The organism is Pseudomonas sp. YuFO20 (assembly GCF_035064975.1).
Taxonomy (GTDB): Bacteria; Pseudomonadota; Gammaproteobacteria; order Pseudomonadales; family Pseudomonadaceae; genus Aquipseudomonas; species Aquipseudomonas putida_AE.
In genome coordinates this window covers 1-45778 of record NZ_JAXDEO010000054.1, presented here as the reverse complement: position 1 = coordinate 45778, position 45778 = coordinate 1, and the positions used below count along the sequence as shown (strand labels likewise).

43 protein-coding genes and 4 pseudogenes are annotated in these 45778 nt (G+C 60.7%); 22 read left to right on the top strand and 25 right to left on the bottom strand.

The window, feature by feature from the left end; translation table 11 throughout:
- Positions 1-307: 307 nt before the first annotated feature.
- From SOP85_RS25040 to SOP85_RS25030, 3 genes are read right to left on the bottom strand one after another with little or no spacing between them, the layout of a single operon-like run.
- Positions 308-1609 carry a c-type cytochrome gene (locus SOP85_RS25040; protein ID WP_323628570.1) on the bottom strand — a complete coding sequence of 434 codons (1302 nt, stop codon included), beginning with the start codon at positions 1607-1609 and terminating at the stop codon, positions 308-310.
- Positions 1610-1622: 13 nt separating this feature from the next.
- The gene (locus SOP85_RS25035) at positions 1623-3407 is read right to left on the bottom strand and encodes a GMC family oxidoreductase (protein ID WP_323628568.1); all 1785 of its coding nucleotides are present in this window, start codon (positions 3405-3407) and stop codon (positions 1623-1625) included.
- A 2-nt stretch (positions 3408-3409) separates the two neighbouring features.
- Positions 3410-4147: a gluconate 2-dehydrogenase subunit 3 family protein gene (locus SOP85_RS25030; protein WP_323628567.1), complete on the bottom strand. Its 738-nt coding sequence runs from the start codon at positions 4145-4147 to the stop codon at positions 3410-3412.
- A gap of 245 nt (positions 4148-4392) precedes the next feature.
- On the opposite strand from SOP85_RS25030, the gene SOP85_RS25025 reads away from it, so the two are divergent.
- Positions 4393-5358 carry an endonuclease gene (locus tag SOP85_RS25025; RefSeq protein ID WP_323628566.1) on the top strand — a complete coding sequence of 322 codons (966 nt, stop codon included), beginning with the start codon at positions 4393-4395 and terminating at the stop codon, positions 5356-5358.
- A gap of 68 nt (positions 5359-5426) precedes the next feature.
- Here SOP85_RS25025 and SOP85_RS25020 read toward each other — a convergent pair whose 3' ends face one another.
- The 3 genes from SOP85_RS25020 to SOP85_RS25010 all read right to left on the bottom strand — a co-directional run bounded on the left by SOP85_RS25020 (position 5427) and on the right by SOP85_RS25010 (position 8207).
- Positions 5427-6752, bottom strand: a complete 1326-nt coding sequence (locus SOP85_RS25020) for an LLM class flavin-dependent oxidoreductase (RefSeq protein ID WP_323628565.1) — start codon at positions 6750-6752, stop codon at positions 5427-5429.
- 13 nt (positions 6753-6765) lie between these two features.
- Entirely contained in the window at positions 6766-7713 is a 948-nt protein-coding gene (locus SOP85_RS25015) for an ABC transporter substrate-binding protein (RefSeq protein ID WP_323628573.1), read from the bottom strand.
- A 254-nt stretch (positions 7714-7967) separates the two neighbouring features.
- Positions 7968-8207 carry a hypothetical protein gene (locus SOP85_RS25010; protein WP_323628564.1) on the bottom strand — a complete coding sequence of 80 codons (240 nt, stop codon included), beginning with the start codon at positions 8205-8207 and terminating at the stop codon, positions 7968-7970.
- Positions 8208-8350: 143 nt separating this feature from the next.
- Here SOP85_RS25010 and SOP85_RS25005 point away from each other — a divergent pair, with 143 nt between their 5' ends.
- The 4 genes from SOP85_RS25005 to arsH are packed head-to-tail and all read left to right on the top strand — an operon-like array spanning position 8351 to position 11224.
- A complete protein-coding gene (locus tag SOP85_RS25005; RefSeq protein WP_323628562.1) occupies positions 8351-8698 on the top strand; it encodes a metalloregulator ArsR/SmtB family transcription factor in 348 nt (115 codons plus the stop codon).
- A gap of 23 nt (positions 8699-8721) precedes the next feature.
- The gene (locus tag SOP85_RS25000; RefSeq protein ID WP_323628561.1) at positions 8722-10011 is read left to right on the top strand and encodes an arsenic transporter; all 1290 of its coding nucleotides are present in this window, start codon (positions 8722-8724) and stop codon (positions 10009-10011) included.
- Between the two features lie 28 nt (positions 10012-10039).
- Positions 10040-10510, top strand: a complete 471-nt coding sequence (locus SOP85_RS24995) for an arsenate reductase ArsC (RefSeq protein WP_274076719.1) — start codon at positions 10040-10042, stop codon at positions 10508-10510.
- 12 nt (positions 10511-10522) lie between these two features.
- Positions 10523-11224, top strand: a complete 702-nt coding sequence (gene arsH / locus SOP85_RS24990; RefSeq protein ID WP_323628560.1) for an arsenical resistance protein ArsH — start codon at positions 10523-10525, stop codon at positions 11222-11224.
- Between the two features lie 14 nt (positions 11225-11238).
- Here the strand turns inward: arsH and SOP85_RS24985 are convergent.
- Positions 11239-11370: pseudogene (locus SOP85_RS24985) on the bottom strand (ATP-binding protein); the annotation flags it as partial.
- Positions 11361-11603 (bottom strand): annotated as a pseudogene (locus tag SOP85_RS24980) (thermostable hemolysin); the annotation flags it as partial. The pseudogenes SOP85_RS24985 and SOP85_RS24980, both read right to left, overlap by 10 nt.
- A gap of 138 nt (positions 11604-11741) precedes the next feature.
- Between SOP85_RS24980 and SOP85_RS24975 the strand changes: the two are divergent.
- From SOP85_RS24975 to SOP85_RS24965, 3 genes are all read left to right on the top strand, one after another.
- On the top strand, positions 11742-12233 hold the full coding sequence (locus tag SOP85_RS24975) for a GNAT family N-acetyltransferase (RefSeq protein WP_323628571.1): 492 nt from the start codon (positions 11742-11744) through the stop codon (positions 12231-12233).
- Between the two features lie 170 nt (positions 12234-12403).
- Entirely contained in the window at positions 12404-12646 is a 243-nt protein-coding gene (locus SOP85_RS24970) for a hypothetical protein (RefSeq protein WP_274076710.1), read from the top strand.
- Between the two features lie 223 nt (positions 12647-12869).
- Positions 12870-13199: a hypothetical protein gene (locus SOP85_RS24965; protein ID WP_274076709.1), complete on the top strand. Its 330-nt coding sequence runs from the start codon at positions 12870-12872 to the stop codon at positions 13197-13199.
- Positions 13200-13487: 288 nt separating this feature from the next.
- Here the strand turns inward: SOP85_RS24965 and SOP85_RS24960 are convergent, their stop codons facing one another.
- Entirely contained in the window at positions 13488-14990 is a 1503-nt protein-coding gene (locus SOP85_RS24960) for an aldehyde dehydrogenase family protein (RefSeq protein ID WP_323628559.1), read from the bottom strand.
- Positions 14991-15247: 257 nt separating this feature from the next.
- Here SOP85_RS24960 and SOP85_RS24955 point away from each other — a divergent pair, with 257 nt between their 5' ends.
- Positions 15248-15763: an HvfX family Cu-binding RiPP maturation protein gene (locus SOP85_RS24955; RefSeq protein WP_274076707.1), complete on the top strand. Its 516-nt coding sequence runs from the start codon at positions 15248-15250 to the stop codon at positions 15761-15763.
- 12 nt (positions 15764-15775) lie between these two features.
- Here the strand turns inward: SOP85_RS24955 and SOP85_RS24950 are convergent, their stop codons facing one another.
- The 4 genes from SOP85_RS24950 to SOP85_RS24935 form a co-directional block, all read right to left on the bottom strand.
- Entirely contained in the window at positions 15776-16012 is a 237-nt protein-coding gene (locus SOP85_RS24950) for a hypothetical protein (protein WP_323628558.1), read from the bottom strand.
- 79 nt (positions 16013-16091) lie between these two features.
- Positions 16092-17030 (bottom strand): hypothetical protein, encoded by a 939-nt coding sequence (locus SOP85_RS24945; RefSeq protein ID WP_323628557.1) that lies wholly within the window; start codon positions 17028-17030, stop codon positions 16092-16094.
- A gap of 1 nt (position 17031) precedes the next feature.
- Complete coding sequence (locus tag SOP85_RS24940) at positions 17032-18081, bottom strand: isopenicillin N synthase family dioxygenase (protein WP_323628556.1); 1050 nt, start codon at positions 18079-18081, stop codon at positions 17032-17034.
- 301 nt (positions 18082-18382) lie between these two features.
- Positions 18383-19003: a cell wall hydrolase gene (locus tag SOP85_RS24935; protein WP_274076703.1), complete on the bottom strand. Its 621-nt coding sequence runs from the start codon at positions 19001-19003 to the stop codon at positions 18383-18385.
- Positions 19004-19146: 143 nt separating this feature from the next.
- On the opposite strand from SOP85_RS24935, the gene SOP85_RS24930 reads away from it, so the two are divergent.
- Positions 19147-19998 carry a CAP domain-containing protein gene (locus tag SOP85_RS24930; protein ID WP_323628555.1) on the top strand — a complete coding sequence of 284 codons (852 nt, stop codon included), beginning with the start codon at positions 19147-19149 and terminating at the stop codon, positions 19996-19998.
- Positions 19999-20346: 348 nt separating this feature from the next.
- On the opposite strand, the pseudogene SOP85_RS24925 reads toward SOP85_RS24930, so the two are convergent.
- Both SOP85_RS24925 and SOP85_RS24920 read right to left on the bottom strand, forming a co-directional pair.
- A pseudogene (locus SOP85_RS24925) lies at positions 20347-20634 on the bottom strand (cytochrome ubiquinol oxidase subunit I); the annotation flags it as partial.
- 86 nt (positions 20635-20720) lie between these two features.
- Positions 20721-23045: an FdhF/YdeP family oxidoreductase gene (locus tag SOP85_RS24920; RefSeq protein ID WP_323628553.1), complete on the bottom strand. Its 2325-nt coding sequence runs from the start codon at positions 23043-23045 to the stop codon at positions 20721-20723.
- A 392-nt stretch (positions 23046-23437) separates the two neighbouring features.
- Here SOP85_RS24920 and moaA point away from each other — a divergent pair, with 392 nt between their 5' ends.
- Both moaA and SOP85_RS24910 read left to right on the top strand, forming a co-directional pair.
- Positions 23438-24436, top strand: a complete 999-nt coding sequence (moaA, locus tag SOP85_RS24915) for a GTP 3',8-cyclase MoaA (RefSeq protein ID WP_323628552.1) — start codon at positions 23438-23440, stop codon at positions 24434-24436.
- A 6-nt stretch (positions 24437-24442) separates the two neighbouring features.
- Positions 24443-25342, top strand: a complete 900-nt coding sequence (locus SOP85_RS24910; protein WP_274076699.1) for a bestrophin family protein — start codon at positions 24443-24445, stop codon at positions 25340-25342.
- Between the two features lie 162 nt (positions 25343-25504).
- Here SOP85_RS24910 and SOP85_RS24905 read toward each other — a convergent pair.
- Positions 25505-25567 (bottom strand): annotated as a pseudogene (locus tag SOP85_RS24905) (molybdenum cofactor biosynthesis protein); the annotation flags it as partial.
- A gap of 213 nt (positions 25568-25780) precedes the next feature.
- On the opposite strand from SOP85_RS24905, the gene SOP85_RS24900 reads away from it, so the two are divergent.
- The 4 genes from SOP85_RS24900 (at position 25781) to SOP85_RS24880 (ending at position 31308) form a co-directional block, all read left to right on the top strand.
- Complete coding sequence (locus tag SOP85_RS24900) at positions 25781-26671, top strand: LysR family transcriptional regulator (protein ID WP_274076698.1); 891 nt, start codon at positions 25781-25783, stop codon at positions 26669-26671.
- 63 nt (positions 26672-26734) lie between these two features.
- Positions 26735-28093: a chromate efflux transporter gene (gene chrA, locus SOP85_RS24895; RefSeq protein WP_323628551.1), complete on the top strand. Its 1359-nt coding sequence runs from the start codon at positions 26735-26737 to the stop codon at positions 28091-28093.
- A gap of 401 nt (positions 28094-28494) precedes the next feature.
- Positions 28495-29859 (top strand): glutamine synthetase family protein, encoded by a 1365-nt coding sequence (locus SOP85_RS24890; protein WP_323608257.1) that lies wholly within the window; start codon positions 28495-28497, stop codon positions 29857-29859.
- A gap of 162 nt (positions 29860-30021) precedes the next feature.
- Positions 30022-31308 carry an NAD(P)/FAD-dependent oxidoreductase gene (locus SOP85_RS24880; RefSeq protein WP_323628550.1) on the top strand — a complete coding sequence of 429 codons (1287 nt, stop codon included), beginning with the start codon at positions 30022-30024 and terminating at the stop codon, positions 31306-31308.
- Positions 31309-31458: 150 nt separating this feature from the next.
- On the opposite strand, the gene SOP85_RS24875 is transcribed toward SOP85_RS24880, so the two are convergent.
- Positions 31459-32247, bottom strand: a complete 789-nt coding sequence (locus SOP85_RS24875) for a DeoR/GlpR family DNA-binding transcription regulator (protein WP_323608254.1) — start codon at positions 32245-32247, stop codon at positions 31459-31461.
- On the opposite strand from SOP85_RS24875, the gene SOP85_RS24870 reads away from it, so the two are divergent.
- The 6 genes from SOP85_RS24870 (at position 32140) to SOP85_RS24845 (ending at position 36766) form a co-directional block, all read left to right on the top strand.
- Positions 32140-32496 carry a hypothetical protein gene (locus SOP85_RS24870; protein WP_274076778.1) on the top strand — a complete coding sequence of 119 codons (357 nt, stop codon included), beginning with the start codon at positions 32140-32142 and terminating at the stop codon, positions 32494-32496. The two genes, SOP85_RS24875 and SOP85_RS24870, sit on opposite strands and share 108 nt — an antisense overlap.
- A gap of 205 nt (positions 32497-32701) precedes the next feature.
- The gene (napE, locus tag SOP85_RS24865) at positions 32702-32869 is read left to right on the top strand and encodes a periplasmic nitrate reductase, NapE protein (RefSeq protein ID WP_046817268.1); all 168 of its coding nucleotides are present in this window, start codon (positions 32702-32704) and stop codon (positions 32867-32869) included.
- 32 nt (positions 32870-32901) lie between these two features.
- Positions 32902-33162: a chaperone NapD gene (locus tag SOP85_RS24860; RefSeq protein ID WP_077185768.1), complete on the top strand. Its 261-nt coding sequence runs from the start codon at positions 32902-32904 to the stop codon at positions 33160-33162.
- The gene (gene napA / locus SOP85_RS24855) at positions 33159-35663 is read left to right on the top strand and encodes a nitrate reductase catalytic subunit NapA (protein WP_274076693.1); all 2505 of its coding nucleotides are present in this window, start codon (positions 33159-33161) and stop codon (positions 35661-35663) included. Before SOP85_RS24860 ends, napA begins: the two co-directional genes overlap by 4 nt.
- Before the next feature lie 11 nt (positions 35664-35674).
- Positions 35675-36160, top strand: coding sequence for a nitrate reductase cytochrome c-type subunit (locus SOP85_RS24850; RefSeq protein ID WP_274076692.1), 486 nt, complete (start codon positions 35675-35677; stop codon positions 36158-36160).
- Between the two features lie 9 nt (positions 36161-36169).
- Entirely contained in the window at positions 36170-36766 is a 597-nt protein-coding gene (locus tag SOP85_RS24845; protein ID WP_274076691.1) for a cytochrome c3 family protein, read from the top strand.
- 4 nt (positions 36767-36770) lie between these two features.
- On the opposite strand, the gene SOP85_RS24840 is transcribed toward SOP85_RS24845, so the two are convergent.
- From SOP85_RS24840 to SOP85_RS24805, 8 genes are all read right to left on the bottom strand, one after another.
- Positions 36771-37439 carry an ATPase gene (locus tag SOP85_RS24840; protein ID WP_323628549.1) on the bottom strand — a complete coding sequence of 223 codons (669 nt, stop codon included), beginning with the start codon at positions 37437-37439 and terminating at the stop codon, positions 36771-36773.
- Positions 37440-37547: 108 nt separating this feature from the next.
- Complete coding sequence (locus tag SOP85_RS24835) at positions 37548-38747, bottom strand: OmpA family protein (RefSeq protein ID WP_323628548.1); 1200 nt, start codon at positions 38745-38747, stop codon at positions 37548-37550.
- Between the two features lie 15 nt (positions 38748-38762).
- Positions 38763-39212: a type VI secretion system baseplate subunit TssE gene (tssE, locus tag SOP85_RS24830; protein WP_274076688.1), complete on the bottom strand. Its 450-nt coding sequence runs from the start codon at positions 39210-39212 to the stop codon at positions 38763-38765.
- 3 nt (positions 39213-39215) lie between these two features.
- Positions 39216-39749 (bottom strand): type VI secretion system lipoprotein TssJ, encoded by a 534-nt coding sequence (tssJ, locus tag SOP85_RS24825; RefSeq protein ID WP_323628546.1) that lies wholly within the window; start codon positions 39747-39749, stop codon positions 39216-39218.
- A complete protein-coding gene (tssG, locus tag SOP85_RS24820; RefSeq protein WP_323628544.1) occupies positions 39730-40827 on the bottom strand; it encodes a type VI secretion system baseplate subunit TssG in 1098 nt (365 codons plus the stop codon). The genes tssJ and tssG overlap by 20 nt, the downstream gene beginning before the upstream one ends.
- Positions 40791-42560, bottom strand: coding sequence for a type VI secretion system baseplate subunit TssF (gene tssF / locus SOP85_RS24815; RefSeq protein ID WP_323628543.1), 1770 nt, complete (start codon positions 42558-42560; stop codon positions 40791-40793). The genes tssG and tssF overlap by 37 nt, the downstream gene beginning before the upstream one ends.
- A gap of 24 nt (positions 42561-42584) precedes the next feature.
- On the bottom strand, positions 42585-44171 hold the full coding sequence (gene tssA, locus SOP85_RS24810) for a type VI secretion system protein TssA (RefSeq protein ID WP_323628541.1): 1587 nt from the start codon (positions 44169-44171) through the stop codon (positions 42585-42587).
- On the bottom strand, positions 44168-45778 hold a 1611-nt coding region (locus SOP85_RS24805; protein ID WP_323628540.1), incomplete at its 5' end, for an ImcF-related family protein. The genes tssA and SOP85_RS24805, both read right to left, overlap by 4 nt.

The window sequence follows — 45778 nt, the reverse complement described above, 5'->3', positions numbered from 1 at the left end:
ATTGCGTAGTGGGTAAACCGGCAGGACGCCGGTTTAGCCGCGCTGGGCCAGGGACGGCCCATCGCGGCGACCCACGGAGCAATGCCGGAGTGAGGGCATGCCGAGCCACAGCGAGGCACCGAGTGGTGGGGCAAGAGCCTTTTGGTTCCTTTTTGGCGTTTGAAAAAGGGACTCGCCGTAAGGGCGAAACCATAAGTGGCCGTTACCGCAGCAATGGATATCCCCCCAATCCAGTTTTTAACAACCCATGATTAAGTGAACAGCATTGCCCCTCTCGGGGCCCTTCGTACTCAAACCAAGACGTGCCTTACTTGCTACTCGTCAGCCCCAGGTCAACTCCAGTGGTCTGTCTCAAACCGTCAACACGCAGACTCTTCACATCGCTCGCCGTCACCGCCGCACCCTGGTTACCCCAACTCGTCCTGATGAAAGTCACCACCGCCGCAATTTGCTGGTCTGATAAGCGCCACGCAAAATCAGGCATGGTGAAGGTTGAGGGTGCCGCATGCGTCGCTGGCAATGACCCACCCTTCAGCACAATGTTGATCAGGGAAGTAGCGTCCTCAGTCTGCAGCACCGGGTTGCCGGCCAACGCAGGAAACACACGAGCGTATCCCTGGCCATCGGTTCTATGACAGGCCGCGCAATTGTCGATGTACACCGAAGCGCCGGGTTTGCTGTCGTCTCCTCGCCATAGAGCATCCGCCACCTGTTTGTCATATTGATGGGGCTTGTCGTCTGGGTCGGTGGGCGGCAGGCTTTTCAGATAACGGGCGATCGCGCGCAAATCAGCCTCCGTCATGTATTGCATGCTGTGCTCGACCACATCGCTCATGCCACCAAAGACAGCACCTCTGTCGCTACGACCGGTCTGGAGAAACAGCACCAGATCGTCTTCGCTCCAGCTCCCCAGTCCATCCTTGTGATCACCGCGAAGGTTCTTGGCGATCCAGCCTTCCAATGGCGCGCTGCCGGACAGGAACAACGGGCTCTCACTGGCACTCAGGGCCTTTTCCTGCATCGTGATTGCACGGGGTGTATGGCAGGCACCGCAATGGCCCAGGCCTTCAACGAGATAAGCGCCACGACTGACCACCGGATCTGCACCCACTGGAGCCTGATAGGTTTCAACTTTTGGGGCGAACAGTTCCCGCCAGATCGACAGTGGCCAACGCATACTCAGGGGCCATGGAATATCGGTCTCTTTGTTCGGCTGCTCAACAGGTTCCACGCCCTTCATGAAGTACGCGTAGAGCGCTTGCATGTCGGCCGGGCTGACACGTGCATAGGAAGGAAATGGCATGGCGGGATACAAGCTGCTGCCACTCTTGCCAATCCCATGACGCACCGCCCTGTCGAAGTCATCAAAGCTGTAGCCGCCAATGCCGCTGGCGTCAGGGGTGATGTTGGTCGAATACACCGTGCCGATTGGCGTCTCCATGCCAAGTCCGCCAGCGAAGGGTTTGCCACCCTTGGCGGTATGACAGGCAACGCAGTCACCGGCACGCGCCAGGTATTCTCCCTGTTTGATTTGGGCATCGGTGGACTCTTCAGCCCATGCCGGGAGGTTCGCGCAGAGCATCAGCGCCGCGACAAATACTTTTTTCATCACTTGGCGCTCCTTATGCCTGAACCAGCGGGCCGGGGTTCTTCAGGTACTGTTCGCGAATCGCCCGTGCCGACCAGTACGTCAGGGCGGCGACCAGACCCGTTGGGTTGTAACCCAGGCCTTGAGGAAACGCTGAAGCGCCAGGGACAAAAACGTTGTGCACGTCCCAGCACTGAAGATAACGGTTGATGGCACTGGTCTTGGGGTCAGTCCCCATGATTGCGCCGCCGTTGAGGTGCGTCGTCTGATAGGACGCCGTATTGAAATGATCCCCTACTTTCTTGCCAAGCACGGCAATGGTTTTAGGGTTCATGGCCTGGGCGATCTTGCTCATTTTTTCGACCATGAAACGATTCATTTTTATATCGTTTTCCTGCCAGTCGAACGTCATGCGCAAAAGCGGCAGCCCGTAGGCATCGCGGTAAACCGGATCCAGGTCAAGGTAGTTGCCGCGATAGGATTGATGCGCACCATGCGCGTCCATCGACACCTGATGGGTGTAGTAATCGGCGGTCGCCTTCTTCCAGCTGCTGCCCCAGGCCGGGGTGCCTGGCGGGTTCGATGTACCGGCGATTGGCCGACTCCCCGCCTGATTGACCCACATCGGCGATCCGCCGACAAAACCGTGGGGGCCGTGATCGAAGTTATCGGCATTGAAGTCATCCACCGCCACGCCGTTGCCACCCGCACCGATAAAGTTGTTGGTGTGGGTGTCCTTGTCGAAGAAGGCCTTGATGGTGGCCATGTTCTGATAGGCAAAGTTCTTGCCCACTACCCCTTCGCCGGTCTTCGGGTCATAGGGTTTGCCAATGCCGGATAACAACATCAGGCGCACATTGTTGAATTGAAACGCCCCGAGGATCACCAGGTCCGCCGGTTGCTCCACCTCTCGGCCTTGCGCATCGATGTAGGAGACGCCCGTGGCCTTGCGCTTGCTGCTATCGAGATTGACGCGCAGCACATGGGCGTTAGTGCGTAACTCAAAGTTCGGCACTTGGCGCAGGGCTGGCAGGATATTTACGTTGGGAGAGGCCTTCGAGTACATGTAGCACACGTAACCGCTGCAGAAGCCGCAGAAATTACAAGGCCCCATCTGTGCGCCATAAGGATTGGTGTAGGGTCCCGACGTATTGGCAGAAGGCAGGTTGTAGGGTTTATAGCCAACACTGAGTGCGGCCTTCTGGAACAACTGCGCCGAGTAGGTGTTCTTCTGCGATTCCAGAGGGAAATCACTGGAACGATCCGGCGCGTAGGGATTACCGCCCTTCCCTGCACCGACCAACTGGCCTTTCACTGTCCAGGCCTGGCCAGAGGTGCCGAAGACCTTTTCGGCGAAATCGAAAAACGGCTCCAGCTCTTCGTAGCTGACGCCAAAGTCCTGGATGGTCATGTCCTTGGGAATGAAGTGCTTGCCGTAACGCTCCTCGTAGTGACTGCGCATCCTCAACTCGATGGGGTCGACGCGAAAATGCACGCCAGACCAATGCAGGCCCGCACCACCGACGCCTTTGCCGGGCAGGAACGCGCCAAGCTGCCGATTGGGCTGCGCGACGTCATTGACGCTATGGCGGATAGTCACCGTTTCCTTGGAGATGTCCTGGAACAGCTTCTTGCGCACGCTGTAGGTCAGCTCATCGATCACTTGCGGATAGTTTCCGTCCGGATAGGTGTCCTGCATGGGGCCGCGCTCCAACGCCACCACCTGCAGTCCCGCCTCGGTCAGCTCCTTGGCCATGATTGCCCCGGTCCAGCCGAAACCGACGATGACCGCATCAACTTTTTTCAATACCGTCGCCATCTTCAAGCCCTCTCGCCACGAATCGACACTGCCGGGAAGGGGTACGGCTCGTTGCGCTCGACCCAATCCATGAAATCGGCGCGAGCGCCAGGGAAACCAATCTGGGTCCAGCCGACCATCCCTTTGTTACCGCCATGAATGGGGTCGCAGAAGAATCCTTCACGGGTGTTCTGCACCATCAGGCTGAAGAATGCTTTCACCGGAAAATCATCGAAAACCACCTCTCCGGACTCCATTTTGTGGAGAATACTGTCTCGGGTAGCGCTGTCTTGCGCAGCAAAAACTTTGCCGTAAGTGCTTTTGCACCACGCGTCCGTTGCCGCGATGCCCAGGCGGTAGAGTTGCTGCGGCGCCAATTGCAGTTGGTAACCCAGTTCAGGGGGAGCATCAGTCACAAATGGGCCCTGCATGTACCAGAGCGCACCTGTTGCGTAGGGCGTGTTCATCTGCCGATCGATAAATTCGGCTGCTCCCGCTTCAAGTGCACCGGGGCCAAGGTCGTCGGCAGGAATAAGGCGCGATACCACCGCTTGGACGAAAGCCCACTCTTCCTTGGTGAAAAAGCTGGGCTGGTAATCGCTCGCGGGGGGTGCGATCGGCGCTTTGGCGGTCGGGGCGCTATCGGTTGCCGCCAGTGCGTTCATGCCGAAACCGGTACTGGCCACCGTCACTACGGGAATCAGGGTCAGCGTCTTGCGCAGAAAGTCCCGGCGCGGGTTGTCTTGATCTTGCTCAGACATCACAAATCCTCATCAGCAATTCGGGTAGGCGGCGCATCAATCTTGTTGGTTTTTGGACGCACTGGCTGGGAAAAAGCGGGGAATATATCGACGACCGAGACAAAATGAAACCGGTTTCAGAGCGATGTGACAGCCGGGCAGCTGCGGCCGGCATTTATCGAGGCGGCGTTGACCCAAGAAAATTCTGCAGGGGTCGTGGGTGTCCTGCGTACAATGCGCGCCCCTTCATAAGCTAATGTTTTCCAATGAAAAAACTGCTGTCTGTAGTAGCGCTGACCCTGTCGGTAATCACCTGCGCCTTCGCAAACCCTCCCTCGACCTTTTCCGAAGCCAAGGTCATCGCCAAGCAGAAAATCTATCTGGACCAGGCGAACAGCTCCATGGGCGAGTTGTATTGCGGCTGCAAATGGACGTGGGTGGGGAAATCAGGCGGACGTATCGATGCCGAGTCCTGTGGCCTCAAGGCCAGGAAGCAAGAGAATCGGGCAGAGCGCACTGAGTGGGAACATATCGTGCCCGCCTGGACATTCGGCAACCAACGCCAATGCTGGAAGAACGGTGGTCGAGAACACTGCGTGGACGATGATCCTGTGTTTCGCGCCATGGAAGCGGACCTGTTCAACCTCTACCCGTCCGTTGGCGAGGTGAACGGCGACCGAAGCAATTTCAACTACGGCATGGCTACCGGCGTAGCGCCGCAGTATGGGCAGTGCAAGACGCGGGTTGATTTCGATCAACGTGCTGCGGAACCCCGTGACGAGGTCAAGGGGCTGGTCGCAAGAACAACCTTCTACATGTTCGACAGGTACAAGCTGAGCATGTCCCGTCAGCAGCAACAGCTACTGATGGCCTGGGACAAGCAGTACCCGGTTTCGTCCTGGGAAAAAGAGCGGGATCGACGTATTGCAGCCATCATGGGGCACTCCAATCCATTCGTGACGGGCGAGCGTCGATGGTCGCAAGGGTATAAGGCAGTCGGTGAGGGCGTCGTCAGCGCGATGCCTGTTAACCCGCCGCGGGCAGCAGCCCAGCCGACCCTGGCGAGTACGAGCGCAGCAGGTTCGATCATTGGCAACCGCAATAGCCACATCTATCACCTCTCAATGGGGTGTCCTGGGTATGCTCAGGTGTCGACGAAAAACCAGATAACTTTTGACTCTGAATCTGCAGCCCAATCCGCGGGATATCGCAAGGCAGGAAACTGCAAGTAGCTGCGGTGACGCAAATGGCCGGTTCGGTGCGCAACACCGAGCCGGCCATTTGATACTCGATAGCGTGACTAGCGTTTGCCGCCGAATCGAGGAATCTCCAGACCCAGGCTTTCACGCAAGGTCGTACCTTCATACGCCCTGCGGTAGACGCCACGCTCTTGCAACAGCGGAATCACCTCGTTGGTAAAGCGCTTGAACTGCTCAGGGTGGCCAATGTAGATGTTGAAACCATCCACCGCCCGGGCTTCGAACCAGTCAGCCATCTTCTGCGCAACCGTGTCCGCCGAGCCGACGAAGGCACCCGGGCGCAGCTGTCGACCGAACTCTACGGCCTGGCGCAGCGTGAAACCTTTCTCCCGTGCCTGATCGGCAATACGTTTGGCCGCGGTGAAAAAACTGCTGCGCGCAGACTCCAGACTCTCCTGAGGGAACGGAGCATCGAGGTCGTATTGGCTGAAGTCATGCCAACCGAAGTTGCGGCCAAATTCCTTCAGCGCGAGCTCGAAGCTATGGTCGGCCTGATGGTAGTACTGCTCGATTTCACGCGCATGTCTGTCGTTGTCACCTACATGGATTTCGGCACCGGGCATGACCAGCAGTTGCTCGGGATCGCGGCCAAGTCGCTGCGCCCTGCCCTTGATATCCTGGTAGAAAGCCTGGCCCTGCTCGATGCTGGCGGCATGGGTGAAGACCACATCCGCAGTGGCGGCGCCCAGATCGCGGCCCTGCTGCGAATCGCCGGCCTGGAAGATCACCGGCTGGCCTTGCTGTGAGCGTTGAATGTTCAGCGGGCCGACCACAGAGAAGTGTTCGCCCTGGTGATTCAGACGGTGCAGTTTGCCTGGGTCGAGAAACTGGCCCGTCGCCCTGTCGCGCACGAACGCATCCTCCTCATAAGAGTGCCACAGGCCCTGGACCACCTGGACGTGTTCGGCCGCCCGACTGTAGCGGGTGTCGTAATCGTAATGTTCGTCGCGACTGTAGTTGCCAGCGGTGCCGGCATCGCCGCTGGTGACGACGTTCCAGCCCGCACGGCCTTTGCTGATCAGGTCCAGTGATGCCAGGCGCCGCGCGACGTTATAGGGCGAGTTGTAGGAAGTCGTCAGCGTACCGACCAGACCGATATGTCGAGTGCTCACGGCAATCGCTGACAGCAGTGTCAGCGGCTCCAGCCGATTCAGGTAGTGGGATGGCGAGCCCGGTGTGATGAACTGGCTGTCGACGATGAACATCAAGTCGAACAGCGCCGCCTCGGCCTGGCGCGCAATGTCGATGTACCAGTCGACATTGACGCTGGCATCGGCGGGCAATTGAGGGTCCAGCCACAGGTTGTGGCGGCCTGGCCCACCACACCCCATCGTCAGCGCGCCCAGTTTGAGCTGTCTTTTAGGCATGTCAAAAATATCCTTATTTGGCCAAGGCTGGCTGCAAGGAGGCAGCGAATGAATTGTCGAACAGGTTGGCTGCCGGGTAGGACTTGACCAGACCCAGGCTTGCGAAAAAGTCCACGGTCTTCTGCGCCTCCATAGATGCCTGAGGGTTCAGTGGCTCGACGGTGGTTCGCGCTCGGGCAAACCAGGCACGCGCGATTTCAGCGTCAGCCCGGGTGCGTTTGGCCCAGGCATCGGCATAAGCGTTGGTATTGGCTGGATTTTGCAGCGTCCAATCACGCGCTTTCCTCAGGCGCTGGAGGAAATCACTGATTTGTGCGCGCTTTGCCTCGACTGACTTGGCGTTGGCGGCGATGAAGCTCTGGGCCGGGATCAATCCATCAGCCGTGGCCAGAATCCGCGCACCTTGGCGTTCCTGTTGCGTGACGTAGGGCTCCCAGGTAGCGATGACGTCAACCGATCCCCCGTCCAGCGCATGGGAGGCATCCAGCGCACTGAGATATCGCAAATCCAGCGAGTCGCGTGGCACACCGGCTTTATCCAGCGCGGTCAGCAGCAGCTGCTGGCTCCAGGAGCCTTTCCAAATGGCCGCGCGCTTGCCCTTCAGATCCTCAAGGCTGTGGATCGACGAATCCTTGCTCACAAGAATGGCCACACCCTCAAGACTTTGCCGGCTAACCGCAATGACCTTGATGGGTGCGCCCAGTGCGCCCAGGAACAGCGCAGGCGCATCACCGAGCAATCCGATATCAAGACTGCCGACGTTGAGCGCCTCGGCGACAGGTGACCCGGCAGTGAACTGCTTCCACTCAAGGGTATAAGGCAAACCCTCAAGTACCCCCGCCGCCTCCATCACGGCCTGGGCGTTGTAACTTTGGTCACCCACCACCAGCGATTGCGCGTTCGCAGCAAGACACAGCCATGCAGCGGCCATCCCGGCCGCCAGTTTCGTCAGGTAACGCACGTTCGTCTCCAGATGCCTTCTCAGGCAATTCAGGTCGATCCGCGCGCGCGGTCTCGGTACTATTTGTAGGATGGGACGAGCCGATAAGGGCTCGATAGGCATGCCGAAGCTTTTTCGCGATCACATCTGAATGCGGCCTGCTTTATACGATGAGGCCCTGACTACCCTTCGTAAAATACTCATTACGCATAACGTAATTCCATAAAAATGCAGTTTTTGCATGAATTACGACATCGAGGGTGCCGCAACTTCCGTCAATCGACTTCATCGACGACCCTGATCTGTGTCAGCCCCACCAGTTCAGCCTGCCATAGCACCTCCTCTGGCGTCGCATCCGCATTGGGCATGATCAGGCTGCTGTTCTCGCCATCGCCAAAATGCAGTTGCAGCAGGTGCATCGCCGCCTCATGGATGGGCAACCGAGGTGGCTCGAGCTCGAACAGGTGGCTGCGGGGCTTGCCGTTGAACAGGTATTGCACGGTGTAGTGGTGCATGGGGGTTCCTCGTTTGTGCCCTGCCTTTGATGCCAGGCCTGTCTTATTGGCCAATGATCAGGAGCAAAGGTTCGATTCTTTACTTGCGCAGAACATATGGATATTCGTATATTTGATTATCCATATGTTTTAGGCCGACCCCAATGCTCACCCCTCCCGAAGTATTCAAAAGCCTGGCCGACGAGACCCGCGCCCGCGCCACCTTGCTGATCGCCCACCAGGGCGAGCTGTGTGTCTGCGAGCTGATGTGCGCGCTGGACGACAGCCAGCCGAAGATCAGCCGCCATCTGGCGCAACTGCGCAGCAGCGGTTTGCTGCTGGATCGCCGCCAGGGGCAATGGGTGTATTACCGGCTCAATCCGGACCTGCCGGCGTGGGTCCACAAGATCCTGCAGGTGACGTTGCAGGGCAACGCCGATTGGCTGCAAAACAACGCGTCCCGCCTGCAGAACATGGACGGGCGCCCTGTGCGCGATGCTGCCTGCTGCTGAATCCCTGATCGAGTGAGTTTTCGATGCTGATTGCCTTTGCTGTTTTTGTCTTCACCCTGGTTCTGGTCATCTGGCAACCCAAGGGGCTTGGTGTGGGCTGGAGCGCCGCGGCCGGTGCGATCATCGCGTTGGCGGTGGGTGCGGTGTCGCTGCAGGATATTCCCACGGTGTGGGCCATCGTCTGGAACGCGACCGCGACCTTTATCGCCATCATCATTATCAGCCTGTTGCTGGATGAAGCCGGCTTCTTCAAATGGGCCGCGCTGCATGTGGCGCGCTGGGCGCAGGGCAGTGGCTATCGCTTGTTCGCGTTTTGCGTGCTGCTGGGCGCGGCGGTGTCTGCGCTGTTCGCCAATGACGGCGCGGCGCTGATCCTGACGCCCATCGTCATGTCCATGCTGCTGGCGCTGCGTTTCTCGCCCGCCGCGACCCTGGCGTTCGTCATGGCTGCCGGGTTCATCGCCGACACCGCCAGCCTGCCGCTGGTGGTGTCCAACCTGGTGAACATCGTGTCCGCCGACTACTTCGGGCTGGGTTTTGCCGAGTATGCGTCGGTGATGGTGCCGGTGAACCTGGTCAGCGTCGCCGCCACCCTGCTGGTGCTGTTCCTGTACTTCCGTCGGGACTTGCCACCGCGCTATGACGTGGATGCGCTGCCGGCGCCGGAAACGGCGATTCACGACCGCGCCACCTTTGTCGTCGGCTGGTGGACGTTGCTGGGCTTGCTGGTCGGCCTGTTTGTCCTGGAGCCGCTGGGCGTTCCCATCAGCGCGGTCGCGGCGGCCTGTGCGGCGATTCTGTTCGCGGTGGCGGCCAAGGGTCACCGGATCTCCACCCGGCGCGTGTTGCGCGAGGCACCCTGGCAGGTGGTGGTGTTCTCGCTGGGCATGTACCTGGTGGTGTATGGCCTGAAGAACGCAGGGCTGACGGATTCGCTCACCCATGTACTAGACCGCCTGGCCGACTACGGCCTGTGGGGCGCCGCCATCGGCACCGGCCTGCTGTCCGCGCTGCTGTCGTCGGTGATGAACAACATGCCCAGCGTTTTGATCGGCGCGTTGTCGATCCAGGGCAGCGGCGCGGACGGCGTGGTGCGCGAGGCGATGATCTACGCCAACATCATCGGCTGCGACCTCGGCCCGAAGATCACCCCCATCGGCAGTCTCGCCACCCTCCTCTGGCTGCATGTGCTCGAGCGCAAGGGCGTGCGCATCACCTGGGGCTACTACTTCAAGATCGGCATCGTGCTGACCCTTCCGGTTCTGTTGATCACCCTTTCGGCCCTGGCGCTGCGCCTGAGCCTGAGTCTTTGACGCCGCCGTGAGCGGCAGGAGCAAATCCATGCGAGTCCTGTTCATGTGCACGGCCAACAGCTGCCGCAGCATCCTTTCCGAGGCCATGTTCAATCACCTGGCGCCGCACGGTTTCGAAGCGGTGAGTTCGGGGAGTTTTCCCAAGGGCCAGGTACTGCCGCGCAGTCTTGTCACCCTGCAACAGGCCGGCATTGCCATCGACGGCTTGAGCAGCAAGGGCAATGACGCCTTCGAGGGCAACCCGCCAGACATCGTCATCACCGTGTGCGACAAGGCGGCGGGTGAATCCTGCCCGGTGTACTTCGGCCAGGCTGTGAAAGCCCATTGGGGCCTGGAAGATCCATCCGATGTGGTGGGTGATGAAGCGCTGGTCGACGCCGCCTTCCGCGCCACCCTGGCGCGCATCGAACAACGCTGCAAGGCCTTCCTCGCCCTGCCCTTCAACACTATCAGCCGCGATGAACTGAAACGCGAGCTGGATCGAATCGGCTCGCTCTGAGCAGGAGGAAAAATGTCAGACCACCTTCCCAACCTCGATCTCACGCTGTTCGACGGCCCGCAGATGCCGAACCAGCCCAGTGCGCACAAGCCACGCATCCTGCTGCTGTACGGCTCGACCCGGGAGCGCTCGTTCAGCCGCCTGCTGGTCGAAGAAGCCGCGCGCCTGCTGGAGCACTTCGGCGCCGAGACGCGCATCTTCAATCCGTCCGGTTTGCCGCTGCCCGACGATGCGCCCGTCGCCCACCCCAAGGTCCAGGAACTGCGTGAGCTGATGCAGTGGTCGGAAGGCCAGGTCTGGTGTTCGCCGGAACGGCATGGCGCGATGTCGGCCGTGTTCAAGGCGCAGATCGACTGGGTGCCCCTGGAGCTCGGCGCCGTGCGCCCCACCCAGGGCAAGACGCTGGCGGTGATGCAGGTGTGTGGCGGCTCGCAGTCGTTCAACGTGGTCAATCAGCTGCGTGTGCTGGGGCGCTGGATGCGCATGTTCACCATCCCCAACCAGTCCTCGGTGCCCAAGGCCTACATGGAGTTCGATGAGGCGGGCCGGATGAAGCCATCCCCGTACTACGACCGGGTCGTCGACGTGATGGAAGAACTGGTGAAATTCACCCTGCTGCTGCGTGATCGCCAGGCGTTCCTGGTGGATCGTTACTCTGAACGCAAGGAGAGCGCCGAGCAGCTCATGGCCCGGGTCAACCAGCGTTCCCTCTGAAGGCAATGCCAGGTTTATGCGCGGCCAATTTCCAGCGTGGCGCGCAAGCCTGTGGGGCTGCGATTCTCCAGTTTGATTTGCCCACCCAGGCGATCGGCAATGGCCTGGACGATGGTCAGCCCCAGCCCTGCTCCCTGGCGCTCGCCAGGCGCACACCCACTACTGCACAGAGCGCATCGTTGGCATCAAGCATGCCGAACAGCTGCGGCATGAAATGGCGAATGTCGGCGCCGTGGGCCTTGCGAAAACGTTGCTGGATAAAGGTTTCGAAGGCGCACCGTTGCGGGTCGTCGGGCAAGGCCCTGGCGAGGTGCAACCGCGGCGTTTCGGCCTGGCCAAACTGCAGCGGCAACTGAACATTCCAGTTGAAATCGGACATTGGAAAATACCTCCCCCGGATCTATTGGGGAGGAGTATCCAAAGCATTTCTTAACGAAGTCTGAAGGTGATCGAAAGAAGCTGGATGGTGTGGGCCATAATGACGCGTATTGCACAGCAATCGGCGGGAACCTTCCAGATGATCTCAATTGAACTGCACCCGGCCCGGCGGGACGAACTGCAGACCATTGAAAACCTGATGCAGTTCTACACCTACGACTTCAGCGAGTGGTTGCCGCTGCCCTTGGGTGAGCTTGGTTTTTTCAGTCTACAGCCCCTCACGGACTACTGGCGAAAACCCGCGACCCAGCCTTTTCTGATCAAGGTCGACGGAGAGTTGGCCGGATTCGTGACCGTGGATGATGAAGTCCATGTACCCGACGCCCGCCACAACATTGGTTACCTGTTCGTCAGTCGGCGCTTTCGTGGCCAGGGTGTCGCCAGATTTGTCGTGTCCACCCTGTTGAACCTGCTCCCTGGTCGATGGCAAATTTTCCATGTCGAGGCGAACCGGCCGGCGCGGCTGTTCTGGGCTGCCGTGATGCCCGAGCTCACGCAAAACCGGTTCAGCCTGCATCAGCTGTCGATCCAGGGGTTGCCGTGCAGCGTTTATTGTTTCGAAACGCCGTAAACCCTGTAGGAGCCGGCTTGCCGGCGAAGGCGTTTGAAAGTCCAACACAAGGCTCAAGGACGCCATCGCCGGCAGGCCAGCTCCCACAATAGATCGGGTAAAGCCGCGAGCTTCGCCGGCAAGCCCCCCTCCCTTTCTAATTCCAAATCAGCTTTGTCGGACAATATGTAGTGAACAAAAATATTCACTACAAAACCGTTGACGCCTTCGATTTGCCCTTGCATGATGCAGACGTCTCCCCGATCGGGAGTACTGGCAACACGCTTGAGCAAGCTCGTCTGACCGCCGAGCTGTTTTTTCCGGATACACGCTGCCCACAAGGCAGATTGAAGAAGCTGACCTGGCCTGAACGTCCAGTACAAGGGCGAGAAGCGCTGGCGATCCATCCTCATGATGCTTGTGGCCGACCCTGAAAAGGTCGGCAGGGGCCAAAGGTTATCGCCGCTTCTCTTCGTTGTGACGCTATTGCGTAGCAGTTATTCAACACGACTACATGCAACAGACGCGGGACCCCGTCGATTTCGACGGACGACTGCTGACGTCCTGGTTTCGGTGCCAGGGATCAACTAACCGATGGGCTACCTGTATTAGCGAATCAACTTTGAAAGATCACCAAATGGTCAAGGGGTTTTTATGATGAATCTGAACAATCAACCAACTATCGAAGAACTGGCTCGTATGTTCGCTGCGCAAAAAGACAGCCATGACAGCCATATCCTGTGGATCAGCAAGTCGGGCGAAGTTCAAATCGACTGCCTGTCTCCACATGCCCATGAAGCGGAGTTCGACCAGAACAACGAGAACCTGCTCGCCCGACTGAAGATGTACCGTCGCGGCCAGGGCTATGTCGGCAAGAAAGCCGCAGCCGACAAGGACTTCATCGGTAATGTTCTGCAAACGCTGAAACAGGCCTGGGACTCGCTGCAGAACCAGAACGAAGTTCGGGTGATTGATCGGTTCTACTGATTAGAATTTAACTTATTAAAAAAAGGGCCTGCTCCCAATAAGAGCAGGCCCTTTTTAATGCCTGATATTCCTAACCACCACAGATCCAGTGTGGGAGCGGGCTTGCTCGCGAATGCGTCGGTTCAGCCAACGTCAATGTCAGCTGATAGACCGCATTCGCGAGCAAGCCCGCTCCCACAAGGAGATTTGTGGTGATCAAGAAAATTCAGTGCCCATCTGGTGTAAAGCCGTCGAAGCCGCCTGAGCTTGACCGCAGCGACCGCCCAGGCAGCCGCTGCGGCAATCTTTTTAGCGTTTGACCGACAGATCGACCTGGGTCATGCGACTGCGAATGGTGAACACACCATCGCCCGAGAGAATCGCGCTGCGCGCAAACAGGCGGCCGCTCTCCCAGTTCGACAGGCCCAGTTCCGGCTTGTTGAGTGCGTACTGACCATCGACCCAACGGGTGATCCCGTTGCCGACAAAGGGCGCGTTGACCGCGTTGTAGAAGCGCTCCTGGGTCGCGGCATCTTCACTGAGCAGCGACACGGTGAATTGCGGGCTGTAGCGGTTGAACAAGGCGATGGCGCTGTCCAGGTCGTCGACGATCTTCAGGCTGACTTCCGGCGTCTCTTCCCATTCCCACTCGCGACCCAGTTGATCTTCCGGCAAGGATTCGGCCTGAGCTTCCGTGCGATAGCCTTCGGCGCGGTAGACCTCGACGCTCGCGGTCTGCCAATCCGCCGGCAGGAACGCTTCGCTACCTTCGACGATGTGCAACTTGCAGCCCTGGCTGCGTGCCTTGCCGGCCTGTTGCAGCGCGTCGAGAAACAGCGGTACCAGTTCCGCGGCGCGATCGCGCTGGATCAGGCATACGTTCAAGGTATTGCAGACCTTGCGGTCGAGGGAGTTGCGCACCACGGAGGCGAAGCGCTTGGCATCGGCGTCGGTGTCGGCGATCAACCAGGCGCCGCCAGTTCCGTGAAGGCTGACGGCAGTGCCGGCCTGTTGCGCGATGCTGCCCAGTTGACTGACGGCACGTCCCGAACCACGGGCCACGGCCAGTGACAGGCGGCGGTCGGCAAACATCGCCCAACCGGCGGCGTGATTGACGCTTTCCACCAGTGAAACCGCACCGGTCGGCAGCCCGGCGTCGTTCAGCGCCGGGTTCAGTGCGTGGGTGACGATGGCCTGGGCCGTGCCCAACGCATCGCTGCCAATGCGCAGCACCGCGGTGTTCCCCGTGCGCAACACCCCGGCAGCATCGGCGAAAACGTTCGGCCGACCTTCGAAGACGAACGCGACGATGCCCAACGGCGAGACCACTTGTTCGACTTTCCAGCCGCCGTGCTCGACGCAACTGATCACTTTGCCGCGGGTGGCCGGCGCATCGCGCCAGGCGCGCAGGCCTGCGATCATGTCGCGGCGCATGCGCTCATCGGCCAACAGGCGCGTGGTCGAGCGGCCACGGGCCTTGGCCCGTTCGATGTCGGCCAGGTTCGCGGCCTCGATCAGGGCCCAGCACTCGGGCGTCTCCAGACGTAGGGCGAACAGATCGAAGAAGGCGCTGATGGCCTGGTCCGACACCGTCGACATCACCTTGAACGCCGCTTGTGCACGCTCGATCGCCACCGCTGCGGCTTGCTGGTCCGCCACCGGGATCAACAACAGCTCGCCGCTGACCTGCTCCACCAACAGGTGGTCACCGGGCTGGAAGCGTGCCGCCAGTTCGGGGCTGACCACAGTGACACGGTTACCGGCGAAAGGGATTGGCGTGCCAGCGACTAGACGTTCGAGCGCAAGAGACATGAAGCGGTATCACCATGCAAAGGGCGGGCGGAAAATGTATAGCAAAAGTCCCCGAGCGTCATCCGCCGCCCCCATCGCCCAAGACAGCTGCCCAGTGTTGTACCTGGTTACGTATCAAAGTGTGTACAGCCCCACCCCAGACACACCACGCCTTCATTTCCCCGCACAAACGACACACCGCAGATACACCCGGTTGATGAAATACATCTCAACGGGCACCCCACCGCCCGACTTCCCTGCCTCGAAGGAAATCAACCATGAGCGCCACTATTTCATCGGCCGTCAAAGGCCTGCACCTGAACCTTGACCGTGCCGGCAGCTGGATAGCGCCACTGACCCTGCGGGTGTTCCTCGCCTGGGAATTCTTCGAATCAGGCCTGGAGAAATTCAATGGCGAGAACTGGTTCGCCGACATCCAGGACCGCTTCCTGTTTCCGTTCAACCACCTGCCGGCCACGTTGAACTGGGAATTGTCGATGTGGGTGGAGCTGATCTGCGCCCTCGCCCTGCTGGTGGGCCTGGCCACACGGTTCTCGGCGATCAGCCTGATCGTGGTGACCATCGTCGCGACCGCCGCGGTGCACTGGCCGGCCGACTGGTCGACCTTGAGCGAACTGGCCCAGGGTTACTCCATCAGCAACAAGGGTTTCGGCAATTTCAAACTGCCGCTGATCTACCTCGCCGCCCTTGTGCCGCTGCTGCTGTCCGGCCCTGGAAAGTTAAGCCTCGATGCCTTGCTGGCCCGATGCTTCTGGCGCCGCGCTCATCTGTAAAACGCTGCCGGATCAGAGCTGGTTGGTCATCGCCATGTTCACGAACCGGGTATCGAAGCGCAGCTTGATGTTGTTTTTGTCGCCCAGGGTCGAGCCATCGGCGAACTGCATGCCCACCGCGTCAGCACTGGTGGCCGCTTGACCCAGCAAGCCCTTGGCGAAGGAAAAGGTGCGGACCTTGTCCATCGTGTGGCGGATAGCCTCGGAGCTGGCGAATTCGTAGGCCGTGGTTGGCGTGTAGAACAGCATGGTCTGGGTAACGGTAGAACACGCACGAGAATACCTTCATGGGAACCTCACGGGTTATGAATGAGTTGGAGCAATGAATTCAAACGAGCGGCTGGGTATAGCGGCTCAATGTCGGGGATTCGCGCTCATGCCACTGCGCGGCGCTGCGGGTGAATCCGGTGGATTGCGCGTAGCCGACGTGCGGTTCCACCGTGTCGATGATGAACAGGCGTTCGCAGGCCAGCCCATCAACCAGCAATCGCTGGATGACGTGAACGCCGTCAGCCTGCAGTTCGAAGCCGTCCAGTGGGATCAGGGTCTGCCCCACGCGCGCGGCACAGGTCGAGAGCGTTACGTTGTAGCCCTCGTCGAGCGAGCCTTGGGCCACCGATGTTTCGAAGTTGAACGCACGGCGCAGCCATTGCGGGTCATCCGCGTATTGAGCGACCAACTCACGCAGGGGCACACCTCCCTCGAGCGGATGTGAACGCCCCAGCACCAGCGCCGCATATTCACCACAAACGATCAATCCCCCGCCTCGATGACGCACGATGCCACTCTCCAGCTCCTTTTCCTCCAGCAGACGCAAGCCGATCAATGCGCCGGGCGCCGACAATTGCAGACGCCAGTCTTCGACATAGGCCCCGCTGGGCGCGAACTCGATCATGCAGTTGCCGATACGTTTGAGCAGCCCTGGCTCGGGCCAGCGATTGTGTAACTGCAAGGACGTGTCGGTGTGCCAACTGAGAATCTCGCCTTCCCATGAACACAAGGCTTCCCAACCTTCGTAGTTGGCCAGTCGCTGCAATTCTTCCGCGCTGTACGCCAGCAACGGTTTGGCTTGCACCTGGTGTTCTTCCAGCGGCAAGCGCAAATCAATGGTGAAGTTACGGCTCTGGAACCAGCACACGTGGGTCTGGGTATCGGTCAGGCCATCGGCAAAGCTGATTGCCCGGCGTTTGTAGAAACCCAGCATCCAGTCCGGAACGCCTTGGGTCGGTTGCTGCGGGTAGCGAGCGACAAGTTCATTGAGGTGCATATCAAACCTCCACGGCGTGGGCGGTACGGCCGAATGAGGACAAGCCCTTTGCCCCGTCCGGCAAGCTCAGTTCACCGCGAGCCAGGCGCTGCTTGAGGTAGCGAAAGGTCTGCAGGGTTTGCGCGTACAAGTGCTCACCACACACAACCGGACCGTAGCGGCTCGGCGTTGCCGGATCGAGCAGTTGCGCGACGGGCTCGATGACCGTGTCGTAATCACAGGCGCAAAACATCGGGAACGAGTAACGCTCCTGGGCGACTTTGCGTACCCGATGCGCGGTGGCGACGTAGGAGCCGTTGCTCAGCACTTCCATCATGTCGCCAATGTTGATGACAAACGCGCCGTCCACCAAGGGCACATCGATCCACTGCCCTGCACCGTTCAACACTTCGAGTCCCGGCGCGGTCGGGAGCAAAATGGTGAAGCACTCATAGTCGGTGTGCGCACCTATACCGGGACGATCCACCTGCGCATCCGGCGCGAACGGATAGTGGATCAACCGCAATTGGCTGGGCGGGTTGTTGACCCGTTGCGTGAAGGCATTTTCCGCAAGCCCCAGTGCCAGTGCGAAACCTCGAAAAAGCGTGAGGTTGAGGCTGAACACGGCGTCGTAATAGGCCTTTACGTCCTGTTTGAATCCCGGCGACGCCGGCCAGCGATTGGCACCCAGCATCGGTCGCGTCCCGTGCGGCAGCCGGTAATCGAAACCGACATCGAAGGCCTCCTTGTGATCGATGCTGCCCTCGACGAATTGCTCTTCGCCCTCCGGTACATATCCGCTGTGGTTGCTCGACAGGCCGATGTAATCGTTCATCTTCTGTTCAAGCGGCTGGGCGAAATATTCCACCGTCCGTTGTTTGAGGCGGTTGATGATCTGCGGATCGATACCGTGCCCCGTCACGTACAGAAAGCCTGCCTGCGAGGCTGCTCGCCCCAGGGCAGCGGCGGTTTCGATACGAGCGGCTGCACAGTCGGAAAACAGTCCCTGAATGTCGATCAGTGGCAGGGACTGAAACGCTGAGTGAGGGGTAATACGAGGCGTGGGCGCCATAAGTAACCTCCTGATGATTAGTCAAAATGTCACCTGGTCGTCCAGATATCGCAGAGCCGCGAGGCCTCCGGGTCGTCCCGGATCAGTCGCACCAGAAAAGGTGCTCGAGGGGTTGAGCAATGTCCGTGCCACGTTCGAGTGTGCGCATAAGCACAGCTGTATCTAATAGATTTAGAACGGCCGATGCCAATGGAGACCGACCAGGCGTCTCTATCCTCAAGCCAGTAAAGGCACCAGCATGGAGCGAATGCTCTTTAGCGTGGCTCAAGGTCGCGGCCTGATCGCCTGGGTGAATTTGCGCCTACTTCGCATCCCCGGCCTTGGGTTTGTAAAATCTGAACAAGCCGATGTTGGCCGTATTGTTGTACTCCCTGGCCCAATCCGGTTTCACCGTGCGATCATGGAAATACAGCGCGCCCTTGGTGCGATCCGGCAATTGCTTGTTCAGTGCCTTGCGCGCGATTTCCTTGGCCATCGCATAAGGCACCTCTTCCTGCACCGAGTCGGCACGGCCGTCGCACCACCAGGAGAACTGGCAGCTTTTGCTCTGCGAGCCCTGCTTGACCACGCCGCACACGGTATCGGGAAAACCGTCGTGGCCGAGGCGGTTCATCACCACATTGGCCACCGCTTCCATGTCCGCCGCGTTCTTGCCCTTGGCTTCCCAGTAGATCGATCGGGCGAGACAGGTGATGGCGTCATCCAGCGGCGCTTTGCCCGCCGGGTCCACGGCCTGGACCTCGGGCTGGGTAATGGCTTGAGACTTGGACGCCGACGCAGGGCTGCTGTTTTCGGCGGCCTTGTGCTCAAGCACCTCGGCCTTGTCTTCGGCGACTTTCTGTTTTTGCTGCTGGTCGGTGGCGAATACCGGAACAGCGATCAGGGTGAGGGCGAGGCAGGCGGCTATCCAGTCGTGGCGCATGGTCGGGCACTACTCTGTGGGCAGTTTCGCCTCAGTGTAGTAGTGAAATGATGGCGCAAAGGAGGCGACATCGCGAAAAAGACATTGCGTTCAAGGGGGGCACTTCGCGCATCATGGGCGCAGTCAGCTCAAGGAGGATTTCCATGCATTTCCTGTCATCCACTCTGCGCCTTGCCGGGTTTTCACTAGGGCTTGTGTTTGCCGCCACCGCGCTGGCGAGCGAAGAGTCGCAACTGATCGAATCGATCAACCTCTACCGCGGCCAGCTGCAGCGTTGCGCCGGCCAGGTGTCCTCGGAACTGCCGCCGCTGTCGGCCGACCCACGGCTGGTGCTGTCCGCCGCCAGCGTCGGCAACCTGCAGCAGGCCATGGCCAGCGCCGGTTATCCGATGAAGAACGTGCAGGCGATCAGCCTGAACGGGCCGCGAGATGCGCCCTCGGCCATGAAAGCGATCCAGGAAAGTTTTTGCCAGATCGTGCTCGACCCGCAGTTCGTCGACGTTGGCGTCAGCCGCCAGGACCGCGAGTGGCGCATCGTCCTGGCCCACCCATTGTTGAGCGCACGCCTGGGCGATTGGCAGGCCGAAGGGCAAAAAATGCTGGCCGAACTCAACGTCGCACGCAGCCAGCCCCGCCAGTGCGGCGCGCAATCCTTCAACGCCACCACGCCGCTGACCTGGAACGCCACCCTGGCGACCGCCGCCGAAACCCAGTCGCGCAGCATGGCCAACAACAACTACTTCGATCACAAGGACCGCGACGGCCGCACCCCGGGCGACCGCGCGGAACTGGCGGGCTACGACTTCCAGCAGATTGGCGAAAACATCGCCGCCGGCCAGGACAGCGTGCGCAAGGTGGTCGACGGCTGGCTGACCAGCCCCGGTCATTGTGCCAACCTGATGAACCCGCAGTTCCGCGACCTGGGCGCGGCGTATGCGGTTGATCCGAAGAGCGATGCGGGGATTTACTGGACGGTGATGTTTGGGGCGCAATGAATCGCCCCATCACCCACGGCCGTACCCGATCTACTGTGTGCGAGCCTGCTCGCGATGGAGGTCAACGATGACGCGGGGAGCTGTCACCCCGCGGTGCCCTGAGCTTTTTCGCGAGCAAGCTCGCTCCTACAGGCCCGCTCAACACCAGCCACCCAATGCGCTTGTACCACCGAGTAGATGCCGCTTGATGTTTATCAATGGTAGCCATCGCCAATCCTGACGGCGGCACGATGTTCGGCCAGAGACTGAAGGCCAGGCCGAGGTAGCCGAGGAACATGATCGGAATGACCCGCAGGCCCATACTCGTGATGGGGCTTGGGCCCCTTGGCCACCCGAGAAATAGATCAAGTGCAAGCCGCGCCCTACCCGGTTCCAGCCAAACAGCATGACCCCGAGGAAGCCCGCTTCGAGGAAGAACGCGGTGAGCACTTCATAGGTCAGCAACGGCCCGGTGATGCTGCCGGCGAAGTCGGAGAAGCGGCTCCAGTTGGTGCCGAACTCGTAGGCCATGACCAGCCCCGAGACCACGCCCATGCCGAAGTTGACGGCGAAGATCTTCGACCAGAAATGGTAGAGATCGCGGTAGGTGTCGTTGTGGGTTTTCAGCCAAAGGCCTTCGAGCACCGCCAGGAAACTGTAGGAGCTGGCTTGCCAGCGAAGGCGTCCTTCAACAATGCATCGTTCTTTCGGGCGCCTCCGCCGGCAAGCCGGCTCCTACAGGTTTATGCGGCGGAAGTGGAAATGAGGCTGCTCGCTTTTGCCTGCTCCAACCGGATGGCGACGAACTTGGAGGTCGGGGTGAACGTGCGGTCACCGTAGCTTTCCAGTGGCACCAACGGGTTGGTCTCCGGGTAATACGCGGCCGCCTGGCCGGCCGGAATGTCGTAGGCGATCAGGGTGAAACCGCTGACCCGACGTTCACGGTCGTCGTCCCACAGCGCCACCAGGTCGACTTTCTGCCCCGGCTCGAAACCCAGCCGGAGGATGTCCTGCTCGTTGGCGAACACCACATCGCGCATGCCGTAGACCCCGCGATAACGATCGTCCAGACCGTACAACGTGGTGTTGTACTGATCGTGGGAGCGCATGGTCTGCAGGATCAAATGAGGCTTCACCGCCAGGTTGCGCACGCCTTCGCTGATCAGGTGTTCGGGCAACACGCTGGGGGTGAATTGCGCCTTGCCGCTCGCGGTTTTCCAGATGCGCTGCGCGGCGTTGTTCGGCATGTGGAAGCCGCCCGGATGAAGCAAGCGCCGATTGAAATCCTCGAAGCCCGGGATGGTGTCGGCAATCATGTTGCGGATGCGGCCGTAGTCGCCGACGGCCCAGTTCCAGTCGATCGGCTGCTTGCCCAGGGTCGCGGCGGCGATCCCGGCAATGATCGCCGGCTCCGACAGCAGGTGTCTGGACTTGGGTTTCAGCTGGCCATGGGAGATGTGGATCATGCTGAAGGTGTCTTCCACGGTGACGCCTTGCGGCCCTTCGGCCTGCATGTCGATGTCGGTGCGGCCCAGGCACGGCAGGATCAGCGCTTCACGGCCGGTGACCAGGTGGCTGCGGTTGAGTTTGGTGGCGATGTGCACCGTCAGCTTACACTTGCGCAACGCGGCGTGGGTGCGCGGTGTATCGGGGGTGGCCTGGGCGAAGTTGCCACCCAGGGCGATGAACACTTTCGAACGGCCCTGCTCCATCGCCGAAATCGCCATCACGGTGTTGTGGCCATGCGCCCGAGGCGGCTTGAAGGAGAAACGTTTTTCCAGGGCATCGAGCAATTCGGTGGGCGCCAGTTCGTTGATGCCCATGGTCCGGTCGCCCTGCACGTTACTGTGACCGCGAACCGGTGACAGTCCGGCACCGGGGCGCCCGACATTGCCGCGCAGCAACATCACGTTGATCACTTCCTGCAACGTCGGCACCGAATGGGTGTGCTGGGTCAAGCCCATCGCCCAGCACATGATCACGCGCTTGGCGCGGGCGTACATGCGCGCGGCCAGTTCGATGTCCGCCAGGCTCATGCCCGATTGCTGCTCGATGTGCTCCCAAGCGGTGGCATCGACTTCGGCCAGGTAGGCATCCATTCCCGAGGTATGTTCGGCGATGAACTCACGGTCGAACACCGGCTCACCACCCGTGGCTTGAGCTTCCCGTTCCCACTGCAAGAGGAACTTGGCGATGCCGCGTATGACCGCCATGTCGCCGCCGAGGGCCGGACGGAAGTAGGCGGTGTTGGTCGGCTCGGATCCGTTCATCAACATTTCGATCGGGTGTTGCGGATGCTGGAAACGTTCCAGTCCGCGCTCCTTGAGCGGGTTGATGCAAATCACCTGCGCCCCGCGTTTGACCGCTTCACGCAGCGGTTCGAGCATCCGTGGATGGTTGGTGCCGGGGTTCTGGCCGATGACGAAGATCGCGTCGGCATGCTCCAGGTCATCGAACACCACGGTGCCTTTGCCCACACCCAGGCTCTCGATCATGCTGACGGCGCTGGCCTCGTGGCACATGTTCGAGCAGTCGGGGAAGTTGTTGGTGCCATAGGCGCGGACGAACAGCTGATAGAGAAAGGCGGCCTCGTTGCTGGCGCGGCCGGAGGTGTAGAACTCGGCCTGGTTCGGCGATTCCAGCGCATTGAGATGCCGGGCGATCAGCGCGAACGCTTCGTCCCAGGAGGTTTGCACGTAACGATCGGTGCTGGCGTCGTATCGCATCGGATGGGTCAGGCGACCCTGATACTCCAGCCAGTAGTCGCTTTGTTCGGACAGTGTCGAGACGCTGTATTTGTTGAAGAAAGCCGGGTCGACCAAACGGCCGGTCGCTTCCCAGTTGACCGCCTTGGCGCCGTTTTCGCAGAACTTGACCATGCCGTTTTCCGGCGATTCGCCCCAGGCGCAACCGGGGCAGTCGAAGCCGCCATTCTGGTTGGTCTTGAGCATTGCACGGATATTTTTCAGGGCGTTTTCACTGCCCAGCCAGGTTTTGGTAACGGCGATCAGCGCGCCCCAACCAGCGGCGGCACCTTTGTAGGGTTTGTAGCGGTCGACTTGCGACATGGTACTTCTCCGTGACCTGATTCAGGCCATTGATCGTTTGACGGAGAAAAGCATAGGAATGAGGGTTGAATATTGTCTAATCGCTATTAATGACCAGATTATCGAAGATATCTATCAAGACATTTTTACTATTATTTTCAGCTAGTTAATCAGCCATAACGAGCTTTTCAGAGGGAAGATATTTCATCATAGAGCCCATCGATCAACCGGTTATTAATAGTGATTGGACGCCCTCGCAAGTTGCACTTAGCCTGCGTTTAATTTGTGGGAGGAGCCTGCTCGCGATGGACTCAAGCACCGCGTTCAGCCAGTAAGCACGCGTCATCGTTAACGACCATCGCGAGCAGGCTCCCACAATTCATTTAATGCGCCCAGCGCCAAGCGAGGATGTCATGTCGAAACGAGTCTTGATCGATGGGTTCTCCCGCCGCGTGGATTATCTGCGCATGTCGGTCACCGACCGTTGCGATTTCCGCTGCGTGTATTGCATGGCCGAGGACATGCAGTTCCTGCCGCGCCAACAGGTGCTGACCCTGGAAGAGATCTATCAGGTGGCCGAGAGCTTCGTCGCACTGGGTACGCGCAAGATCCGCCTGACCGGGGGCGAACCGCTGATCCGCCCGGGCGTGGTCCAGCTGTGCGAGAAGATCGCCGCCCTGCCCGGCCTGCGCGAACTGTGCATGACCACCAATGGCTCGCAGTTGGCCAAACTGGCCGAGCCCTTGTTCGAGGCCGGGGTCAAGCGCCTCAATATCAGCCTCGATTGCCTGGACCCGCAACGCTTTCGCGAATTGACTCGTACCGGTGATCTGGCGCAGGTGATCAAGGGCATCGACGCCGCCAACAAGGCCGGATTTCGCAACACCAAGCTCAACTGCGTGGTGATGAAGGGCCGCAACGATCACGAGATCAACGATCTGGTGAGCTTCGCCATCGACCGTAATCTGGATATCTCCTTTATCGAAGAAATGCCCTTGGGCACCATCAGCGAGCACAGCCGCGCCGAGTCGTTTTATTCCAGCGCCCAGGTCCGTAAGCGGATTGCCGAGCGCTACACTTTGATTGATTGCGCCGAGTCGACCCAGGGCCCTTCGCGCTACTGGCGCCTGGCCGAGGCGCCGCAGATTCGCCTGGGGTTCATTTCGCCCCACAGCCACAACTTCTGCGGCACTTGCAATCGGGTGCGGCTGACTGTCGAGGGTCGTCTGCTGCTGTGCCTGGGCAACGAGCACTCCGTCGATCTCAAGGCCGTGTTGCGCAGTCACCCCGGACAGCCGGAACGCCTGGAGAAAGCCATCATCGAGGCGATGAAACTCAAGCCTTATCGGCACAATTTCGAAGTGAACGACGATGTCCAGGTCGTTCGCTTCATGAACATGACGGGCGGCTGAAAGACCATGATCGTCAGACCCAAACCCAACCTGATCGGCGTGCTGACTTCGCTCAAGGGCTCGATCGCCAAACGCATTGCCCTGCGCAGCCTGTTGGTGACCTTGCTTGCCTCGGCCATCGTCCTGATCGAAACCCTGCACCCGAGCTACTTCTCCAAGGTCAGTGCAACGCCGTTCACCCTGCTCGGCCTGTCACTGTCGATCTTCATGAGCTTTCGCAACAACGCCTGCTATGACCGCTGGTACGAAGCGCGCAAGGCGTGGGGCGAGATCATCGTGGACATCCGCTCGATGATTCGCGAAACCCAGATCATCAAGGACGCGCCAGAACGACACACGATCCTCGGCAACCTGTGTGGCTTCGCCCATGCGCTCAACGCGCGACTACGCAGGGAAAACGAACTGGCCGCCAGTGGCGACTGGCTGCAACCGATGCCCAAGGGCAACACCACGGATATCAGCGGACAGATACTACTGCAGGTGGGTCAGCAGTGCTCTTCACTCAACGAATCCGGGGCGATCAACGATTGGCGCTACACGCTCATGGCCAACCATTTGACCAGTCTGACCCATGCCCAGGCAGTCTGCGAGCGGATCAAGAACACCCCGCTGCCATTCCCCTACACTTTGTTGCTGCACCGCACCATCTACCTGTTCTGCATCCTGTTGCCGTTCGCCATGGCCGAACCCCTGGGCTGGTTGACTCCGATCTTCACCGCGATCGTCAGCTACACCTTCTTCGGCCTGGATGCGATTGCCGACGAACTGGAAGACCCCTTCGGCCGCGACGAAAACGACCTGCCCACCGACGCCATCGTGCGCAATATCGAGCGCGATGTCCTGGCTGCGCTGGGCGTGACGGAGTTGCCACCGGCGCTTGAGCCGGTGGATTTTGTGTTGAGCTGACACTCAAGAAACACCCAAAACCTGTGAGCGAGCCTGCTCGCGAAGGCGGCCTATCAGTCAACATCGATGTTGAATGTTCCGGCCTCATCGCGAGCAAGCTCGCTCCCACAGGTTTACGCTGCTCACCCCCGTGTCCCGCAGGCTTGCACCGATTTGAGGTGCGTCGCTGACGGTCAGTACGGCAATGTTCAAGGGGACAAACAATGCATCCGGTTTGACGCTCATCAAGATTCTCCGGCAGACAGGAATTAACTAACTTGCGGAGACTAAAGCGCTGGAACAAGCACTGTCTAATCACTCTCACCAACCGCATTATCGAGCGAATCTATTGCCCTTTAAATACAGCTGATTGGACGCACAGAACCAACAGTGAGATCGTCTACGCTCAAAATCAAGCCTACCAGTTGCTACACCCTTCCCCCGCCAGCAGGTGCCGTCATGGACATCAAACAACTCAAGTTCCTGATCGCCCTGGAGCAGACCCGCCACTTCGGCCAGGCCGCCGCGCGCTGCCACATCACCCAGCCGACCCTGTCGATGCGCCTGCGTAACCTCGAGGATGAACTGGACCTGGTACTGGTTACCCGCGGCCAGCGCTTCGAAGGCTTTACCGAGGCCGGTGAAAGGGTACTGGCGTGGGCCCGGACCCTGCTGGCTGCCCACGATGGCCTGTTCGCCGAAGCGGCCGCGTGTCGTGGCCAATTGGTCGGTAACCTGCGCCTGGGCCTGGTGCCGCTCAGCAGTTTCAATCCGGTCAGCTATATCCAGGGGCTTTCGCGCAGCTTTCCCGAACTCAAGTTCAGCCTGTCTTCACTCAGTTCAGACCAGATCATCGAGGGGCTGGGCAATAACCAACTCGACCTGGGCGTGTGTTACCTCGACCACGTCAACCCGAACTATTTCGAGTTTTTCGAGATCGGCGAAACCCGCGTCGGCCTGCTCTACGACACCCGTCACTTCCGTTTCGACGGCACGCAAATGAGCTGGGAAGATGCCGCCGAGCTGCCACTGGGCATGCTCAGCAACGGCATGCACTATCGTAAATCCATCGACCTGAGTTTCCGCAGCCGCGGGCTCGACCCGCAGCCGATCCTGGAAAGCGATTCCACCTACCAGTTGCTCCAGGCGATCCACGAGGGTTTTTGCTGCGCGATCATGCCCCTCGATAGCGGTCTGGAAGCGCCGATCGAACACCTTTCCTTCATCAACCTGCCCGATGCCAGCGTGCTGGCGCCCCTGGGTTTGGTCATGCGCAAGACCGAACCGCGTTCGGCGATTGCCGAGAAGTGTTTCGCACAAGCGCAGCAGTTATTTCCCGCAAAGAACTGATATTCACTTCGAGGTTCTTTGCTAAAGTCACGGGCTCAAAGCGCCTTTGCAAGGAACATCCGCTTGAGCCCCACGCCTTCCCAGAACAGTCAACCAGACCAAACAAAGCCTGCTGCAATCAGCCTGCGCGAAGCGTTCCGCTTCTGGCTCAAGCTCGGCTTCATCAGTTTCGGCGGGCCGGCGGGGCAGATTTCGATCATGCACCAGGAGTTGGTCGAGCGCCGACGCTGGATCTCCGAGCGACGCTTTCTGCATGCCCTCAACTATTGCATGCTGCTGCCCGGCCCAGAGGCCCAGCAACTGGCGACCTACATCGGCTGGCTGATGCACCGGACCTGGGGCGGCGTGATCGCAGGCACGCTGTTCGTGCTGCCGTCGCTGTTCATCCTGATTGCCCTGTCCTGGGTGTACATCGCCTTCGGTGAGGTGCCGGCGGTGGCCGGGTTGTTCTACGGGATCAAGCCTGCGGTGACCGCCATTGTGCTGCAGGCGGCACACCGGATCGGCTCCCGGACATTGAAAAACGGCTGGATGTGGGGCATCGCCGCCGCGTCATTCGTGGCCATCTTCGCGCTCAACGTGCCCTTTCCCTTGATCGTGTTCGGCGCGGCAATCATCGGCTATTTCGGCGGGCGCCTGGCACCGGAAAAGTTCCGCACCGGAGGCCACGGCGCTGCGCAAAAATCCTTTGGCGCGGCATTGATCGACGACGACACACCGACCCCCGAACACGCCCGTTTCAGTCGCTGGAAATGGCTGCACCTGGCCCTCATTGGCGCGGTGTTGTGGACACTGCCGATGGCCACCCTCACCGCCCTGTTCGGTTGGGACGGCACGCTGACGCAGATGAGCTGGTTCTTCACCAAAGCGGCGCTGCTGACCTTCGGCGGTGCCTACGCGGTGCTGCCGTATGTGTACCAGGGCGCGGTGGGGCATTATGGCTGGCTGACGCCGACGCAGATGATCGATGGTCTGGCGCTCGGCGAAACCACACCCGGGCCGCTGATCATGGTCGTGGCCTTCGTCGGTTTTATCGGCGGCTACGTGCATCAGGTGTTCGGTCCCGATCAGGCCTTTGTCGCCGGTGCCGTTGCCGCCATGCTGGTGACCTGGTTCACCTTCCTGCCTTCGTTCCTGTTCATTCTCGCCGGTGGCCCTTTGGTGGAATCGACGCACAACGAACTCAAATTCACCGCGCCACTGACAGCGATCACGGCCGCTGTGGTCGGGGTGATTGTCAATCTGGCGTGTTTCTTTGGCTACCATGTGCTGTGGCCTGACGGCTTCGACGGTCGGCTGGATTGGCCTTCGTTGTTGATCGCGATCGCGGCGGCGATTGCCTTGCTGCGGTTCAAGCGCGGGGTGATCGAAGTGTTGGCTGGTTGTGGGCTGGTCGGACTGGGCGTGCACCTGCTTCGCTGAAAACAGACGTTTACAGGTTTCGCTTTCACCCCTAGTATCCAGTCACTGCGGATAGCTCGTTATCCGCCACCGACGATTTCCCCTGCTGGAAACCTGAGTCATGAGCACCTCACCGTCAGAGCACCACTTGCTGGATGTCTCGATCCTGACCACCCCTGTGTTGGTCGTGGGTGACATTGCCCCATGAAACGCATCGTCAACCTGCCCATGGCCCTGCGCCGCTCCAAACTGCGTCACTCCGCACGCCCGCCGGATAGCAACCTGCTCGCCTGATCGCGTCCACGATTCGTCGAGCCCCTCTCCTTTTTGCTATCGCTGCCAGCCCGCGGCGGATCTTTATCCGTCGTCGAGCCCTGGCCTGAATCCGTGCGTCCGCGGGACGCCCACGTGAGTGACGAACAATGAAATTTGCAGCCCTTGAAGACGCTCAATCCTTTCTGGCGAACAACCCCGATATCGACATGATCGAGCTGTTCATTCTCGACGCCAATGGCGTACCGCGCGGCAAGCTGTTGCACCGTGAGGAACTGCTGGCGGTGTATGAAAGCGGTCGCCCGCTGCCCAGCACCATTCTCGGCCTGACCTTGCAAGGCGATGACGTCGAGAACTCCGGGCTGGTCTGGGACGTGGGCGATATCGACTGCCGCGCCTATCCGCTCGAAGGCAGCCTGGTGCGCTTGCCGTGGCGGCAGATTCCGACGGCGGCGGTGCAGGTCAGCATGCACCCGCAAGAAGGCATGCCGGCGAGCATCGCCGACCCACGTCATCTGCTGATCAAGGTCATCGACCGCCTGAAGGCCGAGGGTTACCACCCGGTGATGGCGTGCGAACTGGAGTTCTATCTGCTGGACGCCAAGCGCGACCATAACGGCCGCCCGCAACCGGCGCTGGACGCTGACGGTGGTCGACCGCGACACACGCAGGTCTACGGCCTGCGCGAGCTGGAGCAGATCGAACCCTTCCTCGCCGACCTCTATGCCGCGTGCAAGCTGCACCGCATTCCGGCGCGCACGGCGATTTCCGAATACGCCCCGGGACAAGTGGAAATCACCCTGGAACACGGCGATGCCTTGCAGGCGATGGATCAGGCCGTGCGTTACAAACGCCTGGTGAAAGCCGTGGCCCACAAGCACGGCATGCAAGCTACGTTCATGGCCAAACCCTTCGATCATCTGGCAGGCACCGGCATGCACATGCACGTCAGCATCGCCGACGCCGAAGGCTGCAACCTGTTCGCTTCCGAGGACCCGGCCGGTACCCCGCTGCTGCGCACGGCCATCGGCGGCATGCTCGCCAGCCTGCTCGATTCGCTGTTGCTGTTCTGCCCTAACGCCAACTCCTACCGGCGCTTCCAGGCCAACAGCTATGCGCCGTTGGCCCCGACCTGGGGCGTCGACAACCGCACCGTCAGCCTGCGCGTGCCCGGTGGCCCGGCCAACAGCCGGCACATCGAACACCGCATCTGCGGCGCCGACGCCAACCCCTACCTGGCAGCGGCGGCGATCCTGGCCGGCATCCATCGAGGCATCAGCGAGAACCTCGATCCGGGCGAACCGGTGCAAGGCAACGGCTATGCGCAGGCCACGCAGTTGCTGCCGACCGACTGGCTGACGTCACTGACGGCGCTGGAAAATTCGGTGTGGGCGCGGGATGCGTTGGGCCAGGAATTCCTGGGGGTTTATCTGGCGGTCAAGCGTGCAGAGTATCGGCAGTTTATGGCCGAAGTGGGTGAGCAGGATTGGCGTTGGTATCTGACTGAGGCGTGAGCCGCCCGGTCGACCCTACGCATTCCCCCTGTAGGAGCGAGCTTGCTCGCGAAGGCGGTGTGTCATTCACCATTGATGGTGACTGATACGACCCCTTCGCGAGCAAGCCCGCTCCCACAGGGTTTGCGCCAAGCTCTCTACCTCTTTTGCCTGGACACTGACATGACTCAGCAACGCTGCAATTCCTACTACACCGCCACCCTCAACCACGAAACCGACTACCCCACCCTGCAAGGCCAGCACCGCGTCGACGTCGTCATCATCGGTGGTGGTTTTACCGGCGTCGCCACGGCGGTCGAACTGGCTGAAAAGGGCCTGAAAGTCGCCATCGTCGAAAGCCACAAGATCGGCTGGGGCGCCACCGGGCGCAACGGCGGCCAGGTCACCGGCAGCCTCTCGGGCGACGAAGCGATGCGCAAACAAATGCGCCGCACCCTCGGCGAAGAAGTCGATGACTTCATCTGGCACCTGCGCTGGCGCGGTCACCAGATCATCGAGCAACGGGTGGAGAAATACGCCATCGCCTGCGACCTCAAGCACGGCCACTTGCACGCCGCCTACAAGCCCGGCCACATGGACGGTTTGCGCAAAGACCATGACGAAGCGCTGCGCCGTGGCATGGCCGACGACGTCAGCCTGCTCGACCGCAGCCAGGTGCGCGACCTGCTGCAAAGCGACCTCTACCACGGCGCGATAAAGAACACGCGGAACATGCACCTGCACCCGCTCAACCTGTGCATCGGCGAAGCGCGGGCAGCGGAAAGTCTCGGCGCATTGATCTTCGAAAACAGCGAAGTGCTGGAGATCATTCACGGTGACAAGCCAGGCATACGCACCGCCCACGGCCGCATCGACGCCAACCAGGTGCTGCTGGCCGGCGACGTCTACCACAAGCTGGAACCGGGCAAGCTCAAGGGCAAGATCTTCCCGGCCATGGGCGGCATCGTCACCACTGCGCCGCTGGGGGACCTGGCCAAACAGATCAACCCGCAAGACCTCGCGGTCTACGACTGCCGCTTCGTCCTCGACTACTACCGCCTGACCGCCGACGGCCGCCTGCTGTTCGGCGGCGGCGCCAACTACAGCGGCAAGGATTCGCGCGACATCGCCGCCGAGTTGCGCCCGTGCATCGAGCAGACGTTTCCGGCACTCAAAGGCGTGGCCATCGATTACCAGTGGAGCTGCGCGATGGGCATCGTGATCAACCGCATCCCGCAACTGGGCAAACTCTCGGACAACGTCTGGTACTGCCAGGGCTACTCCGGGCACGGCATCGCCACCACCCACATCATGGGCGAAATCATGGGCCGGGCGATCACCGGGCAACTGGAACACTTCGACACCTTCGCCGCCTGCCAACACATCCGCGTGCCCATGGGCAACCTGCTCGGCAACCCGATGCTGGCGGCGGGCATGTGGTACTACCAGATGCTGGAGCGACTGCGTTGAGTCATCTGCGAAGTTGAGGCAACACCCGAATCCACTGTGGGAGCGAGCTGCTCGCGATAGCGGTGTATCAGTCAACATTGAAGTCGCCTGACACATCGCCATCGCGAGCAAGCTCGCTCCTACAGTTTGTGTTTCATTGAGACATAGCGCTCAAGCCTCCGCCTGCACCACCTCGATCCCCAACTTGCGGTAATCCTCAACGTTGCCCGTCGCCACATGACGCTCGGTGATCAGCGTGTGCAGACGCTCACAAGGCGCCACCACGAAAGGCTCCACCGCGCCCAGCTTGTCCGCCGTGGTGACGGCAATGACCTGGGTCGCGCTGTCGAGCATCGCCTGCTTCACCGGCACTTCATCGAAATGCAGGGAGCTGATACCGACTTGCGGATGAATCGCACAGACTCCGGTAAACAACAGATCCGCCTTGATGCCCTCGAGCAAGCGCAGGGTTTCATGGCCGCTGGCCGACATGGTCGCAGGATTGAGTTGTCCCCCCGCCAGGATCACCTTGATGCCTTTGAATTCGGACAAGGTAATGGCCGTCATCGGCGACGCGGTGACCGCCGTGATGCAGATGTCCGGTGGCAGCAACCTCGCAATCTGCAACGTGGTGGTGCCTGAGTCGAACATCACGATCTGGCCGCTCTCGACCCGACTCGCCGCCAGTTGCGCCAACCGGGTTTTGACTTCGTCGGTCTCGCTGATCCGGGTGAAGTAGTCCTTGCCCGTGTCCTTGGGACGTGGCAAGGCACCGCCATGTACGCGCTGCACCAGCCCGGCGCTGTCCAGCTCTGCAAGGTCCCGGCGAATGGTGTCCTCGGAAACCGCGAAATGCTGGCTCAATTCGGCCGCCATGACCTTGCCGTCACGTTCCAGGATCAAGAGGATTTTCTGCCGGCGCAGTTGCGGGAGTTCGGCTGCGGAATGCTGGTCGTGCATGATATTGCCCGTTTGTGCGCGAAGTTGCCTGTTTGCGAGAGTAGCCAAACAACGCAGGAAACACAAACACGCCAGCAGGTATCAATTCTTTCGATCTTTCAAATCACCAAGCCGAATTTTTTATTTGCGCCCGACCTGTTCAAGATGAGCGCCATCACCCCTGTATCGGAAACAAACGTCATGAATATCAATTTCGCCTTCGCCTGTATGATCGTGGTTTCGTTCACCATCGCCTTGGTCCATACCTGATTCGCAACAACGCGCTCCCTTGCTACGAACGGTGCCTCAACGCCGTTCTCCTTTTGTAACTCAATGCTGTAATGGATCGAAACGTTATAGCCAGCTATCTCAGGGCAATAGCTACAGGCCACCGTCGGTCGATAAAAACTGCAGTAATAACCCTCTTAAATTTCCGTGATCTAGTCTGAATGCAAGTTCGGCTGGAGCGCACTCCATGTCATTGACCGAAGAGCAAAAACCGCAGCGACGCAAGGAAATGCGCCTGTTTCTCTTTCTTGTCGTTTGCCTGTTTCCGTTACTTTCAGTCGCCATCGTCGGCGGTTACGGTTTCATCATCTGGTTTTTCCAGATGCTCTACGGCCCGCCCGGACCACCCAACTAAAAGCCTTCCATTAGAGCCTGTTGGAGTCAGCCATGGATGAACCCCTGCACATAGCCAGCCTTGTGGTACTTGCCCGACCTGAACTGTTTGACGCCGTCAAAGCCAACCTGCGTTTATTGGACGGCGTGGAGTTACATCAGGAAAGTGCCGCCGGCAAACTGGTGGTAGTCCTCGAGGCCGTACACGAAAACCAGATCCTGCAACGCATCGATCAAATCAACAATTTGCCGGGCGTGCTCAACGCCGCGCTGATCTATCACGAAATTCTCGATCCCGCGGGAGACATCCAATGAGCATGTCGCGCCGAGCATTCGTCAAGGCCCAGGCCGCCGCCATCGCAGCCTCCGCGGCCGGCCTGCCGATCTTCACCACTGCCAGCAACCTGGTGACCGAAGCGGACATGGTCACCCTTGACTGGAACAAGGCGCCCTGCCGTTTCTGCGGCACCGGTTGCAGCGTGATGGTCGCGACCCGGGACAATCGGGTGGTCGCCACCCATGGCGACGTCAAGGCCGAGGTCAATCGCGGGTTGAACTGTGTGAAGGGCTATTTCCTGTCCAAGATCATGTACGGCGTGGATCGCCTGACCCAACCGCTGCTGCGCATGACCAACGGGAAGTACGACAAGCAGGGAGAGTTCCAGCCGATCAGCTGGGACAAGGCCTTCGACATCATGGAAGAAAAATTCAAGCAGGCCCTGAAAAACAAGGGGCCCGAATCGGTCGGCATGTTCGGTTCGGGTCAGTGGACGGTGTGGGAAGGTTATGCCGCCAACAAGCTGATGAAGGCCGGCTTTCGCAGCAACAACATCGACCCCAATGCCCGTCATTGCATGGCCTCGGCGGTGATGGGATTCATGCGCACCTTTGGCATGGACGAGCCCATGGGTTGCTACGACGACATCGAGGCCACCGACGCCTTTGTGCTGTGGGGCTCGAACATGGCGGAGATGCATCCGATCCTGTGGAGCCGTGTCACCGACCGGCGCCTGAGCTATCCGCACGTGAAAGTCGCGGTATTGTCGACCTTCGAACACCGCAGCTTCGAACTGGCCGACATCCCCATGGTGTTCAAGCCGCAAACCGACCTGTTGATTCTCAACTATATCGCCAACCACATCATTGAAAGCGGCGCGGTCAATCAGGACTTCATCAGCAAGCACACGCGCTTCGCGAAGGGCGCCGACGATATCGGCTACGGCTTGCGTGCCGATGATCCGCTGGAAAAACAGGCGAAGAATGCCGACAAGGCCAATACCTGGACGGACATGTCCTTCGAACAGTTCGCTGAGTTCGTCAAACCCTACACCCTGGAACGCACCGCGAAGGAAACCGGGGTGGCGCCTGAACGCATCAAGGCCCTGGCCGAACTTTATGCCGATCCCAAGTGCAAGGTCGTGTCGTTCTGGACCATGGGCTTCAACCAGCACACCCGCGGGGTGTGGGCCAACAACCTGATCTATAACATCCATCTGCTCACGGGCAAAATCAGCGAACCGGGCAACAGCCCTTTCTCGTTGACCGGCCAGCCATCGGCCTGTGGCACCGCGCGCGAAGTGGGGACTTTCTCCCACCGCCTGCCCGCCGACATGGTGGTGACCAATCCGAAACACCGCGCCACCGCGGAAAAAATCTGGAAACTGCCCGCCGGCACCATTCAAGAGAAAGTCGGCTTTCATGCGGTACAACAAAGCCGCATGCTCAAGGACGGTGTGCTCAACGTCTACTGGACCCAGGCCAGCAACAACATGCAGGCCGGGCCCAACATCATGCAGGAAGTCCTGCCGGGCTGGCGCAATCCGGAAAACTTCGTGATCGTCTCGGACGTCTACCCCACCGTTTCCGCCCAGGCCGCCGACCTGATCCTGCCCAGCGCCATGTGGGTGGAAAAGGAAGGCGCCTTTGGCAACGCCGAACGCCGCACGCAATTCTGGCATCAGTTGGTCAGCGCCCCCGGAGAGGCCAAGTCTGATCTTTGGCAACTGGTGGAGTTTTCCAAGCGCTTTACCACCGATGAAACCTGGCCCGCGGAGTTGCTGGCCAAGGCACCGGAGTACAAGGGCAAAACCCTGTTCGAGGTGCTGTTCAAAAATGGCCAGGTCGACGAGTTTCCGGTCGAGCAGATCGAGACCGGCTACAAGAACGATGAAGCCAAGGCCTTCGGTTTCTACCTGCAGAAGGGTCTGTTCGAAGAGTACGCCCAGTTTGGTCGCGGTCATGGCCATGACCTGGCGGCCTTTGATCGTTACCACACCGAGCGTGGCCTGCGCTGGCCGGTGGTTGACGGCAAGGAAACCCGCTGGCGTTACCGCGAGGGGCTCGACCCCTACGTGGAAACGGGCAGCGAAGTGCAGTTCTACGGCTACCCGGACAAGAAGGCGATCATCTTCGCCCTGCCCTATGAGCCACCGGCTGAAGCGCCGGATGCCGACTACCCGTTCTGGCTGAGCACCGGCCGAGTCCTTGAACATTGGCACACGGGCACCATGACCCAACGGGTCGATGAACTGTACAAAGCCGTGCCGGACGCGCTGGTCTACATGCACCCCGAGGACGCCAAGGCCATGAAGGCACGCCGCGGCAGTGAAGTGAAACTGATCAGCCGTCGCGGGGAAATCCGTGCCCGCATCGAAACCCGTGGACGCAACAAACCGCCACGCGGCCTGGTGTTCGTGCCGTTTTTCGATGCCAACAAGCTGATCAACAAGGTCACGCTCGACGCCACCGACCCGATCTCCAAGCAGACCGACTACAAGAAATGCGCGATCCGCATCGAGTTGATCAGCGTGGCTTGAGGAGAACCGTCATGACTTTTCGCATCCTGCCGTTGTTCCTGCTCGCCGTGATGGGCGCGGTGATCGCCGCCGAGGTCGATTACCCGCTGGATGCTTCGGGCCCGGACGGACGCCGGCCCGGCGGCACCCTGACGCAAAACGCGCCTGCGCCGCCACTGGCCGACGATGAAAACAAAGACCTCAAGCGCGAGCGCAACTACCCTGACCAGCCGCCGACCATCCCCCACAGCATTCGTGGCTATCAGATCGACAAGAACGGCAACAAATGCCTGTCCTGCCACAGCCGGGCCAACAGTCCACGCAGCCAGGCGACGATGATCAGCATCACCCACTACATGGACCGCGACGGCCAGGCGCTGGCGGCTGTCTCACCGCGTCGCTACTTCTGCAACCAGTGCCATGTGCCGCAAAAAGATGTGCTGCCGCTGGTGGGCAACAGCTTCGAGACCATCGACAAAATCCTGCAAGACGACGCCAACGCCGCGCAGAAACCTTGAGGAGTCGCCATGAAAGCATTGTTCGCCCTGCTTAAGGACTACTGGGGCATCCTCTGTCGGCCGAGTGTTTATTTCAGCCTGGGATTTCTGACGCTGGGAGGTTTTATCGCCGGGATCATTTTCTGGGGTGGTTTCAACACGGCCCTGGAGCTGACGAACACCGAGAAATTCTGCATTTCCTGCCACGAGATGCGCGACAACGTGTTTGTCGAACTGCAGGACACCATCCACTACACCAACCGCTCGGGTGTGCGCGCAAGCTGCCCGGACTGTCACGTGCCCCATGAATGGACCCACAAGATCGCGCGTAAGATGCAGGCATCGAAGGAAGTCTGGGGCAAGCTGTTCGGCACCATCGACACCCGCGACAAGTTCCTCACCCTGCGCCGTGAACTGGCCGAACATGAATGGGCCAGGCTCAAGGCCAACGACTCGCGCGAATGCCGTAACTGCCACAATTTCGAGTTCATGGACTTTACCCGCCAGGGCAAACGGGCGGCGGCCATGCACTCGACCTCATTGGCCAACGGTGAGGCAACCTGCATCGACTGCCACAAGGGCATTGCCCACAAGCTACCCGATATGAGCGGCGTCAAAGGCTGGTAGCTATTCAGTTGCTCGCGACATGATCCACATGGTCGGCCGTCACCAGCGACTTCAGCGACGCATCGAACTGTTTCAACGCATTCACCTGCAACACCGTTTGCTGATTGATCTGCGCGGCAATCTGCGGCGCGGCTTTGCCATGCACCCACACCGAGGGCATCTGCTCGGCACGTGAACCCGCAGCCTGGCCGATGTATTGCAGGTTCGCATCGTAGAACTTCGCCACAAACCGCGCTTCAACCTGATTGTTGCGTTTCGACACCAGGCGACTGTAAGTGTCGAGCATCACCACCACATCCGGATGCGCCTGCACCGCCGCATCGAGGCTGTCGTAGACCGTCACCGCCGCGAACTCCTTCTGCAATGATCCCAGCAACCAGCCGATCGCCCGCTGCGGATCGGAACTGTCGACGAACGCCTGGCTGATCCGCGAATCCAGCCCAGGATTCTGTGCCCCTTTCACCGCCACATCGTGGTAGCTCTCAAGGTATTGCTGGGTATTAAGGGTGTTTTCGCTGTAGAGCACCGCCACTGTTTGCGTGTGTTGCAAACGAGCGGTGCTGTCGGCGATCGGCAGGAAACGGCAGGACGGATCGGCAGCAATAGCCGGTGCGGTAGCAGCGATGCCACCGCTGAATACGGCGACAAAAGCCAGCAGGGTCGAGATTCTCATCGCGCTTATTCCTTCAATGGCGAGATCGGTATCACGCTATCTTCCTCCCTTGGTGGAAAAACTGAACTTGCATTGCTTAATGATGGGTATCGAGCAAATGAATGGATGCTATGACGGCAACTGCTCGCCCGGTTTCCCGCAGGCGCCGACCTGAGGCACCAGTTGGATATCGACACGACGGTTGGCCGCGCGGCCGGCCTCGCTGTCGTTGCTGGCGATTGGCTGGCTGTCGGCAAACCCCTGGACCGCGAAACAACTGTCGGGGATATCCCCCATGCGCTGCATCCAGCTGCGCACGGCTGAAGCGCGAGCGTGGGACAACTGCAGATTCTGCTCGGCATTGCCCTTGGCATCGCTGTGCCCGGCGATGACGATCAACCAGTCAGGTTGGGCCTTGATGTCGACCAGGGCGCTGATCAATACCTTGGTAGAGCCTGGCTTGAGTTCGGCGCTGCCGGGGGCGAACAGCGACAGGCTGTCCAGACGCACCGGCTCGGGAACAACGGGTGGCGCCTGGAACACACTGGTGAGGCGATTCACGCCCTCCTTGTCCGGGTTCACCAGCCAGGCCATCCAAGGGACACCCGCAGCCAAGGTGACCGTCGCGGCGACCGCGAACAGCCAAGGGCCAATCCGATGCATCTTTTTCTGCTTGGCGCCCGACAGCACGACAGGCATCGGCGGCGTCGGCAGGATCACCACCGGCATCACCTGGGGCGGTGGCGGCAACCTCGTCGACAAGGCCACCGCGTCGAACACCCCGTGTGTCAGCCCATGGCTCTGGGCGTGGCTCTGCGCCAGTCGCTGCAACAGGCTGTCGACTTGCTGGCGCAGGGCGTGCAATGAACCCGGCGCGGGCTGCGCCTGTCGATCCAGACCTGCATGCAGGCGCTCCAGCCCAGCGCCCAATTGAACGATCGCCGGCAGACTCCAGTGTCGTAGCTCCAGGCTTCGCAGCAGGGGCTGCAGGCAGGCGAACAGCCAGGCCAGGATTTCCAGGCGCGCCGGCTCCATCGCGGGCCACAGGGTCGGCCATTCGCCGACCAGCGCCTCGATCAGCGCGATCCCCTGAGCCATGCCCTCCAGGCCGTGGCGGTGACTACGGGCCAGTACGAAAGCCGCGGCCGTTTGCAACTCCGCACCGTTGCGCTGGAACAACGCCAGGCACAACTGCTCCACCTTGGCCCAATCCACATCCGGGCAGGCCGGATGACTCAGTCTGGCCAACTCTTCACGCAGCGCCTTGAACTCACTGAAGGCACCCGGATCGCCACCGAGCCTGATTCGCATTTCAAACAACGCTGTCATCGCGCATTCCTTTGGTTAAACAGTTCCCGACGTCGACAGGTAGTGCTGCCGCTTCAAGTGACGCACCAGGACATTGCCCCCTGGCGTCAGGGTGGTGCCGAAGGTCACTCGCTGGCCCCCTTTTAGTTGCACCTCGAGGCTGTACTCCAGATGACCCGGTCGGGTCTGGGGCAACAGCTCGATGCCTATCGTGGACACCCGCGGCTCGTACTTGGCCAGGGTGTCGCCCATGGCACTCATCAGTCCATGCGCCGATCCGGGCAGCCCCTGGAGGATCTGGCCCATGTCCGGCAGGCCATAATCGGGCAGATGGTCGAGCGCGCCGGCCCGGCTGTTGAGGATGCGGCGCAAGTTGTCCAGCACAGAGAGCGTGCACTGATCCTCTTCGGCGACCTGATGCAGATCCAGTTCGCCGTCGAAGTTCTGCAGGAGTGTCTCGTACAGCGAGGGGTTGAGATCGCTCATCCGTCACTCCTTGGCCAGTGGGCGTAGGGTCAGGCGGTTGTCCCCCAGCTCGATCACCCGCACCCGGTCCGGATCGAGGTCATCGCGGGCCAGGGTCAGGCGCCAGTTATCGGTCCGGCTATCGAACTCACGAAACAAGGCAACCACGGCAACATAGCGGGCCTGCTTGTCCAGGGGGATGTTCAGCTGCGCGCCCTCGTCGGGCTTGATTACCAGGGTTCGTTTGTCCAGCAGATCGGCACTCAGCACGCGCTCGTCGTGGCTGAGCAGGCTGTCATAGTTCGCCCTTTCCAGCGCCTTGCGGTCACGCAGTTGATAAACCCGCACCAGGGTCGGCACGGATAACGCATTCATGTCGATCCCGGCGGTGTTCAGTGCCGCGCGCCCGTTGAGGTCCAGGCGCAGGGTTTTAACCTGCTTGTAGAAGATTGCCTGTGTGGTCGAGGTCGTCGCGTCGGTTACGCTCTGGCTCACCCCGCAACCGCCGAGCACTGCGAACGAGGCGATCACCAATGATTTATAAACGGTACGCGCCATGCTTTATCTCCCTTTCCCGGGGTTTGTCCCGCAGGCCTTGATAGCGACCCAGATTGATCGTGATGGTGGTGCTTTCGCCGGCCTGCCAGGCATCGCTGTCCAGGCCCAGCACCGCAGTCATGCCCAACAACACCTGCGCGCCTCCCAACAACGGTGGCGGCAGGCTGTGCAGGGGCAACGCCAACTGCAGCCTTGCCGTGCAACGCCAACCCAGGTACACCCGCAGCAGTGCCAGCAGATCGTTGTACAACGGGCCACCGGGCAGCCAGCCACGAGCCTCGTCCCGGTCTTCGGTGAACAACGCCAGATGCAACTGGCTGTTTGCGTCGTAGCCGACACAGCCCAGGGGTGTGCCTTGGGACAGTCGCACCGGATGCATCGGGGACAGGCTAGCCGGCTGCGCCAATAGCACTTTCTGCGGCCAGTGGGGAGTCACCTGTGCCCGGGTTTCGGGGGCCAGCAGCTTGACCAGCGCAGTGATGCCTTCGGCGTTTCGGGTGGGCAGGCGCATCACGCTAAGCAAGGCGAGGAAGCGAGATATCGGCGTGCCGACCCGCCCGGCCGTTCCGGGAATGCCCAGGCCAATCAGCCCCAACAGGCATTGCGAAGTCGCATCCGTGCCACCGGCTTCGAAGGTCGCCGGATAGGAGTACTTGCGCCATATCCGATAGAACTGGGTGAAGATCCGGTGGTTGAAAATGTCGAGGAAGGCTTCAAGTGCCTCGTGCCCCTCCCGTCGCTGGGCGATATCGTCCAGAAAAGCCGTCGGCAATGGCGAGTCCACGCCGTACAGACCCAACAGACGCGTGCGCACCGTGGCCGGTCGCCCAGGGTGTTTATCGTCGGTTTCAATCGCCTTCAATTCACCGACGGGAAAACTCATGCCGGGGTCTGGCCGAAAGCGTACCGGATCATCCGCCGGCGACGTGGTGCCGCCCAGTGGCGGGTGGTCGGGCAACGCCCGTTCGAGCAACTGGCAGAAGCGATACAGTTGCGCCTCGGCCACCCGCCCCTTCAGTGCCTCCAGTAAACCGCCGGCTTTCAGCCGGGAATACGCTGACTGTGGTTCTCGTTCCATTGCAGGCACGTTCCAGTAGGTTGCAGGATCAGCGTGAGCTGGTTGAAGAGGTGGATGTCGGCGTACAGGCCGAAGAAGCGATTGAGCATTTCGCCGAACAGGTTGATGTCGCCCTCACCGCTGAAGCCGTTGGCGTCCAGCGTGACTTCGATGTCGACCCCGCGCAGCAGAAAGCCCTTTTCGAAGCGCTGTATCAGGTGGTGTTCGACCTCGACAATCGCCGCCAGACGACGTCGGTTCAGCTCGCTGCCCGTCCAGTCGTACAACGCCAGCGTGCCGCGCAGCACTTCGGCGTTGTCGAGCATCGGCAGGAAGTTCGAGCCGAGATGGCTCAGCACCCGCCAGTGGAAGCGGTCGCGGTTGGGCGGATAGCACGGCAAGGTCGGCGCACACAGGTTGCGCACGCGCAAGCCGACCTCGATGGATTGCACCGGTGTATCGAGCAAGGTGCCTTGCAAGGCCTTGCGCGGCAGCTGGCCGTGGGTACCGGTCAGGCGCAGCGACAGGCTTTCGCTGGTATCGAGTCGATCCTGATCGAAACCTTCGCCGCCCAGGATCAGCCAGGTGTCATGCAGGCCATTGGGGCCGCGCTTGAGTCGCGTATGGAAATAGCGCTCGGGCGCTTCGTCACGCAACATGCCGCCCTTGTGCCGAAAGCTGGTGAAGGGCACGTATTCGTGGCGCACGGCATTCTTCGACGCGGTGACCCGGTCCACCGAATAAATCTCCGTATGACCGTCCTGCAAACGCATGGGGCGAAGCAGGTAATCGGTCTGCAAAGGCGCCAGGGTCATGGGGTCGGACTCCAGCGTGAACAGGTTGATCACCGGCACGCAATGCAGGCGAATGTGCTCGGCGTTCGGCGTGAACGCCTGGGGCAACGGCTCGCTCAACACCACCTCGAGTTCGAACCAGGGGGTATTTGGTGCCAGCTTCAACTGCTCGAGTCCGCAGAGGGTGACGAACATGAATTTCTCGCGAAAGGTGAAATATTCCAACAGCAACTGATAGCCGCTGAAGGCACTGTCGCCCTTGGGCCACAGGCGATCCTCGTCGCCGAACCCCTTCGGCGAAAAATAACCCTCGAGCAGAGAGCGGCCCGTCTGGTCAGGCAGGCGTACATATAAGGCTTGAGCGTTCAGGGTCAGCGCCTGATGCAGCGCACTGGCCAGCGCGGCATCGGCATTGAGGTACAACGGCAGGCGGCTCAGGTCGATCTCGCTGCCGTCGGCCATTGCCCCGCAGGCAAAGCGCAATCGCAACAGCGAGCGACCGTCCGGTTCATAAGCCACCTGCACGCTTTCCAGCGCCAGCGGCTGTAATGTCAGGTCTTGGGTCGTGGTGTAGCGGCAACGGGTACGCAGCGGCCCGATGGGTTGCGACAGCACTTCGAAGCCGCTGGCGATCCGCTGGCTGCGCTTCATCTCTGTGAGCTCGGGTATCAGCTCGACAATCGAGAGCGATGGAATGGTGCGCAGGTAATGGGGCCAGAGCAGGCTGACCAGGCCTTCGGTCAGCTCCGGCAGGTCATCGTCGAGTTTTTCCCGCAGCCGCCCCATCAGGAAGGCAAAACCTTCAAACAGGCGCTCCACGTAAGGGTCGCGCGCGCCCGACTTGTCCAGGTTCAGTTGGGCCGCCCGGTCCGGAAAGGCCTCGGCGAACTCCTTGCCGGCCTCGCGCAGGTAGCGCATCTCGGCGTCGAAATATTGCAGTGTCAGATTGTCGATGCTCATGGAAAGAATCCTGATAAAGAAGGTTTAGCCACAGAGCACTGCGGCGCGTACCGGGTCGACAGCCACCAGCGCTGCCAGCAGCGCCTCCATCCGCCGGGTCAGGGTGGGTTTGTCTGTGTCATTGCGTTGAGCCTTCAAGCGCAACAGCTTGAGCAGGCGCGCCTTGACCTCGAAACTCAGCTCGGACTCCCATTCCGCCAGCCCATGCCGTTGCCCACAGGCATCCAGTTCGCCCAGCAGGTGAATGGCCAGCTCGCTCTTTCCGTATTGCTCGGCCACCCGAGCCATCAGCAGGCGCAACAGCCAGCGTTGGCGACCGGTATGGATGCCCGGGCGCGCGGCCAGCCAGGCCAGTGAGTGCTCGACGCCATCGTTGTCGGCCTGGGCCAGGGCTTCGCCTTCGAGTGACAGGATCTCGGGGTCTGCGCAGGTAGCTGCTACGGGTGGTGCCGCCAGCCATTGCTGGGGGCGATTGCCACAGACGTGCTGGCTGATCCATTCGCGGGTGGTCTCGTCCGCCAAGGGCGATCCGTCGCTCCAGCACAATGCCTCCAGCCCTGGCAGGCGCTCGAGGAACATGCCCAGGTCGCGCTTGGCAATGTCGGCCCAGCTGTCCTGTGGCGCAGGCTGCTTGCTCAGTGCCTGGTAGAGGTACCACTGCAAATCCAGCCAGAAGTGGTTCACGCCCTCGGCGTAGATCCGTTCCACCAGATCCAACAGTTCACTGAAGCTCTGTTGCAGATGCAGGCGCTTGAGTTGTGCCCGGTATTCGCCACGGGGTGGAGTCAGGCGAGTCTTGCCGCTGGCATCCTGAAGCGGTGCTTCATGCACGGTGTCCCAGCGCAGGCTTTTCATCAGGCGATGCGCCGCCAGCCAACCCTGGGGCTGCTCGCGCAGGTAGCCGGCCAGCGCCCGGCCGCTGTCCAGCAGGTCACGCCCGGACTTGATGGCCGTGGGGTCTGGGGCGGCCGTTCGGGTGTTTTTCTCGTGGCTGGCGCTGTTCTGCGGGACCAGCGCGTCGACCCCGCCGGATTGCGCCAATCGCGCAGACAACGCGGCATACAGCGCACCGAAGGCGGGACGCTGATCCTGAGGCCAGGCCGCGAGCCCGTGCTCCAGCCAGGCCAGCGCCGCCACCGTACGCTCGGCCTCGTTCTTGACCACTTCGGGGTAGCGCGACAGGGTGTCGAGCACCTTGCTGCTCGCCAGCCACTCCAGCGCCATCTTGCGGCTGTTGGGACGCGCAGGCAGCACCTGGACGGCGTAGCGTTCCAGCATTGCGGCCAACAGGTTCAGGCCGTCGGCCAAGCCCGCTTCGCCGTCCCTGTGCAAACGTGCCCAGATGTAATAAGTGACTACCCGCAGATCCTTGCACGATCCATCCAGCAGCGTCTGCGCCAGTTGGATGACCTGTTCGACGTCGGCCCCGGACAGCTTGTTGACCTCCTCACGCATGCGCTGGAAATCATCATCGCAGGCCGGATCTTCCCCGGCGGGCAAGTCCGCGCTGATCGGCTGCAACCAGGATTGCCAGTGCCCTGCCTGCGCCCGGGCAAGGCCCACGGCATCCCGCTCCCCGAGGCAACGTTCGATCAATCTGTCCAGGCTCATTCAAACCTTCCATTCAGTGCATAGGGCACGGCTTTTTCGTCCTTGCCGAGAAAGATCTGCGTCGGCAACTTGAAGCCACGCAACCTGAGCAGCGCCATCGGCCCTGCCCCCAGTTCGGTGCGCAGATACCAGGTCAGGCCAATGCCATCGGGCGCCTTGAGCACCATCCGAAAACGGCTGTCGCCGTCATCCAGTGGCGTGACTTGGGCCTGCTCCAGCAGGCGGATCAGGCCCCAGGTGCCCGGGTAGTCGCCAAACAACCGTTCGTTGGCCCGCACGCTGGTCCAGGTCAGGCTCGCGCCGGGGTATTGGCTGCGACCCGGCCAGTTGAAGCGCTGCCAGCTTTCCTTCTGGTTGAAGTACTCGTGCTGTTCGCCGTTGAGGGTGAAAGTGGTCTGCACCACGTCGCGCACCGGTTTGCCTTGCAGTTCGAAACTCAGGCCCATGCCGCCGTCGGTAAACAGCACGTCGGCCAGGTGACTGAGCTGGTTGATCGCCTGGATGAACTGCGGGTTGAAGCGCAGGCCCTGGCTGTGTTGTGCGTCGGCCACCCAGCGGCTGCCTTCCTTGCGCAGCAAGCCGCCCAACTCGCGCTGCAGAAATTGCTCGAGACGCCCGGAGTCGGCGCGGATGATCTGCCCGAGCATCGGCAACGAGGCGTCGCTGGCGGTGGCCGCGAACGGATAGCGGCCGGTAAAGGCTGCGTCCCATTCACTGACGATCGCCCGTTGCCACTGACGGTTGAGGCTGCTGGCCGAAGGTTGCAGGACGCGCTGCCAGGCCTGCTCCAGCGGCTGCACGAACAGGGTCTGGCCAATGCCGCCCCACTCCGCGCCGAGGCTGGCGGCGAGCTGGCTGCCGTAGGCGCGGGTGTCGGTGAGGTCAATGCTTTTTCCCTGGAACACGGTCTGCGCCAGGGTCTGGGTCATGTCCTGCGGGTCGGCGGCATGGTTGACCTGCTGCAGGGTCAGGCGAGTGCGCGTGACCTGGTTGAGGAAGGCTTGCAGACTCAGGCGTTCGCGGTCGTCCTGGCCTTCGGGGGTTTTGCCGAGCAGGGCCAGCAGCGGACCAAAGGTGGCATCCAGGGGGCCTTTCGGTCCCTGCAATTGCTGCTCGATCAGCGGCCCTGGGGCCTGGGCGATCAGCTTTTGCGCCGAACTGATCAGCGAGTCGGCCAACGCCTGGGTCCGAGTGCCGGCTTGCCCCTGATAAGCCAGAGTGTTCATCAGGGCGATCAGCGGCGACTGGCGCACGTCGCTCATCAGGGTCAACTGGTCGATCACCTCGCCCAGGCTGTTGGCCGGCTGCCAGCGCACGCGGTTGAGGAACTTCAGCCAGGCGCTGGCGTAGTCCTGGAAGTAGCGCCGGGTCAGGCGTTCGCGCAGCATGTCCGGGGTCAGCTCGGCGGCGATGTCGCCGGGCTGGTCGCTGAGCACCCAGTCGATCTCCTCGCGCCGCGCCTCGGCGATGGCGTCGATGGCCGGGCGCACCTGGCCCTCCCAGGCCTGACGGGTGAATACACCTGGCACGCTGGCCTGGCTGACGAACAGCGCCCGTGCCTCGGTGTCGCCAACCATCTGTTGCAGGTTCAACGCCGGGTAATGGTT

Excerpts from the sequence above, each read along its gene's own strand:
- moaA (WP_323628552.1), top strand. The coding sequence starts at position 23,438 with ATGTCGAAACGAGTCTTGATCGATGGGTTCTCCCGCCGCGTGGATTAT.
- SOP85_RS24950 (WP_323628558.1), bottom strand. The coding sequence starts at position 16,012 with ATGCTGTTCTACACGCCAACCACGGCCTACGAATTCGCCAGCTCCGAG.
- SOP85_RS24995 (WP_274076719.1), top strand. The coding sequence starts at position 10,040 with ATGCGAGTCCTGTTCATGTGCACGGCCAACAGCTGCCGCAGCATCCTT.
- SOP85_RS24875 (WP_323608254.1), bottom strand. The coding sequence starts at position 32,247 with ATGCACGACCAGCATTCCGCAGCCGAACTCCCGCAACTGCGCCGGCAG.
- SOP85_RS25010 (WP_323628564.1), bottom strand. The coding sequence starts at position 8,207 with ATGCACCACTACACCGTGCAATACCTGTTCAACGGCAAGCCCCGCAGC.
- SOP85_RS24965 (WP_274076709.1), top strand. The coding sequence starts at position 12,870 with ATGAATCTGAACAATCAACCAACTATCGAAGAACTGGCTCGTATGTTC.
- SOP85_RS24890 (WP_323608257.1), top strand. The coding sequence starts at position 28,495 with ATGAAATTTGCAGCCCTTGAAGACGCTCAATCCTTTCTGGCGAACAAC.
- SOP85_RS24880 (WP_323628550.1), top strand. The coding sequence starts at position 30,022 with ATGACTCAGCAACGCTGCAATTCCTACTACACCGCCACCCTCAACCAC.
- SOP85_RS25020 (WP_323628565.1), bottom strand. The coding sequence starts at position 6,752 with ATGCCTAAAAGACAGCTCAAACTGGGCGCGCTGACGATGGGGTGTGGT.
- SOP85_RS24920 (WP_323628553.1), bottom strand. The coding sequence starts at position 23,045 with ATGTCGCAAGTCGACCGCTACAAACCCTACAAAGGTGCCGCCGCTGGT.
- SOP85_RS25000 (WP_323628561.1), top strand. The coding sequence starts at position 8,722 with ATGCTGATTGCCTTTGCTGTTTTTGTCTTCACCCTGGTTCTGGTCATC.
- SOP85_RS24870 (WP_274076778.1), top strand. The coding sequence starts at position 32,140 with ATGCTGGCTCAATTCGGCCGCCATGACCTTGCCGTCACGTTCCAGGAT.
- tssG (WP_323628544.1), bottom strand. The coding sequence starts at position 40,827 with ATGGAACGAGAACCACAGTCAGCGTATTCCCGGCTGAAAGCCGGCGGT.
- napA (WP_274076693.1), top strand. The coding sequence starts at position 33,159 with ATGAGCATGTCGCGCCGAGCATTCGTCAAGGCCCAGGCCGCCGCCATC.
- tssJ (WP_323628546.1), bottom strand. The coding sequence starts at position 39,749 with ATGGCGCGTACCGTTTATAAATCATTGGTGATCGCCTCGTTCGCAGTG.
- SOP85_RS24930 (WP_323628555.1), top strand. The coding sequence starts at position 19,147 with ATGCATTTCCTGTCATCCACTCTGCGCCTTGCCGGGTTTTCACTAGGG.
- SOP85_RS24945 (WP_323628557.1), bottom strand. The coding sequence starts at position 17,030 with ATGCACCTCAATGAACTTGTCGCTCGCTACCCGCAGCAACCGACCCAA.
- SOP85_RS24940 (WP_323628556.1), bottom strand. The coding sequence starts at position 18,081 with ATGGCGCCCACGCCTCGTATTACCCCTCACTCAGCGTTTCAGTCCCTG.
- arsH (WP_323628560.1), top strand. The coding sequence starts at position 10,523 with ATGTCAGACCACCTTCCCAACCTCGATCTCACGCTGTTCGACGGCCCG.
- SOP85_RS24840 (WP_323628549.1), bottom strand. The coding sequence starts at position 37,439 with ATGAGAATCTCGACCCTGCTGGCTTTTGTCGCCGTATTCAGCGGTGGC.
- tssE (WP_274076688.1), bottom strand. The coding sequence starts at position 39,212 with ATGAGCGATCTCAACCCCTCGCTGTACGAGACACTCCTGCAGAACTTC.
- SOP85_RS24975 (WP_323628571.1), top strand. The coding sequence starts at position 11,742 with ATGATCTCAATTGAACTGCACCCGGCCCGGCGGGACGAACTGCAGACC.
- SOP85_RS25030 (WP_323628567.1), bottom strand. The coding sequence starts at position 4,147 with ATGTCTGAGCAAGATCAAGACAACCCGCGCCGGGACTTTCTGCGCAAG.
- SOP85_RS25005 (WP_323628562.1), top strand. The coding sequence starts at position 8,351 with ATGCTCACCCCTCCCGAAGTATTCAAAAGCCTGGCCGACGAGACCCGC.
- SOP85_RS24835 (WP_323628548.1), bottom strand. The coding sequence starts at position 38,747 with ATGACAGCGTTGTTTGAAATGCGAATCAGGCTCGGTGGCGATCCGGGT.
- SOP85_RS24955 (WP_274076707.1), top strand. The coding sequence starts at position 15,248 with ATGAGCGCCACTATTTCATCGGCCGTCAAAGGCCTGCACCTGAACCTT.
- SOP85_RS25025 (WP_323628566.1), top strand. The coding sequence starts at position 4,393 with ATGAAAAAACTGCTGTCTGTAGTAGCGCTGACCCTGTCGGTAATCACC.
- SOP85_RS24935 (WP_274076703.1), bottom strand. The coding sequence starts at position 19,003 with ATGCGCCACGACTGGATAGCCGCCTGCCTCGCCCTCACCCTGATCGCT.
- SOP85_RS24845 (WP_274076691.1), top strand. The coding sequence starts at position 36,170 with ATGAAAGCATTGTTCGCCCTGCTTAAGGACTACTGGGGCATCCTCTGT.
- SOP85_RS24860 (WP_077185768.1), top strand. The coding sequence starts at position 32,902 with ATGGATGAACCCCTGCACATAGCCAGCCTTGTGGTACTTGCCCGACCT.
- SOP85_RS24850 (WP_274076692.1), top strand. The coding sequence starts at position 35,675 with ATGACTTTTCGCATCCTGCCGTTGTTCCTGCTCGCCGTGATGGGCGCG.
- SOP85_RS24960 (WP_323628559.1), bottom strand. The coding sequence starts at position 14,990 with ATGTCTCTTGCGCTCGAACGTCTAGTCGCTGGCACGCCAATCCCTTTC.
- napE (WP_046817268.1), top strand. The coding sequence starts at position 32,702 with ATGTCATTGACCGAAGAGCAAAAACCGCAGCGACGCAAGGAAATGCGC.
- tssF (WP_323628543.1), bottom strand. The coding sequence starts at position 42,560 with ATGAGCATCGACAATCTGACACTGCAATATTTCGACGCCGAGATGCGC.
- SOP85_RS25035 (WP_323628568.1), bottom strand. The coding sequence starts at position 3,407 with ATGGCGACGGTATTGAAAAAAGTTGATGCGGTCATCGTCGGTTTCGGC.
- SOP85_RS24900 (WP_274076698.1), top strand. The coding sequence starts at position 25,781 with ATGGACATCAAACAACTCAAGTTCCTGATCGCCCTGGAGCAGACCCGC.
- SOP85_RS25040 (WP_323628570.1), bottom strand. The coding sequence starts at position 1,609 with ATGAAAAAAGTATTTGTCGCGGCGCTGATGCTCTGCGCGAACCTCCCG.
- SOP85_RS24910 (WP_274076699.1), top strand. The coding sequence starts at position 24,443 with ATGATCGTCAGACCCAAACCCAACCTGATCGGCGTGCTGACTTCGCTC.
- tssA (WP_323628541.1), bottom strand. The coding sequence starts at position 44,171 with ATGAGCCTGGACAGATTGATCGAACGTTGCCTCGGGGAGCGGGATGCC.